Consider the following 40,616-nt stretch of genomic DNA (forward strand, 5'->3'; position numbering starts at 1 on the left):
CAGGCAGCAGCTCGGCGAACCGCGGCTCAACCCCAACCGACCGCGGGAAGCTCTTCGCCTGCTGCGCCATCCGCTCCTGGACCAGCGCCGCGATCTGCTTGAACGCCCGATACTGCAACAGCCGTGCAAACAACAGATCCCGCGCCTCGAGCAGCGCCAGGTCCTCGTCGTCCTCGACCTCGCCCTTCGGCAGCAACCGCGCCGCCTTCAGGTCCAGCAGCGTCGCCGCGATCAGCAGGAACTCCGACGTCTGATCGAGATCCCACTCCGACCCCAGCGCCTTGATATGCGCGATGAAGTCGTCCGTGATCACCGACAGGGCGATCTCGGTGATGTCCAGCTTGTGCTTGCTGATCAGCTGCAGCAGCAGATCGAACGGACCGTCGAAGTTCACCAGGTGAACCTCAAAACTCTTGCCCTCGGCAACAGTCGGTACGGCGGCGTCGCCACCACCACCGATGTCCAAGGGCAGGGAGTCCGCCACGGTCACTCCGACGCCTTGAGCCGCCGTACCAGCACCGAGTCCGGTCCGTGGTCGACGAAGTCGGCCAGCAGGACGTCGATCGCCTCCCGGACGATCCGGCCGCGGTCCGCGCTGAGGCCGTGTTCGGCCCGCAGCGCCAGCCGCACCTGTTCCAGTCCGAGCAGCTCTTCTTCCGTCACGTACACGGTGATCTTCGTGTCGTGACGGATCCGTCCACTGGACTTCCGGTCGTCGGCGACCGCCGTGCGGGAACGCACGGAGCTCGACGCCGGTCCGTCAGTGGTGGTGCGCTTCTCGGGTCTGGTCTGCTGCGGTGCCGCACCCCCGAAGAGTTCACTGGCACCTGGCAGGCTCACCCGGCGGGACAACGCGCCAGCACCTCCTTGGCAAGATCGCGGTACTGCGTGGCCGCGGACGAGGACGGGGCGTACGTCGTGATCGGTTCGCCGACGACCGTGGTCTCGGGGAACTTCACGGTACGCCGGATGACGGTGTGGAAAACGCGCTCGTCGAAGGCCTGGACGACGCGGTCGAGCACCTCACGCGCGTGCGTGGTGCGCCCGTCGAACATGGTGCCGAGGATGCCGACGATCTCCAGCTTCGGGTTCAGCCGGTCCTGCACCTTGCCGATCGTGTCGGTCAGCATGGCCAGGCCGCGGAGCGCGAAGAACTCGCACTCGAGCGGTACGACGATGCCGTTCGACGCGGTCAGCGCGTTCACCGTGAGCAGACCGAGCGACGGTGCGCAGTCGATCAGGATCACGTCGTAGTTGGGGATGATCGGCTCGAGGACGCGCTGCAGCGTGTACTCCCGGGCGACCTCCTGGACCAGCTGCACCTCGGCCGCGGACAGGTCGATGTTGGCCGGCAGCAGGTCGAGGTTCTCGACCCGGGTCGGCTGGATGACCTCGGCGGGTGTGATGTCGCGCTGCATCAGCAGGTTGTAGACCGACAGCTCCAGGTCGTGCGGCTGCACGCCGAGGCCGATCGAGGCCGAGCCCTGCGGGTCGAAGTCGATCAGCAAGACCTTGCGGCCGGTCTCGGCGATCGCGGCGCCGAGGTTGATCGTGGTCGTGGTCTTGCCCACGCCACCCTTCTGGTTGCACATCGCGATCACCTGCGCCGGACCGGTCTTGGTCGGCGGCAGGGGCTCCGGCAGGTCCGGCATCGGACGGCCGGTCGGCCCGATCTTCCTCGGGCCGCTGGGATCGCTCACAGGTGCAAGGTCCTCCGCGGTGAGCTTGGCCGTCGGCCTCGGCATCGCCGCATAGTTCTCGGGTGGGGTCAGGGTGCGCTGGGGCGGCGCGCTGGGTTCGGCAGGCGTCGCCGCCGGCCGAGACAGTTCGGTGCCGTGCTGTTCGGTACCGTGCTGGGCGCCGGCGTACTGCTCGAGATCATGCTGCTCGGTGCCCGGGAATGTCGACTCGTTCATGACTCGCCAAACCTTTCAACCGATACGGGCGACGCCTGCGACTGTAAGCGTGCATTCAAGCACTCTCAAGCGGCCACTCCGCACCCGGGTCGAGCGGTTTCCGGTCGGCATTCCACGGTAGGCCGATCACCCTGTTGCGGTGACCGACCGTGAGCAGATCATTGCACACCGTTCCGATCTGCTGTGCACCGGGGTCCACCCTACGACAGAGCCCTCAGGAGAGGGCCCGCGGATGCGAGGTCGCATAGACCTCGCGCAGCTTGTCAACGGTGACGAGCGTGTAGACCTGCGTGGTGGTCACCGACGCGTGGCCGAGCAGCTCCTGCACCACTCGTACGTCGGCTCCCCCGTCCAGCAGGTGGGTCGCGAACGAGTGCCGCAGCGTGTGCGGGGAGATCTCCTTCGCGATCCCAGCCCGCTGCGCCGCACGCCGCAGTACCGTCCAGGCACTCTGCCGCGAGAGCCGACCACCGCGCGCATTCAGGAACAATGCGTGCGTACCGCGACCCCGTGCGACCAGATCTGGCCGCCCGCGCACCTGGTACGCCGACAGTGCGTTCAGCGCGTAGCTGCCGACTGGGACGACCCGCTCCTTGCTGCCCTTACCGCGCAGCAGCACTGCACCGACTTCCAAGTCGATGTCGTCCACATCCAGCCCCACGGCCTCAGAGATACGCGCACCGGTGCCATAGAGGAACTCGAGCAGCGCAGCGTCCCGAGTAGCCAGTACGGCGGGCTCCGCCTCCGCACCAGCCGCGGCAGCCAGAATCCTGGTCACCTCGTCCACGGAGAGTGCTTTCGGCAACCGCTGTGGCGGTGCCGGCGGTTTCACGGCAGCGGCCGGGTCGACCGCAGTCAGCCCTTCACGTAGGCAGAACTTGTGGAAACCGCGCACTGCGACGACTGTGCGCCCCGCACTGGACGCAGTGAGTGGCGGATGGTCCTCATCGCCCTCACGCAACCGCATCAAGAAATCACTGACAACAGCCTCGGTGACTCGACCGAGCTCCGTGATCCCGGTCGAGGCGAGGTATCCGTCGTACCGGCGCAAGTCACGCCGGTACGACGCCAGGGTGTTCGCGGCGAGGCCGCGTTCGACCGTCAAGTGGTCGAGGTAAGCACCAACCGCCCGGCTGATGCTCAGACCAGGACCTCGTCCAGCTTGAGCTGGGAGATGTCGTGGGCGTCCGCAACCGGGCCGTAGGTGACGTGGCCGTCGTAGGTGTTCAGGCCGAGCGCCAGGCTGTGGTCCTGCTTCAGCGCCTCCCGCCAGCCGAGGTTGGCCAGCTCGATCGCGTACGGCAGCGTCACGTTGGTGAGCGCGTACGTCGACGTGTTCGGCACCGCGCCGGGCATGTTGGCGACGCAGTAGAACAGCGAGTTGTGCACCTGGTAGACCGGGTCCGCGTGGGTGGTCGGACGCGAGTCCTCGAAGCAGCCGCCCTGGTCGATCGCGATGTCGACGAGCACACTGCCCGGCTTCATCCGGCTGACCAGCTCGTTGTCGATCAGCTTCGGCGCCTTCGCACCGGGGACCAGCACCGCGCCGATGACGAGGTCTGCCTCCAGGGCCGCGCGCTCGATCTCGTAGGCGTTCGAGGCGATCGTCAGCAGGTGCCCCTGGTAGATCTGGTCGGCCTGGCGGAGCCGCGCGATGTTGCGGTCGAACAGCTGGACCTGGGCCTGCATCCCGAGCGCGATCGCGGCCGCGTTCATCCCGGAGACACCGGCACCCAGGATGACCACGCGGGCCGGGTGCGTACCGGAGACGCCGCCGAGCAGAACACCACGCCCACCACCGCTGCGCATCAGGTGGTAAGCGCCGGACTGCGGTGCGAGCCGACCGGCGACCTCGCTCATCGGGGCCAGCAGCGGCAGCGAGCCGTCCGGCAGCTGAACCGTCTCGTAGGCGATACCGGTGACACCGGCGGTCAGCAGCGCGTCGGTGCACTCCTGACTGGCCGCGAGGTGCAGGTACGTGAACAGCACCTGGCCCCTGCGCATCCGGTGGTACTCCTCGGCGACCGGCTCCTTGACCTTCAGCACCAGGTCCGCTTCGCCCCACACCTCGTCGGCGGTGGGCACGATCCGCGCCCCGGCCGTGACGAACTCCTCGTCGGGGATCAGCGATCCGCTCCCCGCGTTCTGCTCGATCAGAACCTCGTGCCCGTGGCGCACGAACTCGTGCACACCGGACGGCGTGATGGCCACCCGGTACTCGTGGTTCTTGACTTCCTTCGGAACTCCGACCTTCACTGCTTGCCCTTCTTTCCTTCCAGGAGGACGGCGCACATCGTTGTGACCGCGGCCCGGCGGTGAGCGGATGATGCCAGGTCGCTGCCGAGTGTATGCCTGCCCAGGCCATACCACCTGACCGGTTGGTCTGATCTTCATGTAACTCGTAAGTAGGGTGCCCGAATGGACAGCGAGGAGCTTCTCCCCGGCGGCAACGTGAGCGGAGCAGTCCGCATCGGCACCACAGTTCGCCGCACCACCGGACCCTGGACTCCGGCTGTGCACGCACTGTTGCGTCACCTCGCCGACACCGACCTGACCGGCGTACCGCGGGTGCACGGCCTCGACGACAAGGGCCGCGAGATCCTCGACTTCCTTCCGGGTACGGCGTACGGCCCGGAGGTCCCGGACGACGTACTGGTCGATGCGATGCGTTGGCTCGCGCAGTACCACCGCGTAGTCGCGTCGTACCGGCCTGTTGGTCCGGTGGTGTGGCGAGCCGGTACGGCGGCGCTCGCGGCCGGCGAGATCATCTGCATGCACGACTACGGGTACTACAACTGGATCGGCACGTCTGAGGGTTTCAGCGGAGTCATCGACTGGGATCTGGCCGGTCCGGGGGTACCGCTCGACGATCTCGGCTTCACGGCGTGGAACACGGCTCCACTCGCCGTAGCGATGGACCCGGCGTACCAGGCTCGTCGACTGCGGCTGATGGCGGATGCGTACGGCGGTGGGGTCACAGCGCTCGAGATTTTGGAGCGTGCGCTGGTTAGCGCGCAGCGGTCGGCGCGGGTGATTCGGGCGGGGCAGGTGGCTGGTGACGCGGGCATGGTGAATCTGGCGAAGGTGGGTGAGCCGGGGCGCACCGAGGCGCGACTACCGGGGCTGGTAGCACGCGTCACGCAGGTGGCCAGTCACCTTTGACGTGACAACCATCATTGACGTGACCACCGTGCCATCAGAGATGCTTCTCCTTGCAAGTACCGCCCGACCGCCCCGGGTGTGCGCCTGACAGTGGGATGACGAGAGGGGTACGACGTGGCGATCGAACTGGGACGCTTCGGGGTCTGGCACGGTGCGCAGCACTGGGGTCCGGAACTCGCGGCCGGGCTGGAGCAGGCCGGGTACGGCGCGCTGTGGCTGGGCGTGTCCCCGGGAGCCGGTCTGCGCGACGCCGAGGTGTTGCTGGCCGCAACGAATTCTGTTGCTGTCGGCACCAGCGTGGTGAACATGTGGAAGTCGCCGGCCGAGGAGGTGGCGGCTTCGTACCACCGGCTCGAGGAGTCGGCGCCGGGGCGGTTCCTGCTGGGGGTGGGCATCGGGCACCGGGAACGCACCGCGGAGTACAAGTCGCCGTACGAGACGATCGTGTCCTACCTCGACGAGCTGGACGACGCGAAGGTACCGGCCGATCGACGCGCACTCGCAGCGCTTGGTCCGAAGGTGCTGCAGCTGGCTGGTAGCCGCACTGCGGGCGCACTGCCGTACTTGACCACTCCTGAGCACACTCGGGAAGCACGCCGGAGTCTCGGTGGCGGCGTGCTGCTCGCGCCTGAGCAGAAGGTCGTGCTCGAGACCGATGCGGACATCGCGCGGACCACGGCCCGCGACTACCTGGCGACGTACCTTGCGTTGGGCAACTACGTCACGAACCTGAAGCGCCTCGGGTTCACCGACGACGACATCGCCGACGGCGGTAGCGACCGGCTGATCGACGCGCTCGTCCTGCACGGTTCGGCGGTCGAGATCGCCGAGGGGCTGCAGGCCCACCTGGAGGCCGGGGCCGACCACGTCGCGATCCAGCAACTGGGTCGCGAGGGCATCGACCTGCTGCCCGGATACGAGGCCTTGGCAACCGTTCTCCAATAGGGGTTGACGACACCTCTTGACGGCTGGCCCCAGCGGAGGAATATCAGCAGTAGACGCACCACATTTCGTGGTGCGCACACTGGAGGTGTTTCCCCATGACTGAGCGACACGAGTTGCGGTGGGGTGGCTTCGCCGGGCTGGCTTTCGTCGTCCTGGCTCTCCTGGGCAGGTTCCTGCCCGGCAACCCACCGAACATCGACGAATCACAGAGCGCCATCACCGCCTGGATCGCCGACAACCGCGACATGCTGCTGACCAGTGCGCTGATGTGGGCCGCGGCTGGCGGGTTGGTGATCTGGTTCGCGTCGGCCTTCGCCGAGGCGATGCGGGAGCGGGACGAGCGCAGTGACGTGCATCTGGCGTTGCTGGCCGGCTCGGTCCTGGTCGGTGGTGCGATCTTCGTGAACGCGGCGATGTCCGGTGCAATGGCGTTCGGGATCGACGGCCGCGACGCCGCGCTCACGATGATGCTGTTCCAGATGACGTCGGTGATGACCACGATGATCGGGTTCGCGGCAGCACTGCCGCTGGCCGCGGCCGGCATCGGAGTCATGCGCACCCACCTGATGCCGAACTGGCTCGGCTACCTGGCCCTGCTGGCAGCAGTGGTGTCCATCGCCGGCTCGTTCGGCATCTTCGCGTCGACCGGCACGTTCGCTGCCGGTGGCTTCCTGATGACAGGTGTCCCGCTGCTGCTCTCGGCACTGTGGATCGCCTGCGCCGGTGGCTACATGGTTCGCGAGCACCTGCCCGAAATGACGACCGGGGAGGCCGCCGTACCGCAGATGTGACGTCTCAGTCGCCCGGCAGCATCTCGAAGTCCGTGAAGTCGAAGCCGGGCGACACCACGCACGACACCAGCACTGCCTGATCTCCGGCCGGCCGCGCGGCCTGCCACGCGCCGGCCGGGATCACCACCTGCGGCTGCTCACCAGCCGCCACGTCCGGCCCCAGCGTGAAGGACTCGGCCTGCTCCGGACTGTCGCCGTACTGGAGTGTCAGCGGCCCACCGGAGTGCCACAGCCAGATCTCTGCCGACCGCACCCGGTGCCACTGCGACTCCTCCCCCGGCCCCAGCAGGAAGTAGATGGCCGTCGCACTGGCCCGCTTCCCGTCGTACCCCTCCGGCTCGAAGCTCACCTCGGACCGCCACGTCTCGCGGTACCACCCGCCCTCCGGATGCGCCTCGAGTCCCAGCTGCTCCGCCAAATCCGGTTTCGTCATGCCCCAATCCTCCGGCACAGTGCAAGACATGACAGAACTGCCTTCTGACTACCACCGCAACCTCCCGTACGGCGAGCGGATGTCGGCCGAGCCGTTCATCGGCGATCCGATGTTCCCGTTCGAAGGCGACCTGCAGGTCGACCCGCTGGCCGAGCCGGTGATCCCGGAACCGCCCCGACGCGGTGAGGAAGGCGGGGAACCGTGTGGGACCTGCGCCGCGCCGGACCGGTTCGTCATCTGGCGCGACGACCAATGGCAGCTGAAGGCGTTCGACGAGCACGGGCTGCCGTTCGTCGCGATCCTGGAGCCGCGGGAGCACTACCGGCTCGACACTCTGCCTCCGGAGCTCATTGCGACGCTCGGAGTGCTGATCCAGCGCGTGGCCGGGGCGATCGGTCGGCTCGATGCGGTGGGCCGGACACACTTCAACCGGTGGGGCGATGGGAGCGAGCACTTCCACCTGTGGTTCCTGGCGCGGCCGGTGGGGCAGATGCAGTTGCGTGGCGCGATGATCGCGCTTTGGGACGACATGCTGCCGAACGTCCCGTCGGAGCAGCACAACGAGTACGCACGGGTGGTCGCCGCCGCCCTGTGCGAGGGCGGCGGCGAAGCGGTTCTATCGGCCGCCGAGTGAGCGGGCGATCAGGATGTCGGTCTTGCGAACCGGAGGACCGTCGAGGTTGTCCGGGTTGTCCTCGCTGACGACGGTGCCGCCGGCGGCGACGCGGTCGAGGGTCTTGAGGCCGGTGCGGTCAACAGAGCCGAAAACGGTGTAGTCCGGGCGCAGCCGGGAGTCGGCGAAGACCAGGAAGAACTGGCTGCCGTTGGTGTTCGGGCCTGCGTTCGCCATGGCGAGCACACCGCGGGCGTAGACCTTGCGAGTGCCAGTGGTGTCGCCCGGCCAGTTCGGCAGGTCGGTCGGGAGCTCGTCCTTGTAGGAGTAGCCCGGACCGCCCTCACCGGTACCACTGGGGTCGCCGCACTGCAGGACCTTGAGAGTCGGGTACAGCGTGAGCCGGTGGCAGGTGGTGAAGTCGTAGAACCGGCTCTTGGCCAGGTGCAGGAAGCTCTGCACCGTGCAGGGTGCCTTAGCGCGGTCCAGCGACAGTAGCATCGGTCCCTGGTTGGTGGCGATCAGCACCTTCACCACGCCCTTGTCCGGCGTGTGCTTCGGGTCCGGCGGCAGCGAGACCGGCCGGGCCGGCGGCTCGTCCGGAGTCGTCGTGTAACCGCACGGGCCCTTGGTGCTGGTCGGCGGTGCGGCGTGCGCCGGAGTGGCCACCAGCAAGCTGGCCACCAGCACCGTTGCACCTACGATCGCTGCCTTCATCAGTTTCCTCCCACTGCCACAGTGAACAGCCGCAGGTCGCGGTTCTTCGGAAGCGTCATACTCACCGGCGTCCGGGTCAAGCTCACAGGCGCCGTGGCAAAGATGTGCGTGGTCACGTTGTCACGGCCGCCACCAGCCTCGTTCCGGTACGGCGTGGTGGCGACGATGACGTTGCCGAAGTGCACGGTGTCGCCGCCACCACCGAGTGTCCAGTCGCTGAAGGACAGGTCGATCGGCTGCGTACTGCCGTCGCTGAAGTTCAGCGTGGCGGTGGTTTGCTGGTTCCCGTTCACCGCGCTACCGATGAACGACAGCTTCGTCGTACCAGCCGGCAGGTTGAGGTTGAGCAGCTGACCGTCGGCAGGCACGTTGTCAGGGTCGCCAACCGGTACGTCGGGCCACGTGAACGTCAGCCCCTGCACGGTGCCACTGCCACCTGGTGTCAGACCGGCCGCGGCCAACGCCTGGCGCGAGTAGCTCACTCCCCCGCCGTCGTAGTCGGCCTCGTTGTGATCACCTGCGTCGTCAGAGGCGGCCGTGCCCTCGCGCAGTACGAAGAACGAGTTCGGTAGTCCAACAACCACAGTGAAACCGACCTGCGGTAGCGCAGCGCCGTCCGCGGCCTTGACGGACACAGTGACCGGGTAGCGACCATCCGGCGTACCGGGCGCGGCCGTGATCGTCACCGGCGCACTGCCGTCCTGCTCGACGCGGAACGAACCGGTGGCCGGATTCGCCGTCAGACCAGGCGGCGTCTTCACCGTGTAGGTCACGTCTTGCGGTGTGCCGCTCAGCCGGTGCGCCCCGATCGACACCGCGGCACTCGTGGTGCCCGGTGCGACGACTACTCGGCTCTGATCGGTCGATGTCTGGAACGGGATCTCACCGGTCCGCCACGACGGCGGTGCGTCGGACGGCTTCGAGCCCCACGACACGTTGGCCGACGTACCGAGTTTGAAGTCGAGAGTGCCGCCGTACCGGACGAAACTCTCCGGCAGCCACGGCTTGGTCGACGTACGCCCGTTCACCTTCAAGGACTGCACGTACGGCGCGTCTGCGCCCGGAGCGTTGATGCGGATCGTCCGACCGCCGTCGCGGTGGATCACAGCGCGCGGGAACAGCGGTGCGGCCACCTGGAGCTCGGAACGGCTCGGTACGTCGGGGTAGAGCCCGAGCGCGGTCCACACGAACCAGGACGACATGGCGCCCAGGTCGTCGTTCCCAGGGATGCCACCGGTGCTGGTGTTCCACAGCTGAGTCATGGCCTGCCGCAGCGTCTCCTGCGTCTGGTACGGCTTGCCGGTGAAGTTGTAGATCCACGGTGTGTTGATCGAGGGCTCGTTGTCCATCTCTGCATGCAGCTCACCGGCTCTGGTCAGCGCCCAGGTGCCATCCGGGTTCTTGAAGAACGCATCCAGCCGCTGGTTCGTCTTGTCGACTCCACCGATCGCATCGACCAGTCCGGCGCGGTTGTGCGGAACCATCCACGTGTACTGCGCACTACTGCCCTCAGCGAAGCCATCACCAGTCGACGGCGTGAAGCCGGGCCAGGCGCCGTTGTCGTCACGGTTCTGGATGTAGCCGCCGTTCTCCGGGTTGAACACGTTCTGCCAGTACTGCGACCTGTCCAGGAACCGCTTGTACGTCGACAAATCACCAGTCCGCTGAGCCAACTGCGCCACCGCGAAGTCAGCAGTCACATCCTCGAGCGTTTCGACCGCACCGCCCCAGGCGTTGGACTTGGTCGGGATGTAGTGCAGCGCAAGGTACTTGTCGAGCGAAGGCCGCTGCCCGATCGACATCACCGGCTTACCGGCCGAGCTGAGGTCCTTCTCGGTCGGAACCGTCGCCGCCTGCACCAGCGACTTCAGTGCACTCCGTACGTCGAAGTTCGTGCCACCGAACGCATAGATGCCAGCCACTGCCGGTGCGGCCGGGTCACCGGTCATCACCGCCGTACTGCCGGAGGCGTGGGTCCAGCGGTCCCAGACACCGCCGTTCTGATCGGCCTGGTTCAGCAGCGACTGTGCGATGTCACCTGCCTTGTCCGGTTCCAGCAACGCCAGCAACTGCACCTGCGACCGGTAGATGTCCCAACCCGAGAAGGTCGCGTACTGCGCCTGCTGACCACGCGCAACGCGATGCACCTTCTGGTCGAAGCCCCAGTACTGGCCGTTGACGTCGCTGAACACGTTCGGGTGCAGCAGTGCGTGGTACAGGGCCGTGTAGAAGGTAGTGCGCTGGTCGGTGCTCCCACCGGTGATCTCGATCCGGTTGAGCTGCTTTCGCCAGTCCTGCTTGGCTTTCGCAGCAGTAGCGCTCACCGAAGTGCCACGCGGGTTCTCAGCACGCAGGTTCGCCAGTGCGTTCGCCTTGCTCACGTACGAGATGCCGATGCGCATCGTCACCGTGCTGCTGTCGAACCCGACGTACCCACCGCAGCCCTTCTTCGCCGGCATCCACCCGTCCGCGCCGTACGTCGTACCGCCGCGTGCACTCGTGCTGTCCGGAGTGACCGTGCCGTCGGTCCAAGTACCGGTGTTCTTGAAGGGCTGGTCGAATTCGGCGACGAAGTGCAGCTTGTAGTAGCTACGGCGACCAACACTGGCCAGATAGCCGCAGAAGTTGCCACTGGTCACCTCACCGGAGACGGTGCGCGTCTTCGCGTCGATACTGACCTGCGCATCGCTAGAGCCGACCTCGGAGTTGGACGTCCGGAACAGCAGTGACTTCGCCTTGTCCGCCGGGAACGTGAACGCGGCCGACCCGGTGCGCGGAGTCGCACTCAGCTCCGCAGTCGCACCAGAGTCCAGTCCGACCTTGTAGTACCCAGCCTTGGCCACCTCATTGGCGTGACTGAACGTGCTGGCGTAGACCTCGTCCTTCGCATCACTCTGCGGCGAGCTGGTGACCTCACCGACGTACGGAAAGATCGGAATGTCCCCCGATCCACCAGCACACCCTGTGCCGCTCATATGCGTCAGGCTGAACCCACGGATCTTGCTGGCCGAGTACAGGTACCCGCCAGGCGCAGCCGTCCGGTAGGCATTCCCCCGACTGGTCTCCGGACTGAACGAAAACATCCCGAACGGCGACACCGCCCCGGGGAACACATTCCCCAGATTCGACGTCCCGATCAACGGATCCACATGCTCAGTCGGATCAACCGACGTACTGGCGATCCGGGTGGGTCCAACCACCTCCCGGATATCCAGCGGAGGCTGTGGCGTCGCCTGAGCCGACAGGCCCGTTCCGAGACCAGCAGCCAGCGTTGCGAGCACAGCAGTACCACGGCGCAGGGCGGTGCGCGACATAGGTGTTCCCCACCTTCGACATCAAAATTGGGCGGCGTGACATCGTTGTCAGCAAGAAATACCTGTAGTGACCGCACCTCGTCAAGCGTTAGGGCAGAGTCCAGTTCTGGGCCGGGCTGCTGTTGCAGTCGTACAGCTGCAGCTGGACGCTGCTGTCAGGCTTGCCGCCTGGCACGTCCAGGCAACGGCCGGACGGAACGTTCATCAGCACCCCACCGGGCCGCGGCCACCACTGCTGTGCCCCACTGCCGTTGCACGACCACAGCTGGATCTTCGTGCCGTTCGCTCGGCCACTCGAGGAGGCGTCGAGACAGTGGCCGCGCGCTCGCATGGTCCCGTCAGATGCCAGTGTCCAGGTCTGGTTGATCGTGGCGTTGCACTCCCACAGCGCCACGGGCGCTCCGACGTTCGGTGCGTCCCCCTGGGCGTCGAGACACTTCCCCGCGACCCCCTTCACCGCCGTACTGGTCCGCGGTTGCGCCGGCCCCACGTCGTACGACGGCGGCGCATCGGCGGCGGCACTCGCCCACGTCGTACTGGCCGTCGCACCAAGGGTGTAGTCGAGCGTGCCACCGGCCGCGACGAAGTCCTCTGACAGCCAGGCGCGGTTCGAGGCCTGTCCGTTGACCCGCAGGCTCTGCACGTACTTCACGCTGTCTGACGCGTTCGGTGCGTTGATGGTGATCGTCTTGCCGTTGCCCCGGTCAATTCTGACGGTCGGAAACTGCGGACTGGCCAGCACGAGCTCAGACCTCCCCGGTACCTGCGGATACATCCCGATGGCCGCCCAGACCGCCCAGGACGACATCTGGCCGAGATCGTCGTTTCCGACCAGACCGTCCGGCGTCGGCTTGTACAGCGACGTCAGCACGCGCCGTACGACGTCCTGGGTCTTGTACGGCGTTCCGGCGTACAAGTAGGCCCACGGGATGTTCGCGGACGGCTCGTTGCCCAGATAGGCGAACGCCTTGTGCGGACCGGCGTTGAGCTGGCTGAAGAAGTTGTCGAGGCGGGAGTTGACCGTGGCGTTGCCGCCCATCATGTCGAACAGACCGCGGTAGTTGTGCGGCACCATCCACGTGTACTGCGCGGCGTTGCCCTCGACGTAGGAGTCCTCCATTTCAGGGGAGAACGGCGGAAAACTCAGGTCGGCGTTCCGCGGCTGGATGATCCCGTTGATGTGCAGGTTGCGCCAGCCCTGCGACCGGCGCAGGAACTTCTCCGCCTCGGGTTTGTGCCCGAGCCGCGACGCCAGCTGGGCCACAGCGAAGTCGGCGACGTCGTACTCGAGGGTGCTGGCCGTCGCGCCCAGCACACCCGGCTGGCCGTGCGGGACGTAGCCGATCGCGTTGTACTGCTCGAACCCCGGCCGCTGTTTCGGGTCGGCAGCGCCGGCGACCATCCGCCACCAGCCCTCGTTCGCGTCGAACGACGTCGCGCCGAACGCGTACAACGTCGACAGCACGACGGGTATCGGGTCGCCGTTCATCACATCGGTCGGGGAGTTCAGGAACGTCCAGCGATCGTAGTAGCCGGTCTGCTCGGCCTGGTTCACCGCGGACTGTGCGATGTCCGACGCCTGCTCCGGCGCGATCAGCCCGAGCAGCGCGACCTGCGAGCGATAGATGTCCCACCCGGAGAAGTTCGCGTACTGCGTCTGTCCGGCCGGCGCGGTGTGCACCTCCTTGTCCATACCGACGTACTTGCCGTCGACATCACCGAAGACGTTCGGGTGCAGCAACGAGTGGTAGAGCGCGGTGTAGAAGGTCTTCAGCTGACTGTCGGTGCCACCACCGACGTCGATCCGGCCGAGCAGCGCGTTCCAGTCGGCCCGAGTGCCGTCGCGCACAGCGTCGAAGCCCCGGCTCCCGGTCTCGGCCGCGAGGTTCGCCTTGGCACCGTCGAGGCTGACGAACGACACGCCCACCCTGGCGACCACCGTGCGATTCGTACTGGTGTCGAAGGACACGAAGGCCGTGGCCCCGCTGGTGTTCACGCTGCTGAACGGGCGGTCGAAACTCAGGTGGAAGTAGAGCCGGTACCTGGTCGACGTGAAGCAGAACCCACCACTGTCGGCCCACCCCGAGATCGTGTCGGTCCCAACCGTCACCGACCCCGTCCCGCCCATCGCAGATTTCGCCGCGTCCACCGACAGCGACGCCTGCTGACCGGCCGGATAGGTGAAGCGAGCACCGCCACTGCGCTGCGTGGCCGTCAGCTCGGTCCGCAACCCGTTGTCGAACGTGACCGCGTAGGCACCAGGAGCGGCCGACTCGTTCGCATGACTGAACGTCGAATGCTCCACCGGAGCACTGCCGAGAACAGGCATGATCGGCACGTTCCCCAACGCCTTACAGCCGGCCCCGGACAGATGCGTGAGGCTGAATCCCGCGATCCGGTTGTCGCCGTACTTGTACCCGCCTTGCGTCGGCTCGGCGGTGTCAGGACTCCACTGCACCATCCCGAACGGCGCGACCGCCCCCGGGTACGTGTTGCCCGCTCCCCCACCATGCCCGAAGTCCGGCCCGCCGTCCTGCGTCCCCACGAACGGATTCACATACTGCGCAGGATCAGCAACCTGCGGTATCACCTGAACCACCGGCTGAGCCGCCTGCACGACCGGCGGAGCAACTGCGACAACGAGGGCGAGCGCGAGTGCACGAACGAACATGGCGGCCTCCGGGCGGTAGGCCGCCATGATTTCCCGCCCAGCCGACGCCAGCCACGCTTTCCATCCACGTCGAACCGGCCCGCGTTATCGTCGGCAAGTGATCAACGGAGCCCACGTCATCATCTACAGCCAGAACGCCGAAGCCGACCGAGCGTTCCTGAAAGACATCCTCGGCTACCCCCACGTAGACGCCGGCCACGGCTGGCTCATCTTCAAACTCCCCCCGGCCGAAGTCGCCGTACACCCAACCACCACCACCGAGTCCCACGAGCTCTACCTCATGTGCGACAACCTCAACCAAACAGTCGCGGACCTATCCGCCCAAGGCGTCGAGTTCCCCCACCCACCCGAAGACCAAGGCTGGGGCATCCTCACCACAATCCGCCTCCCCGGCGGCAGCAACCTAGGCCTCTACCAACCCCACCACCAACCGGCCTACGACCTCTGACGAGCACTCGCCGGCCCGCCGGTTCACGGGGTCGATCCGCCGGCCGTCAACGCATACGCGCCGGTCTCGCGCTTCAGGCGCGACGCCTTGGTTTCGCCACCTCCCACCGCGCTCAGGTGGGCATGCGTCGGTACGACGATCACGGCGATGTCGCGACGGTTGACCACCTTCACAAGCGCGTCGAAGGCGGCCGGATCAGTGGCGAGGTGTTCCACGAAGACCTCGCGCAGGACGAGGCCTCGCAGGTGCGCGAAGAGCGCCAGTTGCTCTGCTGTCTGGTCGAGTTGCGCACAGGTCATCGATGGGTACTGCCGCAAGTAGCCGACCGCCGATGTGAGCTGGGCGGGACAACCGCTCGATCCAGTGCTGCTCATCGCTTACTCCCCTCAGGGTGACATCGAGAGTGAATATTCCAGATTCAAGATGGAATATCAATCCAAAATGTGGATCTTCTGATGGGATATTCCATCTCGATCGGCATCACGCTAGGCTTCCGCTGTCATCGCCCCTTGACCGAAGGAGAACCCCGATGTCTCAGCTACGGCGGATCGCTGGCGATTGCCCGGACAACAAGACATGCCCGGCGGCCTGGACGATGGACACCGACCCCGACTCGGTCTACGTCGTCGGCTCGATCGTCGAGGACCTTCAGGACCTGCTCGCGAAGGCCGGCCCGGGCGAAGCAGTGGTGCGCGTCCCTCGAAGCCTGTGGGAGCGCCGTTGATGTTGCCCGAAGAGCAGGTGGACGCGATCTTCGAAGGGTTCTCGCACAGCGCATTTCGCCTTGAGACCCTTGACTACTACCACGTGGGGTCGGACGGCGGTGACGTCGCGCGCTATCTCGCCGGCGCACCCGAACCGGATCCGGATCGCAAGGGACCGTGGCTGAACCAGCTTCGCGCCGAACGGGCGGCCGGGAAGCTCAGGCACCGCGTCCACGTCCTCCGTACGCCGTTGAGCGACTACCTTCGCTACGAATGCGAGTGGGGGTATCTGCCGAACGCTGCCGCCGGGGAAGAGATCCACATCCTCGATCTCTCCGAGCACCCACTGCCGACCGAGGTCGAACGGCTCGAGGACTTCTGGCTCATGGACGACGAGACGGTCCTGCGTATGCACTACGACGAGCTGGGCGTGTATCTCGGCGCCAGCCTCGCCGAGGACGTCGTACCGTATCGTCGGAGCCGCGATGCCGCCCTCGCTGCCAGCACAACCTTTGGCACCTGGTGGAGCGATCATCCCGAGTACTGGCGTGCCAACCAACAAGAATCGGAGAAGCCGAGCCACGCATGACTGGTGCGGACGACACCTCGGGTGCTCTCGATCTGGCCGCGGTACTGCGTGAGTTCCGGCGCCGTGCCGGTCTCGGCGGTATCGAAGCCGCCCGCCGGGCCGGCGTCAGCCAGTCGAAGATCTCCAAGCTCGAGAACGGCGCGCTTCGAGCAAGTCCCGAGGACGTCCGCTCGCTGTGTGACATCTACGGTGTTCCCGCCGCTGAGCGCGAGAACCTGGTCAGGCTGGCCTCCGATCTGAAGGCCGAGAGTCGCCTGTCCAGAGTCGTCATGACCCGAGGCGCTGCGCGGCTCCAGCATCACATCGGTCAGCTGGAAGCGAAGGCAACGCTACTGCGCAGCTACCAACCCGCGATGATTCCAGGTCTCCTGCAAACGCGCGCCTATGCGAGGCTCGTCTTCGGTGGTGGCCTGTCGGACGACGAACGCGACGCGGCAGTCGATGCCCGCTCGAACCGGAGCAGCGCCCTGGACGACGACACCAAACAGTTCAAGCTCGTAATCACTGAGGGCGCACTGCGATGGCAGGCCGGCAACCCGCAGGTGATGGCTGATCAGCTCGACGCCATCATCACCGCGTCACGCCGCCCGAACGTACGTCTGGGTGTGGTTCCGTGGACGACGCCGGTCGAGGTCTTCTGCACACACGCCTTCCACCTCTATGACTCCGCCGCCGTGCTCATCGGAACCGAGATCGCCTCAGCCATCCTCGATTCCAGCGACGACGTGAGCGTGTACGACGAACTCTTCGATCGACTCGAGCTCGTCTCGTCCACAGGTGACGACGCCCGCCGAGAACTACTTCGAATCAGAAGCGACTACCAGCTACTCGGCCGATGACAGGTAACCGCACTCTGCTACTCGTGACCTGTGGGGCTCCGCTTGCGGCGCGTCTCGAGGACGGCGTACGTGTTGCCCGTGAACTGGGCTGGACGCCGTACGTCGTTCCTACCGACTCGGCTATGCCGTGGCTCGACGAGCTGGACCTGGGTGATGTGCCGATTGTCGTGGGCAATCGAACGCCTCATGAGCCTAGGCGCACACCGCCTGCAGATGGTGTTGTCGTTGTCCCTGCAACGTTCCATACGCTCAATGCCTGGGCGAGTGGGATCGCCAGCTCGTATGCATTGACCACGCTGTGTGCGGCTCTTGGCTCTCGGACACCTACGGTTGCTGTGCCGTACGCCAGCGCCGAGCTCACCAACCACCCTGCCTGGTCCGTGTCGGTTGCCATGCTCCGGCAAGCAGGTGTGCGAATCGTTGACCCTCAGACTGGCTCGACCGAGTCGCTGGAACCAGTGGAATCAGGCACGCGTGGGCGAATCGTCGGAGAGTTCCGCTGGGACTGGGTGTTCGGCTGCCTCGCGCCGCGGAGGTAAGCAGGCATGGCCAGCCACCGGGGGTTCGGGCTGCGGGCGGTAGCCCGCAGGGTCCGGGCGGTAGCCCGGGAGGGAAGTAAGGGCGGGCGGGTGCGCGCGTAGCTGGCGCGACGAAGGAGCGACTGCGTAGCACGCGGGGGAAGAACTCCCTACAAATCCTTTGCCGGCCAGGGGGAGTCGGCTGGGCGGAGGGTTTCGAAGCCGGGGCCGTTGAGGGCGGTCCAGGCGGCTAGGGAGCCCATGACGAGGATGGGGTTCTGGAGGTGGCCGGCCAGGACTGCACCTACCACCTCGACGAGGGGGGCCCAGACGGTTTCCATGTCCGCCTCTTCGTGGAGGCGGGTGTAGGCCTCGTCGGCGGGTGAGAGGTCGCGGGCCAGGAAGATGCGGACGGCTTCGTTGGTGAGGCCGGGTGAGGTGAAGGCGTCGACGAGGATTCGCCAGTCGGCGGCCTTGGTGCCGGTTTCTTCCCAGAGTTCGCGTTCGCCGCCTAGGCGGTACTGCTCGCCTTGTACGTCGAGGAGTCCGGCCGGCGGTTCGAGCAGCCGGTAGCCGACCGGGTGCCGGTACTGGCGCACCAGGAGCATGCGGTTCTTGTCGTCGAGGGCAACCACACCGACTGCACCTGGATGCACGACTACGTCGCGGACGAACGTGTCGCGGCCCGGAGGTTCGATGGTGTCGCGACGGACCGAGATGACTCGGCCCGTCGAGTGCACCGTTTCCGACGACGAGACCGGCCACTTCTCCGGTACGTCGGCCAGTCCGGCGCCGAAACGCAGTTCGGGGTGGTCCATCAGGCCTTGACCGTCTCGGCCTTGGCCTTGGCAGCGGCGGGCTTCTTCGAAGGCGCGGGCTCCTCGACGGGAAGGCGGGACTCGCGCTGGCGGACCAGGGCGGCGGCGACCAGGCCGGCGAACAGCGGGTGCGGCTTGGTGGGGCGCGAGCGGAGCTCGGGGTGCGCCTGCGTGGCGACGAAGTACGGGTGCTGGGCGCGGTCGAGCTCGATGAACTCGACCAGCTCGCGGTCCGGCGACAGGCCGCTGAACACCAGGCCGGCGGTCTCGAGCTTGTCGCGGTAGGCGTTGTTCACCTCGTAGCGGTGGCGGTGCCGCTCCTGGATCGTGGCGGCGCCGTACAGGCTGCGGACGATCGAACCGTCGGCCAGGTTCGCCGGGTAGAGGCCGAGGCGCATCGTGCCGCCCATGTCGCCACCACCGGCGACGATGTCCTTCTGCTCCTCCATGGTCGCGATCACCGGCTGCTCGGCGTCCGGATCGAACTCGGTCGAGTTCGCCTCCGTCAGGCCGGCCAGGTCGCGCGCCACCTCGACCACCATGCACTGCAGGCCGAGACACAGACCAAGGATCGGTACGCCGTTCTCGCGGGCGAACCGGATGGCGCCGATCTTCCCCTCGATCCCACGCACCCCGAACCCACCCGGAATGCAGACCGCGTCCACATCGCCGAGCAGCTTCGCGGCACCCTCCGGCGTGGCGCACTCGTCGGAGGCGATCCACCGCAGATTGACCTTGGCGTCGTTGCCGAAACCGCCGGCCCGCAGCGCCTCGGCGACGGACAGGTACGCGTCCGGGAGGTCGATGTACTTGCCGACGAGAGCGACCGTGACCTCGTCCTTCGGGTGGTGCACGACCTTCAGCAGCTCGTCCCAGCGGGTCCAGTCGACATCGCGGAACGGCATGTTCAGGCGGCGGACGACGTACGCGTCCAGGCCCTCGGCGTGCAGCACCTTCGGGATGTCGTAGATGCTCGGCGCGTCGACGGCCGCGACCACGGCCTCCAGGTCGACGTCGCACATCAGCGAGATCTTCTTCTTCACACCCTCCGGGATCGGCCGGTCGGCACGGCAGACGATCGCGTCCGGCTGGATACCGATCGAGCGCAGCGCGGCCACCGAGTGCTGGGTCGGCTTGGTCTTCAGCTCACCGCTCGGGGCCATGTACGGCACCAGCGAGATGTGCAGGAAGAAGACGTTGTCCCGGCCGACGTCGTGCCGGACCTGGCGTGCCGCCTCGAGGAACGGCAGCGACTCGATGTCGCCGACCGTGCCGCCGATCTCGTGCAGGACGACGTCGACGTCGGGGCCCGCCATCGCGAGCATCCGTTCCTTGATCTCGTTGGTGATGTGCGGGATCACCTGGACGGTGTCGCCCAGGTACTCACCGCGGCGCTCCTTGGCGATCACGCTGGAGTAGACCTGGCCGGTCGTCACGTTCGCGACCTGCGACAGGTCGCGGTCCAGGAACCGCTCGTAGTGGCCGATGTCGAGATCGGTCTCGGCACCGTCGTTGGTGATGAACACCTCGCCGTGCTGGAAGGGGTTCATGGTGCCGGGATCGACGTTGAGATACGGATCCAGCTTCTGCATGGTCACCCGGATGCCCCGTGCCGTCAGCAGACTGCCGAGGCTTGACGCCGTCAGCCCCTTGCCGAGACTGGAGGCCACGCCACCGGTGACGAAAACGTGCTTGGTCTGCTGCGAGCTCGAAACCCTGTCCACGGGCCTCCAGCCTACCTGTTGTCAAGGGGTGGTCGCGACGAGACCCGCGTAGATGTCGAGCAGATTCTTCGCGGCCCCGTCCTCGTCCGGCCACTTCGCGGCCAATTCCCGGCCACGCGTCCGCATAGCGTTCGCCGTACCGGGCTCGGCGAGGATCGCCCGGACTCCGTCGGCCAGTCCGTCGGCATCGCCGGGGAACGCCAGTACGGCGCAGTCCTCGACCAGCTCCGGGATACCGCCGACCGCGGTCGCCACGACCGGTACGCCGACCTGCATCGCCTCCTGTACGACGAGCGCCCGCGCCTCCCAGTGCGAGGTGAGCAGGAAGACGTCGGCCGCCCCGAGCAGGTTCGCCACGTCGCTGCGATGTCCGAGCAGGCGCACCGGCAGTTGCTCGGCGTCGATCCGGGCCTGCAGGTTGTCACGCAGCGGACCGTCACCGACCACCACGAAGACCGCGTTCGGCGTCGACTCGTGCACGCGGGCGGCTACGGACAGCAGCGTCGGGTAGTCCTTCTGCGGGGCGAGTCGGCCGACGGTGAGAACCAGCGGCTGGTCAGCCAGGCCGAGTTCCGCCCGGATGTCAGCGGCCGGGACGGTCGGCTTCGACAATGTGGGCGCAGCGACCGGCGCCAGGCGGGCGTCGCGCGCTCCGAGGCTCTTGGCGAGCTCTACAAGGTCGCTGGAGGCTCCTAGCGTCACGTCCGCACCCCTGGCGACCAGACGCTGTCCCAGCCGCATCACGAGGCCCTTGGGGCCCGGAGCGATCACTGCGTTGTGCCAGGTAACGACTAGCGGGCGCAGCTTGGAGCGGTCACGCAGTGCGGTCATCCCAGCGCGGTAGCCGTGCGCGTGGATCACGTCCGAGCCGCGCAGCGCCGGTGCCTGGGTGACGACGGTTGCCGCACCGAAGTCGAAGTGCTCGGCAGTACCGGGCGGTGCGCAGACGACCACCTCGTGCCCGGCTGCGATGAACCGCGGTACCAGGGAAGCGACGTGCTGCCCGATCCCGCCGCGCGACTCTGCGAGCAGCAGACCGATCTTCATGCCACGACCTTTCGAAGGAGCAGCGCGCGGGTGTCCGCACGATCCAGTACGACGGCGATCGCGGCGTACACGATGACGACGGCCAGGCCGGACAGCACGGCGTACAGGACCGCACTGCCCACTCCGGTGTCGCTGGCCGGCAGTGCGACGACCCAGCCTGCTGCACCGGCCAGTACGGCGCCGACTAGCGCAGCCAGCGTGGCACGGGTCAGCCCGGCCAGTGCGCCAGCCCCTGCGTCTCGGCACAGCACCACGAGTAGCGCAACCGCTCCGAGGACCATGCCGATGGACATGGCGGCCGCTAGTGCGGGCACTGCGTCCCACTGCGCTGTCAGGACGACGGCTGACACAGCGACCAGGACCCAGGCAGCTGACGTGACGATCGCGACCTGCCGACCGGAGTGCCGCGCGTAGAGCACTCGGCCGATATGCATGAGTACGGCGAACCCGATGGCGGCTGGGGCGAACGCGATCAGCCCGTTGCCGAGTGAGGTCGCTTTCGCTTCCTGTACGGCGCCGTCGTCGTACGCGAAGATCCGTGCGACCGGTACCGCGGTTCCGACGAGCAGTGCGGCACCAGCACCGCCGGCCAGCATCACCGCGCGGGACGAAGCGGCGGCGTACAGGTCGAACCGCTCCCCTGCCTCGTACGCCGCAGCCAGGCGCGGGAACACCGCAGTGGTGATCGGTACGGCGAGGACCGCGTACGGGAGCAGGTAGACCGCGTTCGCCCAGGTATAGACGGCGATACTGCCCGCAACACCGCGGTGGTTAGCCAGGTACGTCGTGACGACGAAGGTGAGCTGCTGAGCGATCAGCACGGCTAGTCCGGCCAGTGCGAGCTTCCGCAGTACCGGTCCGACACCGGGGTCGAGTCTGAGTGTCAGTCTGATCGGTAGTCGCAGTAGCAGCATCGGAATCAGCACTGTGAACGCCAGTGCAGCAACGCCTGCTGTAGTCCCCCAAGCGAGCAGGTCGTTAGCGCTACCCGACGCCCGATCCGCATCCGGAGCCATGGCCGCGAACACTAGGTAGGTGCCGACCACCACCAGGCTAGACACCAGCGGAGCCCACGCACCCGCCCCAAACTTCTTGTGGGACTGCAGTACGGCGGTGGCGATGACGGCCAGCGCGTACCCGAACACCTGCGGCACGAAGATCATCAGCATCCGAGTAGCAGTCGCCGCCGACCCACCACAGTCCGCACCGGGATCCAGCAACGCGTCCGTGTACTGCCCAGCCAGCAACCACGACAACACCGCAAATGGCGCCAGCAACACAAACGACCACGACAACAACGCGCCGACAATGCGCCCCTGCGCAACCCGATCCCCACGAGCCACCGGCCCAGCCAGCACCGGAATCACCGCACCAGCCAACGCACCACCAGCCACAATCTCAAACAAGATGTTCGGTAACTGGTTAGCCGTCGTATAAGCCTCAGCCAAACACCCCGCACCAACAGTCTTAGAAAAGACAAGCCACCGCCCAAACCCCACAACGCGGGCGAGCACCGTCACCGCCGCAACCAGCAACGCAGCCCGCGCAACGCGTGATCCGACGGAGGGGGTGTTCGCGGGGGAAGTGGTGAGGGGGATGGAGGAGCCGCTCCCAGCCCCCTCCCCCGGGTGACCCGAGGCGTCGTCCGAGCGGCCGCCCCGCCCCTCCCCCGAGCCACCGCTTGAGCGGACCTCCCGGGCGTCGTCCGGGCGGTTGGTGCCCGGGACTTCGTCGTTCACCGGGGGCGTCGGCCCCACTGGTCGATCTTGTCGAGGACGGGGGTGTCGGCGATGACCTTGGTGAAGCTGACTTTTTCGCTGGCCAGGTTGAGGCCTACGACTCCGGCTAGGACTACGGTCTTCAGCCAGCGCGGGAGGGAGGCGGCTAGCGCTGTACCGGTGATGGCGCCTAGGCCGTTGGCTCCGCAGTCGCCGAGCATGGAGCGTTCGCCTAGGTCGGAGGGGGCAGAGGCTACGGCTGCACCGACTACTGCGCCGGCTGGACCGTTGACTACGGCGAGGGGTGCGTTGACTGCGGCAACTGTCTTCAGCGCGCGGCCGGGCCGCAAGTCGAGCAGGTTGGTCAGGTTCGCCGTACCGGCGATCAGAGCGCCGTCAGCGACTACACCGGCGAGTGCCTTCACTCCGGTTGACTTGCGGGGTAGCAGCGCCGCAGCGGCTAGACCGGCGGCACCTACGCCGAGGATCTTGACCGCACCGCTCGTCACCTCACCGCGCTTCAACGCGGACAGGTGTCCGCGGAAGCCCTTGGCCTGCGTGGTTCCGCGCAGGTCGTCGTACGCGCCGACTGCCCCCGACACCGAGCCGGCCAGCAGCGCAGCGGCCTTCACCTTGCCCGGAGTCGACGGTGCGGCGAGCACACCGGCCAGTGCGCCGAGGACGGCGACCGGGCCCTCCAGGAGCGTGACCGGCTCGCCCCGGTGGTTGGTGCGCTCGAACGGCTGCCGGTTCTCCTTCGGCAGCTTCTCGGCGGCCTTCTCCAGTGCAGCAGTCGCAACTGCCGCTACAGCAGCGCTCAGAATTCCCACGTCAGTTGTCCTTCACCTGTACGGCGGCCGGCGCGATGCCGTCCTTCGCGTCGAAGGCACCGTACTGGCCGGCCTTACCGGTCGTCTGCTCGACCAGTGCGAAGACGACGGTCATCTGCCCGGCGGGCAGATCGGCCACGTCCACCGAGGAAACGATCTTGGTCGCGTCGGAGTCACTCCGCAAGGCCTTCAGGAGTCCACCGTCCTTCGCGGTGTCCGGCGTACCGGCCACGACGACACCGCCGCTGCCCTGGTCCAGACCCTCGATGAAGTCCACCGCGTCCGTGTACGACGAGTTGGCCGGCGCGGGCACCGCCGGCTTGCCGGCGACCACCACGATCAGCGTGGCCCGGTCCTTGATCTGCGACGGCTTCAGCGACACCAGCTCGGAGCTGGTCAGACCGCTGAGGATCTTGTTCGCCTCGTCGTCGACCGTGCGCGCCGGGTCCTTGGCCGCGACGCCGCGGGCCAGGATCAGCCCAGCCCGCTGGTACGTCGTGGAGTCCTGCGGGACCGTGATGTCGGCCGTGATCAGCTGCGTGACGAGTGGTTCGACCAGCTGGCGCTGACCGGGGTCGAGCAGCTTGGCGTTCACCGAGACGCGGACGGTGACCTGCGCGCCGGCCTTCTGCAGCTCGTCGTTGACCGAGTTGACCAGGTCGCCGTCGGCGTTCGGCATCGTGACGAGTGCGACCTTGCGGTCGGTCAGCTTGCCGGTGGCCAGCCCGGCCGTCACCTTGGCCTCGTAGTCCTGGTGGTACTTGTTCAGCGCCTTCAGCTGGGTGATCTCGTCGCGCGCGGCGACGAGGTTGGCCCGGTCCACGTTCGCCTGGTTCTGGATCAGGTCGCTGCCGGTGCCCTTCAACGGGCCGGCGCCGAGCACCACCCCGGCGCCCAGGGCGAAGAAGATCGCCACGATCGAGACGATGTGGTAGCGAAAGTCGATCACGTGAACAGCTCCCGGATCCAGTAGACGAAGTCGCTCCAGCGCGCCCGCAGGATCGACCACAGCACTTCGTCGGCGTCGATGGCGACCATCGCCATCCCGAGCGCGAACAGGCCGGCCACGACCAGCGCGATGATCTGGAACGTCGACACCCGGCTGCGGTACAGCCGGCCGACGCCCTTGGCATCCACCAGCTTGGCGCCGACACGCAAGCGGGTGATGAAGGTGCTGGCCATTCCGGAGCGGCCCTTGTCGAGGAACTCCACCAGCGAGTTGTGGGTGCCGACCGCAACGATCAGCTGAGCGCCCTTGGAGTCGGCCAGCAGCATCGCGACGTCCTCGCTGGTACCGGTCGCGGGGAACTCGATCGACTCCACGCCGAGCCGCTCCAGCCGCTCCGATCCCGGCGCCCGGCCGTCGCGGTACGCATGCACGACCACCTCGGCGCCGCTCTTCAGCGTCTCGTCGCTGACCGAGTCCATGTCGCCGACGATCAGGTCGGGCGCGTAACCGTTCTCCACCAAGGCATCCGCGCCACCGTCGACACCGATCAGCACCGGCCGGTACTCACGGATGTACGGCCGCAGCGCGACCAGGTCCTCGCGGTAGTCGTAGCCACGTACGACGATCAGCACGTGCCGGCCGTCCATCGGAGTGTGGATCTCAGGTACGCCGACGCCGTCCAGCAGCAGGTCGCGTTCGCGGCGCAGGTACTCCAACGTGTTGGCGGTGAACGCCTCGAGCTGCGTCGACAACCCCGCCCGGGCATCGTCCATCAACTCGGCCACCGTCTGGCTGTCCTGCGCAACACCCTTCGCGACGACCTCGTCACCGCGGTACAAGGTGCCGTCGTGCAACCGCACGCGCTCACCCTCGTGCAGGACCGAGAACACCTCGCGACCGACACCGTCGACCAGCGGAATCCCGGCCGCGACCAGGATCTCCGGGCCGAGGTTCGGATAGCGGCCACTGATCGAGTCAGCGACATTCACCACCGCGGTGACCTTGCAGTTCACCAGCGCCTCGGCGCTCACCCGATCGAGGTCGACATGATCGATCACCGCGATCTCACCCGGCTTCAGCCGTTTGGTGAGATTCTTGGTACGCCGATCGAGCCGGACCACACCGGTGGATCCGGGCAGTTCAGTCGGGCGTGCTCTCCGCAGGCTGGGCAGTCTCATCGCGCTCTCATCCTGCCACGTCACCAGCCCGGTTCCCGCCCAATACCCCTCCGCCCAGCCGAATCATCCTTTGGAACGACCGCTTGATCGCCTAGCATCGGCCGCGAACCCAGCGGCCAGAAGGCGGAGCTGATGAGACCTGCGCGGTTGCTACTGCTGGTCATTGCGCTTGCGCACCTGGTGATTCCGGTGGTGATGTTCGCGCGCTCGAGCACGTTGCGCGCGGAGGTCGCCGCTCAGCATCCGGACTTCACACCGAGCGAGCTGGATGCCTCGGTGCGGGTTGCGTTGACGTCCGCAAGCGTCTTCCATCTCGTGCTGGCGGTGCTGTGCGTCGTCCTGGCCTGGAAGCTCGAGCGGCGGTGGGCATCCCGGCTGACCGTTGTGTCGCAGGCGTTGTCGATCGTGTTCAGCGTCGTGTCGTGGTCGACGTCCGGGATGTTCCATGCGGTCATCCCGGTCGTCATCGCGCTGCAGCTCGCCGTGATCGCGCTGGTACTGCGATCCCGTCGTACCTAGCGTTTCTTCTTCTTGGGTTTGTTGTGACGTTCTGCCGCCAGGGCGAGTAGCTCCTCGGCGTGTGCCTGGGCGGCATCGGAGTTCTCCAGGCCGGCCATCATCCGCGACAGCTCCTTCAGCCGGGCGTCATCGTCCAGAGCGACCAGACCACTCGTGGTCACCGAACCGTCGTCACTCTTCAGCACGACGGCGTGCCGGTCGGCGAACGCGGCCACCTGCGGCAGGTGGGTCACCACGATGACCTGTGCCTTCTCAGCCAGCCGGGCGAGCCGTTTGCCGACCTCGACCGCAGCGCGACCGCCGATACCGGCATCGATCTCGTCGAAGACCAGCGTCGGTACCTTGTGCGTGTCGGACAGGATCACCTCGAGTGCCAGCATCACGCGGGACAACTCACCACCGGACGCCGACTTCTGCAGCGGACGCGCCGGGCTACCCGGGTTCGCCGCGAAGCAGAACTCGATCTCGTCGATACCGAACGGTCCCGCCGACGTCTCGTGCACCTCGACCGTCAGAGTCGCGTGCGGCATCGCCAGCCCGGTCAGCTCTTCAGACACCAGTACGCCGAGTCGCTGCGCCGCCTCGATCCGGGCCTCCCGCACCTGTCGACCCAGCTCAGCCAGCGCCGCATCCAGCTCAGCCAACTCACCGGTCAGCAGCTCGACGCGCTCATCGCTGCCATCCAGCTCGGCCAGTCGCTCGGCAGACCGCTTGGCCCAGTCGAGCACCTCATCCACAGTGCCCTGCTCGGCGCCGTACTTGCGGATCAGGTTGGTCAGCAGCGCCCGCCGCTCGCTCACCACGGACAGCCGAGCCGGATCGGTGTCCACATCAGCGGCGTACGACGAGAGCTCGCCGGCCAGGTCTGCAGCCAGGTACCCGAGTTCGCCGGCCCGGTCCGCCAGCTCAGCCAACTTGGCGTCGTGCTCGCGTTCGCCGTCCAGCAACTGCTTCGCCAACGCCAGCAAACCCAGTACGTCGCTCGGTCGCGTCGACTCGAGATCCTCGGACGCCAGTGCGTCAGCCGCGTTCGTCGCCGCGGTCCGCAGACCGTCGGCGTACGCGAGCCGCTCCTCCTCGGCCGCCAGCTCGGTGTCCTCACCGGGCAGCGGCTCCGCCTTCGCGACCTCCTCCAGCCCGAACCGCAGCCGGTCCGCCTCGGCGAGCCGATCGCGCTGCCTGGTGGTCAGCTCCGTCAGCTCAGCCTCGACCTCGCGATGCCGCTTGTACGACGTCGAGTACTCCTGCAGTGGCACCAGAACCGGCTTACCGGCAAAGGTATCCAGCGTCTCGCGCTGGCGGGCGGGCTGCAGCAGCCGCCACTGATCGGCCTGTCCGTGAATCGCGACCAGGTCGCCGGAAACCTCACCAAGCACCGACACCGGCACCGATGCGCCGCCAAGGAACGCCCGCGAGCGCCCCTCCGACGACAGCTCGCGCGCGATCAGCAGCTCTTCGTCGTCCAGCTCGCCACCGCGGTCCTCGGCCTGCTGCACGATCGCCTTCGGCACGTTGGTCGCTCGCCCCTCGACGCGCGCCCGCCGCACCCCGTGCCGCACCAGCCCGCTGTCGGCGCGGCCGCCGAGCAGCATGTTCACACCGGTCACGACCATCGTCTTACCGGCACCGGTCTCACCGGTCACGGCGGTGAACCCGGGGTCGAGGTCCAGAGTCGCGTCCTCGATCACACCCAGGCCGATGATGCGGATTTCCGAAAGCATCAGGTCTCCTGTTGACCGTTGGGATTGCGTTTGCGTTCGGCGGCACCACGCCAGCCGAGCACCGGAAGGTCGAACTTGGCCACCAGCCGATCGGTGAACGGCGCCTCGTGCGCCCGGGCCAGCCGGACCGGACGAGCACCGCGCCGGACCACGATCTCAGCACCCGGCGGTACCTCGACCATCCGCCGGCCGTCGCACCACAGCACTCCACGGCCGTTCCACGACGGCACCAGCTCGATCGACAGCCGCGACGAGGGCGCGACCACGATCGGCCGCGAGAACAGCGCGTGCGCACTCACCGGGACCAGCACGATCGCCTCGACCTCGGGCCAGACGATCGGGCCGCCGGCCGAGAACGCGTACGCCGTACTCCCGGTGGGCGTCGCGACCACGACACCGTCGCAGCCCCAACGGGACAGCGGGCGGTCGTCGACCTCGACCAGCACCTCGAGCATCTTCTCGCGAGCGGCCTTCTCGATACTCGCCTCGTTCAGCGCCCAGGTCTCGAAGATCAGCTCGTCGTCGTGGCGGACATCGACGGCCAGCGTCATCCGCTCCTCGACCGTGTAGCTGCGGTCCACGACCACCTGGACGATCCGCTCCAGGTCGTCGACCTCGGCCTCGGCCAGGAAGCCGACATGACCGAGATTGACACCCAGCACCGGCGTACCGTGCGGGCGGGCCAGCTCGGCGCCACGCAGGATCGAACCGTCGCCGCCGAGCACGATGATCAGCTCGACATCGAGCGCGGCCTTGTCGGGGTCGACGGCGATCTCGACCGGGTCGAGGTCGAGGTCGTCGGCCTCGATGGCGAGCAGCCGCACCAGCAGACCGGCATCCGTCAGCAGCCGGTGCGCCTCGCGCGCCACCCCGACCGCCTGCTCACGACCGGTGTGCGTCACCACCAGCACGCGCCGCGGCTCGGCGTCAGCCACTCCTACCTCCCCTACTGCGGTCCACGCTCAATCGCGTCCTGCAGCATCGTCTCATCCAGCGGCGGCGCCGAACGCCGTATCCACAGGAAGTACTCGACATTTCCGGACGGTCCGGGCAGCGGACTGGCCGCCACCCCCGCAATCCCCCAGCCCAGCTGCTGCGCTTTGAGAGCCACTCCCCGTACGGCGTCCGCCCGCAACTCGGGGTCGCGAACCACTCCGCCCTTGCCGAGCCGCTCCTTGCCGACCTCGAACTGCGGTTTCACCATCAGCATCAGCTCACCGTCCGGTTTCACCACTTGGAGAAGCGCGGGGAGCACCAGCGTCAGCGAGATGAAGCTCAGGTCGCTGACCACGAGATCAACCGGTTCACCACCGATCTGCTCGAGCGTGAGCGTCCGGACGTTGGTCCGGTCCAGCACCGTGACCCGCTCGTCGGTCTGCAACGCCCACACCAGTTGCCCGTAGCCGACATCGACCGCGAACACGTGCTGAGCCTCGTTGCGGAGCAGTACGTCGGTGAATCCGCCGGTGGACGCACCCGCGTCGAGCGCGACCCGGCCCTTCACCTGGACCTCGGGGAACGCCTCCAGCGCACCGATCAGCTTGTGCGCACCACGACTCGCATAGCCGGGGTCGTCGGTCTCGGAGGTGTCCACCACGATCGGCGCATCGGTCCCGACACCGGTCGCCGGCTTCGACGCAACCGCGCCGGACACCTTCACCTTGCCGGCCGCGATCAGCTCACTCGCCTGCTCACGCGACCGCGCCAGCCCGCGCCGTACCAGCTCAGCGTCGAGCCGCGCGCGCTTCGCTGCTCCCTTGGCCACTTACCGGCTGTCGCCCTGGTCGGAGTCCGCCTCCACCAGCGCGGTCTGCAGCCGCTCGTGCAGGTCGGCGTACACCTCGGCGTGCTCACCGACCGGCTTCTCCCGCAGATCGTCCAGCCGAGACATCACCTCATCCACCAACGGATGCCCGGAGTCCTCATCGGCGTAATCCGCGGCCGAGTCGTCCACCGGCTCCGCGACGAACGGCTGCTCGTGCTGCTGACCGGGGTCGCGGGCGAACTCCGGCCCGAACTCCACCTCGGCCGGATCCACGGGCGCGTGCTCCACCGGCTCCGCTTCCTGGGACTCCGGCGTTTCCTGGGACTCCTCGCCGTACTCCAGGTTCTGAGAGCCCGGCTCGGCGTCGTAGTCGGGCTCGGCCGGGGGCTCCTCGCCCTGCTCCGGCGTGTAGTCCGGCTCCACGTCGGGGTCGACGTCCGGGGGGAACTGCTCGCCAGGGTGTTCGGTCACGTCAGGCCTTCTTCGCTGCCGTCTTCTTGGCCGGCGCCTTCTTCGCAGGTGCCTTCTTGGCGGGCGCCTTCTTGGCCGCGGCCTTCTTCACCGGCGCCTTCTTGGCGGGAGCCGGCTTGGCAGGAGCGGTCTTCGCGGGAGCCTTCTTCGCCGCCGCAACGGGTGCCGGGGCCGGGACCGCGGCCTGGGCCTCGGCCAGCTCGGTCTCCAGCTGCTGGACGCGCCGGGTCAGCGCCGCGACCTCTTCGGAGCGGACGAACCCGAGCCGCGCGACCGCGCCCTCGACCTCGTTCGTCACGATCGCCGTCAGCAGCTGACGGTTGCTCTTGCTGGTGGCAACGATCTCGTCGGCCAGGTCGCCCACCTTCGTGGTCAGCCCGGACGTCAGCGCATCCGCACCCGTCTGCTGCAGCAATGCCTTCGCCGCCGCTTCGGCCTTCTGCCTGCTGACCTCGGCCAGACCGTTCGCCAGCTGTACGTAGCCGCGCAGTGCGTCCATCACCATGACTGCCTCCTCGCTTCGTTCCAGCAACGGTAGCGCTTCGGGTTCACTTGTCCAGGCCGACCCGGTGGAGCGCACCGTTGATTGCGATCGTGCCGAGAGCCGGTGCGGGCTTCGGCAACGGACGGCGGCTGCTGCGAGTCGCTGACTTGGCAGTCTTGGTGGCCGTCTTCGCTGGTGCGTCGACAGCGGTCCAGACAGCAGACAGGATCGCGCGCAGCCCGTCGTACGGCTCACCTTCGCCCTTGACCGCCACAGCGTTGTTGACGACCTCAGCAGTCCAGCCACCACAGCTGTGCTTGCTGCCGTCAACCGTCACACCAGGCTGCTTCTGTGCCAGTGCGGCCAGGTCAGGCGCGATGTACGTCGGCCGCTGGTCCTTAGGCGCCTGTGCGAGGTCATGTGCGTCGTGGACACCGGTTGCCACCCACAGACTGGCGATTCCGACCGCGTGGGCCCCAGCAATGTCGGAGTCCAGCCGGTCACCGATCATCAACGGCTTCTTCGCGTTGAGCCGCTCAATACTCGTCTCCAGCAACGGAGGCTCCGGCTTGCCGGCCACTACCGGGTCCACCTCGACCGCAGCGCGGACTGCGGCCACCAGCGTGCCGTTCCCCGGCGCCATCCCGGCCGCAGTGGGGATTGTCAGGTCAAGGTTGGTCGCGAACCACTTGGCGCCCTCGTTGATCGCGTGCGCACCATCCGCGAGCATCACCCAGTTCACATCCGGGTGGAAGCCCTGTACGACGGCCACCGGGTGCGCGTCGCTGCTGCGCACCGGCGTCAGCTCGTACTCCTCCAGGGCAGAAATCAGCCCCTCGCCGCCGATGACGAGCACCGGCGAGCCTTTCGGGTACTGCGACGCGATCAGCTTCGCTGCGGCCTGTGCGGACGTCACCACGTCGTCGGCGATCACATCCAGCCCGAACGACGCCAGGTGCTCGGCCACGATTCTGGCCGGCCGGCTGGCGTTGTTGGTGATGTAGCCGATCCGCATGCCTTCCTTGGCCGCCTTGCGCAGGTGCTCGGGCGCATCCGGTACCGGGTCCGGGCCGACGTACACGACGCCGTCCAGGTCCAGCAGGGCGACGTCGTACCGGCTCGCGAGCGGTTCATCACACTCCGACAGCGGCGCGGGCGCTTCGCGATGCGGGCTCATGAGCGCGCCCGTACGATGCGGCTCATGCGGGATTCGAGGGCGAGCGTGCTGCGACTGGACCCGTTACGGGCCTGGCGGTTCGTGGCGGGCATGGTGAGCGGCCTGGGCGCGGTCACCTCACCGCCGTACGACGTGCTGGAACCCGCGCTGGTCCGGCGGCTGACTGCGTCTGATCTGCACAACATGGTGAGGCTCATCCTTCCACGCGACCCCAACCTCGGTCCGAGCCGGTACGACGAGCCTGCCGAGCGGCTGGCCGGGTGGCAGGCCGCCGGAGTGGTTATCCAGGACCCGCGGCCCGCGCTGTACGTGTACGAGCAGCGCCTGGGCGACGCCGTACTGTGCGGTCTGGTCGGTGCGCTGGCCCTGGATCCGCAGCGCCGCGTGGTGCTTCCCCACGAGAACGTGATGCCGCACTGGGTCGACGACCGCCTCGAACTGATGGAAGCCACCGATGCGGACCTGGAGCCCATCCTGCTCGCGTACGGCGACGGTGGCGCGGCCAGCGACGCAGTGGACGCCGCCCGGACCGGAGTGCCGTGGGTGGAGGCCGAAACCGAGAACGGCGCCGAACACCGCATCTGGCGGATCGAAGACCCCGAAACGCTCGCAGTGATCGCCACCGAGATCGCCAAGCACGAGGCGCTGATCGCCGACGGCCACCACCGCTACGCGGCGTACCTGGAGCGCAACCGCCGTGAACCGGACCGATCCAGTACGTCGGTCGGCCTGGCGATGCTGGTCGACTACAACCGGCATCCGCTGACCCTGGACCCGATTCACCGCGTGGTGCCCGGCCTGACGCTGGAGATGGTGCAGTCCCGGACTCCGGCCGGCTGGAACGTCCTGCCTGGCCGCTCGGAGCAGCTCCCCGTCCACCACCTCGTGGTGACAGACGGCACGGACTGGCTCACGATCCGCCCGGCCAACGGACTGACCGTCCCCGTCGTCTCATCCCTCCACGAGCACCTCCTCCCCGCCTGGGGCGCTCCGGTCGACGACATCACCTTCCACCACACCTGGGCTGACGCATTGGCCCTGGCCAGCCCTTCACAGGCAGCCATCGAGCTCACCGCTCCACACCTGGACCAGGTACTCGGCTCGGCGATCCAGGGCGTCGTACTGCCCCAGAAGGCGACCTCGTTCGGCCCGAAGCCGCGCGTCGGGCTGCTGTTCAGGATGCTCTAGCGTCAACCTCACTACGCGTCGGCGCGGTCGCAGGCCCGCTACGAGTCACCGCGATCGCTGCGGCGATGTTGGCCCGCCGGGCAGCCTCCAGTACGTCGGTGCCGCGGAGGAGCTCCGCAGCAAACCAACCGCAGTGCGCGTCACCAGCACCGTTGGTGTCCAGCACGTCCACCGAGATGCTCGGCACCGCCTGCACTGTGCCGTTCTGGGCCACGACACAGCCGCCTGCCCCGATCCGCACCACAACCACGGCTTGCGGCGGCACTCTGGTGGCCAGCTCCCGCGCTGCGTCCAGGGGGTCGGAGAGGCCAGTCAGTAGCTGGGCCTCGCGGTCGTTGCAGCTCAACACCGCACTGCGGGCCAGCGTGCGGGTCCAGACATCGGGATCGATGTCAGCGACCAGGGGTCCGGGGTCGACGAGCAGAGTTCCACCCCGCATCGCCAGCACCTGCCCGGCTTTCTCCGGGACCACCAGGCTGTAGCCGGAGACGTATCCGATGTCAGATGCGTCCAGATCAGGGAGTGGGTCGCCAACAGCGGTCTCGGCTCCGCTACCGGTGACGAACGTGCGCTCCCCAGTGTTGTCGAGCAGCACCACGCAGACGCCGGTGTCGATCGAAGTGGTGATCGGCTGGGCGACTTTCACTCCCTCAGCAGCGAGTTCGGCGCGCACCCCGCTCGCCGCGGGGTCCAGTGCCATGTCCACCTGCGTAGACGACGGTCGCACCAGCCCGGGCTGCGGCTGCCATCACGTTGAAGCCACCACCGACGTACTCGACCGTGGAGAGCGCCAGCATGTCACCGCCGACTGGCGGTAGCGCAGGTACCTGCATGACGAGGTCAATCAGGACCTGTCCCGTGTGCACAAGCCGCCCAGTCATTCACCCACCTCCAGCGGTACGCCCGGCACCGGACGAGCACCACCGAGTGCGGCGTACGCCCCGGCTCCGACGACGAACGTGATCACCCACGCCAGCCCGTTCTCGCCGAACCAGGTGTCAGCGAGCGGTCCGGTGAACCATGGATCCGACGCCGGCCCCACAGTCGCGAACAGGTAGCCGACCACGATCGCCAGCGCCCAAGCCCCAAACGCGCTCCAGGCAACGCCACCGCGGTACCAGTAAGCGCTGGTACGACGGGTGTCCAGCAGAGCGTCCGGGTCGTAGTGCCGGCGTCGCAGCATGTCCACGGCGAACACACCGACCCACGCAGTGATCGGTACCGCCAGTGCACTGATGAAGGCGATGAACGGACCGTAGAACCCGTCGGCGATGAGCAGGAAGTAGATCGCGCCGGCAAAGGTGACTGTCACGTCGACAACCACTGCGTACACGCGGCGCACCCGCACTCCAAGAGTCAGCGTGGTGAGTCCAGCGGAGTAGACCGAGAGGTGATTGGACAGCAGCAGTCCACCGAACGCTGCGATCAGGTACGGAACAGCCATCCAGCTCGGGAGCATCGCGCGGATCGCGGCAACTGGGTCGCCCGCATCGGCCAGCGTGGGGTCGCCTGCGGCGAGCAGACTGCCCAGCGAGATCAGCAGTACCAGCGGGATCCCCGCACCGGCCGCAGCCGACAGCACCAGCGACCCGCCGCGCACGGCCGAAGCCTGGTAGCGGGACATGTCGGCCGATGCGTTCGCCCAGCCGATACCCGTACCTGCTGCGATCACACCGATCCCAGCCACAACCACACCGACAGGTGCCGGCGAGGCAGCTCCAACAGCCGACCAGTCGACGGTCGCCACCAGGAAGCCGCCGACCAGAATGTTGAGCGCCCCGAACACCCAGGTCGCCCACCGCTGCACGGCCACCAGGAAGGCGTGACCGAGTCCGGCGACCAGCACGGTCAGCAGCTCAAAGACCGCGATGGCGACGATCGTGAGTACCGGATGGTCCTTCGCCGCCGGGCTGGTGCCGAACAGGATCGTGGCCAGCGACAGCAGCGCGAACGCTGCGGTCGTGGTGTTCACGGTCTCCCAGCCCAGCCGGGACAACAGCGAGACGAGTGTCGGCCCAATGTTGCCGCGGGCACCGAACGTCGCGCGGGACAACGTGAGACCGGGTGCACCACCACGACGCCCGGCGATCGAGATCGCACCGACGATCGCGAACGAGCCGACCGAGCCGACGACCGCTGCGATGACGGCCTGCCAGACCGTCATCCCCATCGCGACCAGCGTCGCGCCCAAAGGCAGACCGAGGATGGAGATGTTGGCGGCGAACCACACCCAGAACAGCTGGCCCGGCCGTCCGGTGCGCTCGGCGACCGGGACCGGTTCGATACCTCTGTTTTCCAGCGTGGACTCGCGGGATTCTGTTGCCTGGCTTGCAGTATCGGTGGCCATGGCGGCCTCCTTCAGTTGGTGGAACGCAGCGCGAGCAGCCCGTCGACAGCGGCGTCGAGGTCGAGCCGATTGACCTGGCGGACCTCTTCGAGCAGGTCGGCCGGCAGTCCGGACATGCCGTGATGTGCACCCAGTACGGCGCCACAGATCGCGGCAATGGTGTCGGTATCGCCACCGAGTGACGCGGCCGTCGTGAGCGCGGCGCGGACGTCGTTGCCGAGCACCTCAACCAGCGCGAACGCGGCGATCACGGATTCGTTGGCAGCGACCGACGTACCGACGACTTCGTCGAGGGCCGGGACGAGTTCGGCGGGAGTGAGGTCGTGGACCCAGCCACGGACCCAGCGCAGCCGTGCGGCGATGCTGCCGCCGGCAACCCAGTGCCCGCGCTGACCACCAGTTGTTGCAGCTTCCTCGGCCGCAGCAACAGCCTCGGGCAGCGCGGCCCCGGCGACGCCGGCCGAGACAGCCGCAGCCACTGCGGCGGCTGCTCCGATCCCGAGACCGGTGTTGTGCGTGACGCGGCACGACTCGACCACCGCATCCAGCAAGCTGTCTCCGGCAAAGGCGATGCCGACCGGTGCGACCCGCATGGCGGCGCCATTCGTCGTACCGTCTCGGCCGGTCTGCTCTGCGGGCTCACCTGCGGCCAGGCGGTCCAGTGCGCGCTTGGTGGAGGGTCCGAGCAGGTCCAGGGAGCCGCGGCGGATCATGTCCTGTTCCCAGGACTGCAGGGCCTCGGCAAACCCATGCGGGTCCAGCTTGCCGTCACCCTCGACCAGAAGCCGTGCCAGCAGCAGCGCCTGCTCGGTGTCGTCAGTGACCGTCCCGGCCGGCATGTCCGGCGCAATGGGCTGGTCCGCAGCGCCAGGCAGCAGTCGGTCGACCACGCCGTACCGCTGTGCGATGTCGGCGCGGGACAGCGACTGCGTGGGCATCCCCAGCGCATCACCGATCGCCAGCCCGTACAGGGCGCCGAGCGCGCGGTCGCGGGTGCTCATCGGGCCGCCGGAAAGCTCAGGTGGAACCGGAACCGCTGGGGATCGAGCCAACTGACGACGTACTCGACCAGGTCGCCGTTCTGGTCGCGAGTGACTCGGATAGCGCGCAGGAACAGCTCACCGGGCGTTCGCTCGAGCAGAGCGGCGTCAGCGGCGTCCAGCGGTTCGACCGAGATCCACTGCTCGCCGCCAACGCCTTGGCGGCCGGCTGCGCGCAGAGTCGCGGTGATCGAGTCGTCGACCAGTCCGGTCGTGGGCAGGTCGGCCAGCGCTCCGACAGCCGGTAGCGCCGAGACCTCGATCGAGACCGGCTGACTGCCTGCGCGGCGCAGTCGCCGTACCGTGACGACCGGACCGTACTGCTCCTCGACCGCCGGATCCCCACCGGCCGCGATACCCAGCAGCTCGGTGCCGACATCGGCGCCACCCTCGGCCAGCGCGCGAGCCCAACCGATCTGCTGGTCGAGCTCCTTGCCGTCGAACGTGACGAACGAACCGACCCCGGTCTCGGTGGTGATCAGCTCCCGCCGCTGCAACTCGGCCAGCGCACTGCGGACCGTGCCGCGGGAGACCTGGTAGCGGGTCGCGAGCTGGTTCTCGCCCGGCAGCCGCTCACCATGGCCGAGCCGCCCGGTCCGGATCTCCGTGGCAATCTCCGCGACCAGCTGGGATCGCTTCGAACGACCTACCTGTTCAGACATGTACATACATGTACAACCAGGCGGTCAGCCTGTCAAGAGCGGTGGTACAGGCTGAGGAACTCCGCACGCAGCGGTTTACGGGCTGCCCGGTGCCGCTCGACGAGCCGTCCGAGCGTGAAGGCCCGCTCCGGCCCGGCGTCCGTCACAAGCGCAGTCAGCGCATCCGCAGCCGCACAGTGGTCCTGATGCTGCCCGAGCAGCTCCTGGTACCGAGCAGCCTGTACGGCGGTCGCCTTGGCCTCGTCACCGAGCACAGTCGCGCAGGTGTTGGCGGCGTACCGGACTCGCTTCGCCAGCAACCGCACCTCGTGCCAGTCGTCATCCTGTGTCCACGGCTCCAGCTTGTCGGCCTCACGCGCGAACAGTCGCACCGCGCCGTCCAGCAGCTGGGGCAGAGCCTCGCCGCAGGGTGTCTCGGCCTTCGGTGAGAGCTCGGGTGCAGTCGCAGTCGTCTCCAGCGTCCGCAGGAGCGTGGCGGTCCCCTCTCCGAGCACCACCTCCGCTGACCGCGCCGCTGCCTGCTCCAAGCCGGCTGTCAGCGTGCTGAGGATGTATTCGACGTGCTCGGGGTCGTCCTCACCGTGCGCGGTCTCCTTCACCAGGGCCGCGATCACCTCGAGGTCCCGAGCTTCTCCGCACGCCTGCGCCAACGCGGCCAGATCCGCCCGCAGAGCGCCGGCCCACTCTCCCGCAAGCATCTTCCGGAACAGCTTCAGATCGCTCCGCAGCCGCCGGCAGGAAACCCGCACTTGATGGATGGCGTCGTCGTCACCTTTCTCCACCATCCGCACAGCCTTCTGCAGTCGCCGCGCCCCCTTGGTGACCGCATTCCCCACCAACAGCCCAACAGGATCGTCCGCCAGCGGCCTCACACTCGCATCCATCACCCGATTCTCCCCTAAACGCACAGAAGCCGCCGGGGATCCCGGCGGCTTCTTCAGTGCGACTTCGTTCTACTGCTCGGACTTCTCCGGCTTCTCCTCGGCGTCATCCTCTTCGGACTCGTCTGGGTCGCTGAAGTCGTCTTCGTCGTCCACCTCGTCGACCTCGACGACAGTCGCGGCGTCGTCGGTCTCCTTGGCCTCTTCGATCTCGTCGTCCTCGTCCTCGAGGTCGTCGTCGAGGTCGGTGAACTCGAGGCCTTCCAGCTCGGCAGCGCGCTCAGCGGCTCCGGTCGAGCCGTCGGCGTCGGCGCCGGCAGCACGGTGGAACCAGACCAGCGCCTCTTCGGTGCGGTCCGCAGCGGCCAGCGCGTCGGCGTACGCGTAACGCAGGCGCGGCAACCAGTCCGCCCGGGTGCGCTTGGTCAGCTCCGGTACTTCGAGCACCTGGATCGCGGCCGCGGTCTGGCCCATGTCCCGCCGCGCACCGGCCGTCACGATCAACAGCTCGATCTGCGTCGGCTCGGACAGATCCCGAACGTGCTTGTCCTGCGCGAGCGCCAGCGCCTTCTCCGGCCGTCCGAGCGCACGCTCGCAGTCGGCCATCATCGCCAGCACTTCGTGGTTCCCAGTCATCCGCCGTACGGCGCGGAACTCGGTCAGCGCCTCGTCGTAGTGCTCAGCCAGGTACGCCGTGATCGCGACCGCCTCGCGGACACCGCCCAGCCGTGCGGCAAGCCGCCGAGCCGTCCGAGCGTGCAGGTACGCAAGCTCCGGCTCGTCGTCCAGGAACCGCCCGGACGCCACGAGGTGCTGTGCGACGAGGTCCGCCAGGCTGCGCGGCAACGAGCGCAGCTCGGCCTTCACTCCGCGATCCAGCTCCGCACCGGTGATGCCCTCAGGAATCACCGGGTCGTCGCGCCGCGGACCAACCTTCTCTTCGTCATCCCGCCGCGGTCCCCCACGACGGTCGTCCCGTCCACCGCGCGCACCACGCGAGTCCCGATCATCCCGCTTGAACGCGCCACGCTCACCCCGAGCCGGCCCAGCACCACGAGCACCACCCCGTACGCCGCCCCGGTCATCCCGAGCCGACCGCTGATCCCGCCGACCCTCACCCCGCTCATCCCGCCGGAACCCACCACCCCGCTCATCCCGAGCCGGCCGAGCACCCCGGTCATCCCGAGCAGGCCGGTCGTCACGGTTGTACCCGCCCCGGTCATCCCGAGCCGGCCGCGTACCGCGGTCATCGCGAGCAGGCCGCGCATCCCGGTTGAACCCACCGCGGTCGTCGCGGTTGTAGCCGCCGGTGGAACGGTCATCACGCCGGAAGCCGCCGCGGTCATCACGAGCCGGGCGGTCATCGCGGTTGTACCCACCACGCTCGTCGCGTGCCGGACGCTCGTCGCGACGGAAACCGCCGCGGTCGTCGCGTGCAGGTCCACCGGTACGCCGAGCGGGTCCACGGTCGTCGCGGTTGTAGCCACCGCGGTCATCCCGCGCCGGACGGTCGCCACCACGGAAACCACCGCGGTCGCCGCCGGAGCGATCGTCGCGGTTGTAACCGCCACCACTGGGACGGCCAGCTCCACCGCGGTCTCCACCAGTGGATCGGTTGTCTCTGTTGTACCGACCGCGGTCGCCGCCACCAGAGCGGTCGTCGCGGTTGTAACCGCCGCGGTCGCCGCCTGTGGAACGGTCGTCGCGACGGTAGCCGCCGGAGCGGTTGTCGCGGGAGTCGCCGCCGCGGTCGTCACGACCGGCGAGCTGACCACCGAAGGGATCCCGGCGACCCTTGTCGTCACCACGGGAGCCGGCGAACCCACGCCGGTTCTCGGTGCGGTCGTCCCGGTTCCCACCACTGCGCGGAGCGCCGGTCCGCGGGCTGTCGCCACGACTCGAGGCGCCACGACTCGAGCCATCTCGGAAGGCACCTGAGCTTCGCTGTCCACCACCAGAGCCCGAACCACCGCCAGAGCCACCTGACCCCGAACGGTTGCCGCCGTACCCCGACCCACCACCGGAACCGGAGCCGGACCGCTTACCGCTGTAGCCGGCACCACCGGATTCGGGACGTCCCCCACCGCTACGGCCGGAACGTCCGCTGTTCCCGGAGGAACCGCGTCGGTCCCCCGAGCCGGACCGGGGATTGCGAGGTGGCGTCGCCACTGTGACTCCTAACGATGCTGTAGTGCGGGGTAACCGCACAAACCTACCGCCCCGGGCCCCGGACACCCGCATCGAGCGGCCCGGAGACCACCCAGCGAGCATCGCCCAAGGATCGGGCGCAGAGAACGGCGCGGCGAGAAAATGTCCCGGACATATGTTAAGGGCCACCCCTCGCGGGGTGGCCCTTAACAGTGTGAAAGTCCGGCGGCGTCCTACTCTCCCACGACCTCCCGGTCGCAGTACCATCGGCGCTGAAGGGCTTAACTTC

At 67.7% G+C, this 40,616-nt stretch carries 42 protein-coding genes (1 of these 42 cut by a window edge); 11 read left to right on the forward strand and 31 right to left on the reverse strand.

The window, feature by feature from the left end; all coding sequences use genetic code 11:
- The 5 genes from ACFTSF_RS25675 to ald all read right to left on the reverse strand — a co-directional run.
- Positions 1-484, reverse strand: the 5' end (the start) of a protein-coding gene (locus ACFTSF_RS25675; protein WP_380156204.1) for a segregation and condensation protein A. It extends 500 nt beyond the left edge of the window; only the first 484 of its 984 coding nucleotides appear in the window; the start codon lies at positions 482-484; its stop codon lies beyond the left edge, outside the window.
- 2 nt (positions 485-486) lie between these two features.
- Positions 487-852: a hypothetical protein gene (locus ACFTSF_RS25680; RefSeq protein WP_132407981.1), complete on the reverse strand. Its 366-nt coding sequence runs from the start codon at positions 850-852 to the stop codon at positions 487-489.
- Positions 837-1,745: a ParA family protein gene (locus ACFTSF_RS25685; RefSeq protein ID WP_344155819.1), complete on the reverse strand. Its 909-nt coding sequence runs from the start codon at positions 1,743-1,745 to the stop codon at positions 837-839. The genes ACFTSF_RS25680 and ACFTSF_RS25685 overlap by 16 nt, the downstream gene beginning before the upstream one ends.
- 385 nt (positions 1,746-2,130) lie before the next feature.
- On the reverse strand, positions 2,131-3,060 hold the full coding sequence (gene xerD / locus ACFTSF_RS25690; RefSeq protein WP_380156288.1) for a site-specific tyrosine recombinase XerD: 930 nt from the start codon (positions 3,058-3,060) through the stop codon (positions 2,131-2,133).
- A complete protein-coding gene (gene ald / locus ACFTSF_RS25695) occupies positions 3,057-4,172 on the reverse strand; it encodes an alanine dehydrogenase (RefSeq protein ID WP_344154479.1) in 1,116 nt (371 codons plus the stop codon). The genes xerD and ald overlap by 4 nt, the downstream gene beginning before the upstream one ends.
- A gap of 162 nt (positions 4,173-4,334) precedes the next feature.
- Between ald and ACFTSF_RS25700 the strand changes: the two genes are divergently transcribed.
- The 3 genes from ACFTSF_RS25700 (at position 4,335) to ACFTSF_RS25710 (ending at position 6,814) form a co-directional block, all read left to right on the forward strand.
- Entirely contained in the window at positions 4,335-5,078 is a 744-nt protein-coding gene (locus tag ACFTSF_RS25700) for an aminoglycoside phosphotransferase (protein WP_380156207.1), read from the forward strand.
- 114 nt (positions 5,079-5,192) lie between these two features.
- Complete coding sequence (locus ACFTSF_RS25705; RefSeq protein WP_380156209.1) at positions 5,193-6,023, forward strand: LLM class F420-dependent oxidoreductase; 831 nt, start codon at positions 5,193-5,195, stop codon at positions 6,021-6,023.
- Between the two features lie 95 nt (positions 6,024-6,118).
- Complete coding sequence (locus ACFTSF_RS25710; protein ID WP_380156211.1) at positions 6,119-6,814, forward strand: DUF4386 family protein; 696 nt, start codon at positions 6,119-6,121, stop codon at positions 6,812-6,814.
- A 4-nt stretch (positions 6,815-6,818) separates the two neighbouring features.
- On the opposite strand, the gene ACFTSF_RS25715 is transcribed toward ACFTSF_RS25710, so the two are convergent.
- Complete coding sequence (locus ACFTSF_RS25715; RefSeq protein ID WP_380156213.1) at positions 6,819-7,247, reverse strand: cupin domain-containing protein; 429 nt, start codon at positions 7,245-7,247, stop codon at positions 6,819-6,821.
- Positions 7,248-7,275: 28 nt separating this feature from the next.
- Here ACFTSF_RS25715 and ACFTSF_RS25720 point away from each other — a divergent pair, with 28 nt between their 5' ends.
- The gene (locus ACFTSF_RS25720) at positions 7,276-7,881 is read left to right on the forward strand and encodes a hypothetical protein (RefSeq protein WP_380156215.1); all 606 of its coding nucleotides are present in this window, start codon (positions 7,276-7,278) and stop codon (positions 7,879-7,881) included.
- On the opposite strand, the gene ACFTSF_RS25725 is transcribed toward ACFTSF_RS25720, so the two are convergent.
- The 3 genes from ACFTSF_RS25725 to ACFTSF_RS25735 form a co-directional block, all read right to left on the reverse strand.
- On the reverse strand, positions 7,864-8,577 hold the full coding sequence (locus tag ACFTSF_RS25725; protein WP_380156217.1) for a peptidylprolyl isomerase: 714 nt from the start codon (positions 8,575-8,577) through the stop codon (positions 7,864-7,866). The genes ACFTSF_RS25720 and ACFTSF_RS25725 overlap by 18 nt on opposite strands.
- Positions 8,577-11,891 carry a GH92 family glycosyl hydrolase gene (locus ACFTSF_RS25730; protein ID WP_380156219.1) on the reverse strand — a complete coding sequence of 1,105 codons (3,315 nt, stop codon included), beginning with the start codon at positions 11,889-11,891 and terminating at the stop codon, positions 8,577-8,579. The genes ACFTSF_RS25725 and ACFTSF_RS25730 overlap by 1 nt, the downstream gene beginning before the upstream one ends.
- An 88-nt stretch (positions 11,892-11,979) precedes the next feature.
- Positions 11,980-14,589, reverse strand: coding sequence for a GH92 family glycosyl hydrolase (locus ACFTSF_RS25735; RefSeq protein ID WP_380156221.1), 2,610 nt, complete (start codon positions 14,587-14,589; stop codon positions 11,980-11,982).
- A 70-nt stretch (positions 14,590-14,659) separates the two neighbouring features.
- Between ACFTSF_RS25735 and ACFTSF_RS25740 the strand changes: the two genes are divergently transcribed.
- A complete protein-coding gene (locus tag ACFTSF_RS25740) occupies positions 14,660-15,010 on the forward strand; it encodes a VOC family protein (protein WP_380156223.1) in 351 nt (116 codons plus the stop codon).
- Between the two features lie 23 nt (positions 15,011-15,033).
- Here ACFTSF_RS25740 and ACFTSF_RS25745 read toward each other — a convergent pair whose 3' ends face one another.
- Positions 15,034-15,384 (reverse strand): hypothetical protein, encoded by a 351-nt coding sequence (locus tag ACFTSF_RS25745; protein ID WP_380156225.1) that lies wholly within the window; start codon positions 15,382-15,384, stop codon positions 15,034-15,036.
- Positions 15,385-15,539: 155 nt separating this feature from the next.
- On the opposite strand from ACFTSF_RS25745, the gene ACFTSF_RS25750 reads away from it, so the two are divergent.
- Genes ACFTSF_RS25750 through ACFTSF_RS25765 form a run of 4 tightly spaced genes read left to right on the forward strand, consistent with a single transcriptional unit; the run spans position 15,540 to position 17,681 of the window.
- Positions 15,540-15,734, forward strand: coding sequence for a hypothetical protein (locus ACFTSF_RS25750; RefSeq protein ID WP_344154452.1), 195 nt, complete (start codon positions 15,540-15,542; stop codon positions 15,732-15,734).
- On the forward strand, positions 15,734-16,303 hold the full coding sequence (locus ACFTSF_RS25755) for a DUF6879 family protein (RefSeq protein WP_380156227.1): 570 nt from the start codon (positions 15,734-15,736) through the stop codon (positions 16,301-16,303). The genes ACFTSF_RS25750 and ACFTSF_RS25755 overlap by 1 nt, the downstream gene beginning before the upstream one ends.
- Positions 16,300-17,142 (forward strand): helix-turn-helix domain-containing protein, encoded by an 843-nt coding sequence (locus ACFTSF_RS25760; RefSeq protein WP_380156229.1) that lies wholly within the window; start codon positions 16,300-16,302, stop codon positions 17,140-17,142. The genes ACFTSF_RS25755 and ACFTSF_RS25760 overlap by 4 nt, the downstream gene beginning before the upstream one ends.
- Positions 17,139-17,681, forward strand: a complete 543-nt coding sequence (locus ACFTSF_RS25765) for a flavoprotein (RefSeq protein WP_380156231.1) — start codon at positions 17,139-17,141, stop codon at positions 17,679-17,681. Before ACFTSF_RS25760 ends, ACFTSF_RS25765 begins: the two co-directional genes overlap by 4 nt.
- A gap of 149 nt (positions 17,682-17,830) precedes the next feature.
- Here ACFTSF_RS25765 and ACFTSF_RS25770 read toward each other — a convergent pair whose 3' ends face one another.
- The 7 genes from ACFTSF_RS25770 to steA form a co-directional block, all read right to left on the reverse strand.
- A complete protein-coding gene (locus ACFTSF_RS25770; protein WP_380156233.1) occupies positions 17,831-18,478 on the reverse strand; it encodes an NUDIX domain-containing protein in 648 nt (215 codons plus the stop codon).
- Entirely contained in the window at positions 18,478-20,202 is a 1,725-nt protein-coding gene (locus tag ACFTSF_RS25775; protein WP_344154440.1) for a CTP synthase, read from the reverse strand. Before ACFTSF_RS25775 ends, ACFTSF_RS25770 begins: the two co-directional genes overlap by 1 nt.
- Before the next feature lie 21 nt (positions 20,203-20,223).
- Positions 20,224-21,249: a glycosyltransferase family 4 protein gene (locus ACFTSF_RS25780; protein WP_380156236.1), complete on the reverse strand. Its 1,026-nt coding sequence runs from the start codon at positions 21,247-21,249 to the stop codon at positions 20,224-20,226.
- Complete coding sequence (murJ, locus tag ACFTSF_RS25785; RefSeq protein ID WP_380156289.1) at positions 21,246-22,769, reverse strand: murein biosynthesis integral membrane protein MurJ; 1,524 nt, start codon at positions 22,767-22,769, stop codon at positions 21,246-21,248. The genes ACFTSF_RS25780 and murJ overlap by 4 nt, the downstream gene beginning before the upstream one ends.
- 215 nt (positions 22,770-22,984) lie before the next feature.
- The gene (locus tag ACFTSF_RS25790; RefSeq protein WP_380156238.1) at positions 22,985-23,797 is read right to left on the reverse strand and encodes a hypothetical protein; all 813 of its coding nucleotides are present in this window, start codon (positions 23,795-23,797) and stop codon (positions 22,985-22,987) included.
- A gap of 1 nt (position 23,798) precedes the next feature.
- The gene (locus tag ACFTSF_RS25795) at positions 23,799-24,746 is read right to left on the reverse strand and encodes a copper transporter (RefSeq protein ID WP_344154429.1); all 948 of its coding nucleotides are present in this window, start codon (positions 24,744-24,746) and stop codon (positions 23,799-23,801) included.
- Complete coding sequence (gene steA, locus ACFTSF_RS25800) at positions 24,743-25,924, reverse strand: putative cytokinetic ring protein SteA (RefSeq protein ID WP_380156240.1); 1,182 nt, start codon at positions 25,922-25,924, stop codon at positions 24,743-24,745. Before steA ends, ACFTSF_RS25795 begins: the two co-directional genes overlap by 4 nt.
- A gap of 132 nt (positions 25,925-26,056) precedes the next feature.
- Between steA and ACFTSF_RS25805 the strand changes: the two genes are divergently transcribed.
- Complete coding sequence (locus ACFTSF_RS25805) at positions 26,057-26,443, forward strand: hypothetical protein (protein ID WP_380156242.1); 387 nt, start codon at positions 26,057-26,059, stop codon at positions 26,441-26,443.
- Here the strand turns inward: ACFTSF_RS25805 and recN are convergent.
- The 6 genes from recN to ACFTSF_RS25835 are packed head-to-tail and all read right to left on the reverse strand — an operon-like array spanning position 26,440 to position 32,061.
- Positions 26,440-28,164 carry a DNA repair protein RecN gene (gene recN / locus ACFTSF_RS25810; protein WP_380156244.1) on the reverse strand — a complete coding sequence of 575 codons (1,725 nt, stop codon included), beginning with the start codon at positions 28,162-28,164 and terminating at the stop codon, positions 26,440-26,442. The genes ACFTSF_RS25805 and recN overlap by 4 nt on opposite strands.
- Positions 28,164-29,099, reverse strand: coding sequence for an NAD kinase (locus ACFTSF_RS25815; protein ID WP_380156246.1), 936 nt, complete (start codon positions 29,097-29,099; stop codon positions 28,164-28,166). The genes recN and ACFTSF_RS25815 overlap by 1 nt, the downstream gene beginning before the upstream one ends.
- An 11-nt stretch (positions 29,100-29,110) precedes the next feature.
- A complete protein-coding gene (locus ACFTSF_RS25820; RefSeq protein ID WP_380156248.1) occupies positions 29,111-29,929 on the reverse strand; it encodes a TlyA family RNA methyltransferase in 819 nt (272 codons plus the stop codon).
- The gene (locus ACFTSF_RS25825; protein WP_380156250.1) at positions 29,930-30,400 is read right to left on the reverse strand and encodes a hypothetical protein; all 471 of its coding nucleotides are present in this window, start codon (positions 30,398-30,400) and stop codon (positions 29,930-29,932) included.
- A 1-nt stretch (position 30,401) separates the two neighbouring features.
- A complete protein-coding gene (locus tag ACFTSF_RS25830) occupies positions 30,402-30,905 on the reverse strand; it encodes a polyhydroxyalkanoate synthesis protein PhaF (protein ID WP_380156252.1) in 504 nt (167 codons plus the stop codon).
- A 43-nt stretch (positions 30,906-30,948) separates the two neighbouring features.
- Positions 30,949-32,061 carry an HAD-IIA family hydrolase gene (locus ACFTSF_RS25835; RefSeq protein WP_344154406.1) on the reverse strand — a complete coding sequence of 371 codons (1,113 nt, stop codon included), beginning with the start codon at positions 32,059-32,061 and terminating at the stop codon, positions 30,949-30,951.
- Positions 32,062-32,085: 24 nt separating this feature from the next.
- Here ACFTSF_RS25835 and ACFTSF_RS25840 point away from each other — a divergent pair, with 24 nt between their 5' ends.
- Positions 32,086-33,249: a DUF1015 domain-containing protein gene (locus ACFTSF_RS25840; RefSeq protein WP_380156254.1), complete on the forward strand. Its 1,164-nt coding sequence runs from the start codon at positions 32,086-32,088 to the stop codon at positions 33,247-33,249.
- On the opposite strand, the gene ACFTSF_RS25845 is transcribed toward ACFTSF_RS25840, so the two are convergent.
- The 8 genes from ACFTSF_RS25845 to ACFTSF_RS25880 all read right to left on the reverse strand — a co-directional run bounded on the left by ACFTSF_RS25845 (position 33,236) and on the right by ACFTSF_RS25880 (position 39,984).
- Entirely contained in the window at positions 33,236-33,949 is a 714-nt protein-coding gene (locus ACFTSF_RS25845; RefSeq protein ID WP_380156256.1) for a carbohydrate kinase family protein, read from the reverse strand. The two genes, ACFTSF_RS25840 and ACFTSF_RS25845, sit on opposite strands and share 14 nt — an antisense overlap.
- Entirely contained in the window at positions 33,900-34,130 is a 231-nt protein-coding gene (locus ACFTSF_RS25850) for a hypothetical protein (protein WP_380156258.1), read from the reverse strand. Before ACFTSF_RS25850 ends, ACFTSF_RS25845 begins: the two co-directional genes overlap by 50 nt.
- The gene (locus tag ACFTSF_RS25855; RefSeq protein ID WP_380156260.1) at positions 34,127-35,596 is read right to left on the reverse strand and encodes a purine-cytosine permease family protein; all 1,470 of its coding nucleotides are present in this window, start codon (positions 35,594-35,596) and stop codon (positions 34,127-34,129) included. The genes ACFTSF_RS25850 and ACFTSF_RS25855 overlap by 4 nt, the downstream gene beginning before the upstream one ends.
- Before the next feature lie 11 nt (positions 35,597-35,607).
- Positions 35,608-36,597 carry an ADP-ribosylglycohydrolase family protein gene (locus tag ACFTSF_RS25860; protein ID WP_380156262.1) on the reverse strand — a complete coding sequence of 330 codons (990 nt, stop codon included), beginning with the start codon at positions 36,595-36,597 and terminating at the stop codon, positions 35,608-35,610.
- Entirely contained in the window at positions 36,594-37,298 is a 705-nt protein-coding gene (locus tag ACFTSF_RS25865; protein WP_380156264.1) for a GntR family transcriptional regulator, read from the reverse strand. Before ACFTSF_RS25865 ends, ACFTSF_RS25860 begins: the two co-directional genes overlap by 4 nt.
- A 32-nt stretch (positions 37,299-37,330) precedes the next feature.
- Positions 37,331-38,182 (reverse strand): CHAD domain-containing protein, encoded by an 852-nt coding sequence (locus ACFTSF_RS25870; protein WP_380156266.1) that lies wholly within the window; start codon positions 38,180-38,182, stop codon positions 37,331-37,333.
- Between the two features lie 69 nt (positions 38,183-38,251).
- Positions 38,252-39,088, reverse strand: a complete 837-nt coding sequence (locus tag ACFTSF_RS25875; protein ID WP_380156268.1) for a hypothetical protein — start codon at positions 39,086-39,088, stop codon at positions 38,252-38,254.
- On the reverse strand, positions 39,085-39,984 hold the full coding sequence (locus ACFTSF_RS25880) for a hypothetical protein (protein ID WP_380156270.1): 900 nt from the start codon (positions 39,982-39,984) through the stop codon (positions 39,085-39,087). Before ACFTSF_RS25880 ends, ACFTSF_RS25875 begins: the two co-directional genes overlap by 4 nt.
- Positions 39,985-40,616: the final 632 nt, after the last annotated feature.

It is taken from the genome of Kribbella sp. NPDC056951 (assembly GCF_042674205.1).
Classification (GTDB): domain Bacteria; phylum Actinomycetota; class Actinomycetes; order Propionibacteriales; family Kribbellaceae; genus Kribbella; species Kribbella yunnanensis.

What these genes read in the sequence shown, in the direction of transcription:
- ACFTSF_RS25850 (WP_380156258.1), bottom strand. Translation starts at nt 34,130, where the DNA reads ATGACTGGGCGGCTTGTGCACACGGGACAGGTCCTGATTGACCTCGTC.
- ACFTSF_RS25750 (WP_344154452.1), top strand. Translation starts at nt 15,540, where the DNA reads ATGTCTCAGCTACGGCGGATCGCTGGCGATTGCCCGGACAACAAGACA.
- ACFTSF_RS25765 (WP_380156231.1), top strand. Translation starts at nt 17,139, where the DNA reads ATGACAGGTAACCGCACTCTGCTACTCGTGACCTGTGGGGCTCCGCTT.
- ACFTSF_RS25855 (WP_380156260.1), bottom strand. Translation starts at nt 35,596, where the DNA reads ATGGCCACCGATACTGCAAGCCAGGCAACAGAATCCCGCGAGTCCACG.
- ACFTSF_RS25865 (WP_380156264.1), bottom strand. Translation starts at nt 37,298, where the DNA reads ATGTCTGAACAGGTAGGTCGTTCGAAGCGATCCCAGCTGGTCGCGGAG.
- ACFTSF_RS25730 (WP_380156219.1), bottom strand. Translation starts at nt 11,891, where the DNA reads ATGTCGCGCACCGCCCTGCGCCGTGGTACTGCTGTGCTCGCAACGCTG.
- ACFTSF_RS25685 (WP_344155819.1), bottom strand. Translation starts at nt 1,745, where the DNA reads ATGCCGAGGCCGACGGCCAAGCTCACCGCGGAGGACCTTGCACCTGTG.
- ACFTSF_RS25725 (WP_380156217.1), bottom strand. Translation starts at nt 8,577, where the DNA reads ATGAAGGCAGCGATCGTAGGTGCAACGGTGCTGGTGGCCAGCTTGCTG.
- ACFTSF_RS25700 (WP_380156207.1), top strand. Translation starts at nt 4,335, where the DNA reads ATGGACAGCGAGGAGCTTCTCCCCGGCGGCAACGTGAGCGGAGCAGTC.
- ACFTSF_RS25720 (WP_380156215.1), top strand. Translation starts at nt 7,276, where the DNA reads ATGACAGAACTGCCTTCTGACTACCACCGCAACCTCCCGTACGGCGAG.
- ACFTSF_RS25860 (WP_380156262.1), bottom strand. Translation starts at nt 36,597, where the DNA reads ATGAGCACCCGCGACCGCGCGCTCGGCGCCCTGTACGGGCTGGCGATC.
- ACFTSF_RS25715 (WP_380156213.1), bottom strand. Translation starts at nt 7,247, where the DNA reads ATGACGAAACCGGATTTGGCGGAGCAGCTGGGACTCGAGGCGCATCCG.
- steA (WP_380156240.1), bottom strand. Translation starts at nt 25,924, where the DNA reads ATGAGACTGCCCAGCCTGCGGAGAGCACGCCCGACTGAACTGCCCGGA.
- ACFTSF_RS25760 (WP_380156229.1), top strand. Translation starts at nt 16,300, where the DNA reads ATGACTGGTGCGGACGACACCTCGGGTGCTCTCGATCTGGCCGCGGTA.
- ACFTSF_RS25770 (WP_380156233.1), bottom strand. Translation starts at nt 18,478, where the DNA reads ATGGACCACCCCGAACTGCGTTTCGGCGCCGGACTGGCCGACGTACCG.
- ACFTSF_RS25745 (WP_380156225.1), bottom strand. Translation starts at nt 15,384, where the DNA reads ATGAGCAGCACTGGATCGAGCGGTTGTCCCGCCCAGCTCACATCGGCG.
- ACFTSF_RS25835 (WP_344154406.1), bottom strand. Translation starts at nt 32,061, where the DNA reads ATGAGCCCGCATCGCGAAGCGCCCGCGCCGCTGTCGGAGTGTGATGAA.
- ACFTSF_RS25735 (WP_380156221.1), bottom strand. Translation starts at nt 14,589, where the DNA reads ATGGCGGCCTACCGCCCGGAGGCCGCCATGTTCGTTCGTGCACTCGCG.
- ACFTSF_RS25840 (WP_380156254.1), top strand. Translation starts at nt 32,086, where the DNA reads ATGCGGGATTCGAGGGCGAGCGTGCTGCGACTGGACCCGTTACGGGCC.
- ACFTSF_RS25780 (WP_380156236.1), bottom strand. Translation starts at nt 21,249, where the DNA reads ATGAAGATCGGTCTGCTGCTCGCAGAGTCGCGCGGCGGGATCGGGCAG.
- ACFTSF_RS25755 (WP_380156227.1), top strand. Translation starts at nt 15,734, where the DNA reads ATGTTGCCCGAAGAGCAGGTGGACGCGATCTTCGAAGGGTTCTCGCAC.
- recN (WP_380156244.1), bottom strand. Translation starts at nt 28,164, where the DNA reads ATGCTTTCGGAAATCCGCATCATCGGCCTGGGTGTGATCGAGGACGCG.
- ACFTSF_RS25870 (WP_380156266.1), bottom strand. Translation starts at nt 38,182, where the DNA reads ATGGATGCGAGTGTGAGGCCGCTGGCGGACGATCCTGTTGGGCTGTTG.
- ACFTSF_RS25805 (WP_380156242.1), top strand. Translation starts at nt 26,057, where the DNA reads ATGAGACCTGCGCGGTTGCTACTGCTGGTCATTGCGCTTGCGCACCTG.
- ACFTSF_RS25710 (WP_380156211.1), top strand. Translation starts at nt 6,119, where the DNA reads ATGACTGAGCGACACGAGTTGCGGTGGGGTGGCTTCGCCGGGCTGGCT.
- ACFTSF_RS25845 (WP_380156256.1), bottom strand. Translation starts at nt 33,949, where the DNA reads ATGGCACTGGACCCCGCGGCGAGCGGGGTGCGCGCCGAACTCGCTGCT.
- ACFTSF_RS25830 (WP_380156252.1), bottom strand. Translation starts at nt 30,905, where the DNA reads ATGGTGATGGACGCACTGCGCGGCTACGTACAGCTGGCGAACGGTCTG.